This is a genomic window from Azospirillum agricola, assembly GCF_020005195.1.
In the GTDB taxonomy this organism is placed as follows: domain Bacteria; phylum Pseudomonadota; class Alphaproteobacteria; order Azospirillales; family Azospirillaceae; genus Azospirillum; species Azospirillum agricola.
This window is the reverse complement of the sequence record NZ_JAIFZR010000004.1, coordinates 1-50,000: the sequence shown is the minus strand read 5'-3', so window position 1 is coordinate 50,000 and position 50,000 is coordinate 1. Positions and strand designations below refer to the sequence as shown.

The following is a 50,000-nucleotide window of genomic DNA, read 5'->3' as shown; positions in this document are numbered from 1 at the left end:
ACCGCCTCGTCCAGGCAGCGGTTGAGGCGGGATTCCAGATCGCGCCGCACCTCCATCGGCAGGTCGGCGTCGATGACGATCGCCTCGACGTCGAGCAGGCAGGCCGCCGACAGCAGCGGCATCACCAGCGCGTCGGCGGCGTCATCCAACCACTCCGCCACCAGAGCGGGGTGCAGCGGGATGGCGCGCTCCAGTTCACTGCGCAGGACGACCTCGACGCCGTTGGCCCGCAGATGCCGGATCAGCGAGTTGATCGAGGCGCGCGTCAGCAGGATGTCGCAACCATGGGTCGGGCGCGGAGCCGAGGCGAGGCGGGAGGGGCCGACCGGCATCAGCCCGATGTCGCCGGCGTTGCCGGTGACGCCCCGGTAATACTCGCCGTTCAGCACCAGCCCGCCGCCGATGGCCGAGCCGATGAAGAGATAGGCGAAGGTCTGAAGCTCCCGCCCGCAACCGCGGAACATCTCGGCGACGGCGGCGGCGGTCCCGTCATTCTCGCGGAACACCGGCAGGCCGGTCGAAACACCGAGCCGGGCGGCGATGTCCACGTCGTTCCACACCCTGTAGGCATCGACGCGGATGTCCAGCTCGCGCCGCCAGCTTCCCATGTCGTAGGGGGCGGCGACGCCGATGCCGGCCAAGCGGTCCTTGGCGTCGGAAGGCAGCGCGTCGCGCATCGCGGCGATGTCGCCCAGCGCCAGAGCCAGCGATTCCTCCGGCATCGGGAAGTCGCGTTCGTGGTGGCGACGCTCGACGACATGGCCACGGAAGTCGACTAGCAGCGTGTCGACCGAACGGCGGCCGACCTTCACCCCGATGGAGTAGGCGCCTTCCGGGTTGAGCGACAACAGGGTCGCCGGTTGCCCACGGGCGCCGGACCGCTTGCCCTCGCTGCGGATCAGGCCGCGCTCCTCCAGCTCCTTGACGATCACACCGGCGGTGTTGCTGGTCAGGTTGACGGAGCGCGAAAGATCCGCCTTCGATGCCTGCCCCAGCCGGCGCAGCGCGTTGAGGATCACCCGCTCGTTGAACTGGCGCACGTTGACCGAGTTGCTGCCCTGGCCGTTCCCGGCTCCATGGCCTGCCCCGGCCCCCGCCACGACGCCGGCCGCGCTGTTCGCGCACATGACGTTGGACAACCCGACACCCTCCCCCCGACCGCCCGTTCGCCGCGGTTCATTATGGCCGAAGCCATGAAACCGGGTGAGCGTCTTGAACGCAATCCTCCGCATGACCACCGGCGTCGGGCGCCGTCACGGCCGGCCGCGCCCGCCGGCAGCCTTTTCCGAACGGCGGGCGAGCGCCGCCTCGATCTCGTCGCCGCCGGCGCCGAGGACCGCCGCCGGATCAACCGCCACCTCCAGGTCGGCCGGAGCGGGGGCGGATGCCGTTCGGCGGCCCCCTTCGCCGAGCAGGACATGGACGATCACAGCCAGGACCGCCATCCCCGGAATGACGTCGGTCAGCGCCACGAAGGGGTTGGCGAACAGCAGCGCCGCTGCGGTGGAGCCGGCGAGGCCGCCACCGATCTGGAGAAAGCCGGTCAGCGCCGACGCCGCCCCGGCGATGGTCGGGTAGCCGGCCAGCGCGTCGGAGGTCGCCCCCGGCATGACCAGCGCGATGCCGAAGGCCCACAGCGCCGCCGGCCCCATGACGGAGGCGAGCGACGGCGGCAACAGCCGCAGCCCGACCGCGAAGCCGAGCGCGCCGAGAAGGACGAGGGCAAGCCCGGCCGGGATCAGGCGCCGCGCGTCCACCCTGTGCAGCAGACGCCCGCTGAGCGCGGCGCCGGCCGTGTAGGAACCGGTCTGCAACAGCATCGCCATGCCGAAATGGGTCGGGGTCATCCCGACCGTCTCGATCATCACGAAGGGCAGCAGGGCGGCCAGCGTGTAGAGCCCGCCCAGCGTCAGGCCGAGCACCAGCCCGGCCCGCATGAAGCGCCGGTCGGCCAGCAGGGTGGCGTAGTTGCGCAGCACCCGCGACGGGCGGGCGTTGTCCGGGTTGCGGGCGGCGTTGGTTTCCGGCACCCCGGCGAACAGCAGCACCACCACCAGGCCATAGACCGCCATCACCAGGAAGATCGCGTGCCAGCCGACGGTCCCCAGGATCAGGCCGCCCAGCGTCGGCGCCATCGCCGGGGCGATGGCCAGCATCAGGCCGATCAGGTTGAGGATGCGGGCCGAATTCTGCCCGGTGAACTGGTCGCGCACGATGGCGCGCGAGATGGCGATGCCGGCCGCCGCCCCCACGCCCTGCAACAACCGCCCGGCGAGCAGCCAGTCGATCGAGGCCGACAGCGCCGCGACGACGCTGCCCAGCGCGTAGACGGCGAAGAAGCCGAGCGCCACCGGCCGCCGGCCATAGGCATCCGACAGCGGGCCGCAGGCGAGCTGGGAGAAGGCGAAGCCGAAGAAATAGACGCTCAGCGTCAGCTTCACCGCCGCCGGGGTGGTGCCGAAGGCCTCCACCAGCATCGGCATCGCCGGGGTGTAGAGCGCCAGGCTCAGCGGCCCGAGCGTGACGATCAGGGCGCCGACGACCGCGGTGCGCATTTCCGACATGACCGGTTTCATGAAGTCTCCGTTGGGCGCTGGACCGGGCGCTCGCCGGGGCGCTCTCCTGGGTGCTCGTCATCCAGCAGCCGGGCGCGCAGGCGCAGCAGCATGGCCTTGCAGGCCGCGACCTCGCCGGGGGTGAAGTCGGCCAGCACCGTGTCCCGCGCGGCGCCCAGCACGTCGAGGGCGCGGGCCAGCAACGGTTCGGCGGACGGGGCCAGACGGACGGTCTTGGCGCGGCGGTCGGACGGGTCCGGCTCGCGCACGACCAGCCCGTTCGCCTCCAGCCGGTCGAGATAGCCGACCAGGGTCATCGGCTCGACGCCCATGACGGAGGCCAGCGCCGCCTGACGCGCTCCGGGGTGGCGCTGGGCGTAGATGAGGGCGCGCGCCTCGCCGGGCGTCAGCCCCAGCCGGGCGTCCGTCAGCGCACGGTCGTAGCGCGCGCGCAGCAGCCGCGCGGCATCGATCAGCGCGAGGCCGAAGGGAATGTCGTCGTCCATTCCGATTTGATAAGGGAGACTTACGAAACGCCGCAACCACGTCGCGGGCGGGGCTGGCATGCGCCCCGCCCCGTCACGGGGCCGGAACCATCAGGCCGGCGCGGCGGGACGGGCCCCGTCCAGGAACAGGGCGATCGCCCGCCGGACGTAGCGGTCGATCTCCTCCATGGGAAGCGGCCGGCCCGGCAGGATCAGCCGGCGCCACAGGATGTTGCCGGAGATCATTCCCATGAAGGCCTCGGCGGCGGTCTCCGGATCGTCGATGCGCAGGGTACCGGCGTCCGACAGACGCTTCAGATAGTCGGACAGGCGGCGGATGGTGGTTTCCGGACCGATGTGGAAGAAGGTTTCGGCGATGTCGGGGATGCGGGCGCCCTCCGACACCAGGATGTGAACGATGGACACCGTCCGGTCGTTGAGCAGGATCTGGGCGAAATGCAGCGCGAACTTGGTCAGCCCGACCTCGGGCGAGGCGAGGTCGTCGGCCTGGGCCTCCGACAACCCTTCAAGGATGTGGAGGCTGTTCTCCTCCATCATCGCGCGGAACAGCCCCTCCTTGTCGCCGAAATGCTCGTAGAGGGTCGCCCGCGACCCGCCGGCCCGGTTGATGATGTCGGTCAGCGTCGTCTTCTCGAAGCCCTTCTCGATGAACAGGAGCGCCGCCGCTTCGAGGATCGCCTGACGGCGCGCCAGCCCGCGCGGGCCGACCGTCGGGCCGCAGGGCGGCGCGCAGGGCGGCAGGGCAATCGAGGTGTCCTTGTGGCTGCTCATTCCGTTTTCCCCCGGCCGGCACGCCGGCCCCCGGCCCGTCTTGCGGCACACCGCGCACGCTAATGCAGAACACCGGCGCGGGATAGATCATCGACGCGCCGGCAAAAGAACGATGGGATCACTCCCAAGGAGTCGCCAAGACATCCCGACGGCAACCTGTTTCTTCCGGGCGGAGCTGCGCAAGTCCAGCCGGACGCGCCCCACCCTCTCCCACCGGGCGGGACAATCGCATATGGAAAGGAACAGGATCTCCATACGCGATTGTCCTTCCCGGCGGGAGAGGAAACCCCGCCTAGCGCGACAGCAGGATCGGCACGTCGGCCCGGGCAAGCACGGTGCGGGTGGCGCCGCCGAAGACGAACTCGCTGATCTTGGAGCGGCCGTAGGCGCCCATCACCAGCAGATCGGCGTCGAGGCTGCGGGCGCGCTCCAGCAGGATGCCGCCGGCGTCCGTCCCCGGACACTGTTCGAGCACCACCTCGACCCCGTGGCGGGCGAGGTGGCGGGACATGTCGGCGCCGGGCTCCGCCCCCAGGCTGTTCTGCGCGCCCGGCACCACCACCAGATGCACGGACTCGGCCGCGACCAGGAAGGGCATGGCGTTGGCGATGGCGTTGGCCGCCTCCCGGCTGCCGTTCCAACCGACGACGACGCGTTGGCCGAGCCGGTTGGACGGCCAGCCGGCCGGCAGCAGCAGGGTCGGCCGGCCCGACGCGAAGATCACGTCCTCCGACAGGCTCAGCATCCGCCGGGGTCCCGCCGGGCGGGCGGGCGGGCCGACGATGGCGAGGTCGGCGTGGCGGGCGTGGAGCATCAGCGCCTCGCCGTCCTCGTTCTCCGACAGGCGCCACTCGCTGGAAACCGTGCCCCGGTCGGTCAGGCTCTCGAACGCCTTGCGGGCGCGCGTCTCGGTGTCGCGGACGGCGGCGCGGTGCTTCTGCAACAGCGCCTCCACCCCGCTGCCACGGGCGAAACCGTTGCTCGGGTGCAATTCGATCCGGTTGGCGACGAAGGTCGCGATCAGATGGGCGCCCCAGCGTTCGGCGAGCGCGGCTGCGAAGGCCATGCGGCTGACCCGCGTGTCCTCTTCCTCGATGAAAACGACGATGTCCTTGGGAGTCACGGGCCTTGGCCTCTGTCGGCGGGTGAAGGGAGGATGGGGGGAACGGACCGGGCGGCGCTCTCACCCGGTCGCCGGCACGCCCGGCGCGGGTCCGACCCCGCGCAGGAACATCCGGACGGCGGCGCGGACCTCGCGCTCCAACTCGGCGGGCGCCACCGGTTCGGCGGGAAGGATCAGACGCTTCAGCAGCAGATTGCCGGCGATCATGCCGGTGAAGGCGCGGGCCGCGACGTCGGCATCCTGGATGCGGACCCTCCCCAGCGCGGCGAGTCCCCGCAGGCAATCGGCCAGCCGCCGGTTGGTCTCCTCCGGGCCGATGCGCAGGAAGGACTGCGACAGGTCGGGGATGCGCCCGCCCTCGGACACCAGCGTTCGCAGGATCGCCGTCGTCTCGGGTGCCGCCAGGGTGCGGGCGATGTGCAGGCCGAACTCGTTCAGCCGCTCCTCCGGATCGTCCCGCGGCGTTCCCGTCGCAACGGCGGGAGCCGCCATCCCATTGAGGACACGGGCGCAATGCTCCTCCATCATGCGGCGGAAGAGCCCCTCCTTGTCGCCGAAATGCCGGTAGAGCGTGGTGCGCGAGCCGCCGGCCCGCTCCAGTATGTCGGTCAGCGAGGTGGCGGCGAAGCCCTTCTCGACAAACAGCGCCGCCGCCGCGTCGAGCAGCGCCCGGCAGCGCGCCCATCCCCGCGGACGGACATCGGACGAATGCGCATCGGACGGATGAAAATCAGGCGGCCGGGCGTCGATTCCTGCGACGATTCCGGGATGCCGGTCCGTATCAGCCACTGCGAACCCCCCTTGCGCGATGGGTCGATCTGAATGTATCGTCGAGTACAGTGTACTGTATGAGACAGTACTAAGGAAAGCGGTTTGTTTCGAGTGCAAGTTTCGGGCGTCCGGAGCCTCCGGATTCCGCCCTGTTGAGGTCCCGCCGCACATCGCCCCAGCGCCCTTCGCGCGGCGGGGGCGCCTGACGAGGAAGCAGATGTCGAGAGCGAACACAGCATTGTCCCTGGCCGTGGCGGCCGCGCTGGCCGTGGCGCTCGCCGGGTGCCAGCAGAAGGCGAAGACCAGCGGCCCGCCGCAGGCCGGACCGGCCGAGGTCGCGGTGGCCACGATCACGCCGCAGCGCCTGACGGTGACGACCGAGCTGCCGGGCCGCACCACCGCCTACCGGGTGGCGGAAATCCGGCCGCAGGTCAGCGGCATCGTGCTGAAGCGGTTCTTCCGCGAGGGCAGCGACGTCAAGGCCGGCGACCAGCTCTACCAGATCGACCCGGCGACCTACGAGGCGTCGCTGGCCAGCGCCCAGGCCGACGTGCAGAAGGCCGAGGCCAATTTGCAGGCGGCCCGCAACAAGGCGTCGCGCTACAACGACCTCGTGCGCAACAGCGTCGTCAGCAAACAGGACTTCGACGACGCGCAGGCCTCGCTGAAGCAGAACGAGGCGCAGGTCGCCGCCGCCAAGGCCGCCTACAACCTCGCCCGCATCAGCCTGGACTACACCCGCGTCTACGCGCCGATCTCCGGCCGCATCGGCAAGTCGGCGGTCACCGAGGGCGCGCTGGTCACCGCCAACCAGGCGACCGCTCTGGCGACCGTCCAGCAGTTCGACCCGATCTACGTCGACGTGACGCAGACGGCGACGCAGTTGATGCGCCTGCGCGACGACATGGCGAGCGGCCGCATCCGCCCGGCCGAGCCCGGCAAGATCCCGGTCACGCTGTTCCTGAACGCCGCCGAAAACCCCTACCCGCAGCGCGGCGAGCTGCAATTCTCCGACGTCACCGTCGATCCGGGGACCAGCTCGGTCCAGCTCCGCGCCGTGTTCCCCAACCCCAACCAGGATCTGCTGCCCGGCCTGTTCGTCCGCGCGCAGGTCGAGCAGGGCGTCGCCGACGGGGCGATCACCGTGCCGCAGGCGGCGGTGTCGCGCGGACCGGATGGCGGCGCGCGGGTCTGGGTGGTCGGCGACGGCAACAAGGCCACGCTGCGCCCGATCAAGACGGAGCGCGCCGTCGGCAACGCCTGGCTGGTGTCGGAAGGCCTGACCGCCGGCGAGCGCATCGTCGTCGAGGGCTTGCAGAAGCTGAAGCCGGGCGCCGAGGTGAAGCCGGTTCCGGCGCCGAGCACGGTGGCCGCCCTGCCCGCCTCCGGACAGCCTGCTTCCGCCCAGCCTTCCCAGCCCGCGCCCAAGGCGCCGTAAGCCGGGAGCCGCAACCATGTCGAAATTCTTCATCGACCGGCCGGTCTTCGCCTGGGTCATCGCCATCGTCATCATGATGGCCGGCGCCCTGGCGATCCTCGGCCTTCCCGTCGAGCAGTACCCGAAGATCGCGCCGCCGACGGTGTCGATCACCACCAGCTATCCCGGCGCCTCGGCCAAGACGCTGGAGGACACGGTCACCCAGGTCATCGAGCAGAAGATGACCGGGCTGGACCATTTCCGCTACATGTCCTCCAGCAGCGATTCGTCGGGCAACGTCAACATCACCCTGACCTTCGAGCCGGAGGCCAACCCCGACATTGCCCAGGTGCAGGTGCAGAACAAGCTGCAACTCGCCGTGCCCCTGCTGCCGCAGGAGGTCCAGCAGCGCGGCCTCCAGGTGTCGAAGGCGGGCAACGATTTCCTGATGGTGGTCGGCTTCGTCTCGACCGACGGGCGGCTGACCCAGGGCGATATCGCCGACTACGTGTCCTCCAACCTTCAGGACACCATCAGCCGCGTCGGCGGCGTCGGCGACGTCACCGTCTTCGGTCCCCAGCACGCCATGCGCATCTGGATCGACCCGGAGAAGCTGAACAGCCACCAGCTCACCACGCTGGACATCACCGCGGCGATCAAGACCGAGAACGCCCAGGTCTCCGCCGGCCAGCTCGGCGGCGCGCCCGCCGTCCCCGGCCAGCGCATCAACGCCACCATCACGGCGCAGACCCGCATGCAGACCCCCGAGGAGTTCGGCGGCATCCTGCTGCGCGTCAACCCCGACGGGTCGCAGGTGCGGCTGCGCGACGTGGCGCGGATCGAGATCGGCTCGGAGACCTACGAGATCACCGCGCGTTACAACGGCAACCCGGCGGCCGGCCTCGGCATCAAGCTGGCGACCGGGGCCAACGCGCTCGACACCGCCGCCGCCGTCAAGGCGCGCGTCGCCGAGCTGGCGGCCTATTTCCCGGCCGGGCTCGAGGTCATCTACCCCTACGATTCGACGCCCTTCGTCAAGATCTCGATCCACGAGGTCATCAAGACGCTGTTCGAGGCGATCATCCTCGTCTTCGTCGTCATGTACGTCTTCCTCCAGAACTTCCGGGCGACGCTGATCCCGACCATCGCGGTGCCGGTGGTGCTGCTCGGCACCTTCGGCATCCTCTCGGCCTTCGGCTTCTCGATCAACACGCTGACCATGTTCGGCATGGTGCTGGCCATCGGCCTGCTGGTCGACGACGCCATCGTCGTCGTCGAGAACGTCGAGCGCGTCATGAGCGAGGATGGCCTGGCCCCGCGCGAGGCGACCCGCAAGTCGATGGACCAGATCACCGGCGCCCTGATCGGCATCGCGCTGGTGCTGTCGGCGGTGTTCGTGCCGATGGCCTTCTTCGGCGGCTCGGCCGGCGCCATCTACCGCCAGTTCTCGCTGACCATCGTCTCGGCGATGGGGCTGTCGGTGCTGGTGGCCCTGGTGCTGACCCCGGCGCTCTGCGCCACCATCCTGAAGCCGGTCAAGCCGGGCCACCACCACGGCAAGCGCGGCCCCTTCGGCCTGTTCAACCGCGGCTTCGACGCCAGCAGCCGGGTCTATCTGCGCGGCGTGCGCGGGTCGGTGACGCGGCTGGTCCGCTTCGGCCTCGCCTATGTCCTGATCCTCGGCGGGCTGGCCTACCTGTTCATGCAGATGCCGTCCTCCTTCCTGCCGGAAGAGGACCGTGGGCAGCTCTTCGTCCTGTGGTCGGGCCCGCCCAACGCCAGCATCGAGCGCACGACCGAGACCGCCCGCGCCGTCACCACGCACTTCCTGGAGAAGGAGAAGGACAGCGTCGAGGGCCTGTTCACCATCGTCGGCTTCAACTTCTCCGGCCGTGGCCAGAACGCCGGCATGGCCTTCGTGCGGCTCAAGGATTGGAGCGAGCGCGAGGCGCCGGAACGCAAGCCCGCCGCCATCGCGCGGCGCGCCATGGGCGCGCTGTCAGCGGTGAAGGACGCGATGGTCTTCGCCTTCCTGCCGCCGTCGGTTCCCGGCCTCGGCAACGCGACCGGCTTCGACATGCAGCTCGTCGACCGCGCCGGTCTCGGCCACGAGCGGCTGATGCAGGCGCGCAACCAGCTTCTCGGGCTGGCGGCGCAGAATCCCAAGCTGGTCGGCACCCGCCCCAACGGGCTGGAGGACACGCCGCAATACCGGCTGGAGATCGACCGCGAGAAGGCGAGCGCGCTCGGCCTGTCGCTCGGCGACATCAACACGACGCTGTCGGCGGCCTGGGGCTCGACCTACGTCAACGACTTCATCGACAACGGCCGCGTGAAGAAGGTGTATCTCCAGGCCGACGCGCCGTTCCGCATGCAGCCGACCGACGTCGACCACTGGTACGTCCGCAACAATTCCGGCCAGATGGTGCCCTTCTCGGCCTTCACGACGGCGCGCTGGACCTACGGCTCGCCGAAGCTGGAGCGCTACAACGGCGCCTCATCGGTCAACATTCAAGGCTCGGCGGCACCCGGCGTCAGCTCGGGCGAGGCGATGGCCGAGATGGAGGCGATGGCCGCCAGGCTGCCGCCGGGCATCGGCTATGAATGGACCGGCCTGTCCTTCGAGGAACGGCTGAGCGGCTCGCAGGCGCCGGCCCTCTACGCCCTGTCGATGATCATCGTGTTCCTGTGCCTCGCCGCCCTCTACGAGAGCTGGTCGGTGCCGGTGTCGGTGATGCTGGTGGTGCCGCTCGGCGTCATCGGCGCGGTGCTGGCGGCGCAGTTGCGCGGGTTGCCGAGCGACGTCTATTTCCAGGTCGGGCTGCTGACCACCATCGGCCTGTCGGCGAAGAACGCCATCCTTATCGTCGAGTTCGCCAAGGCGCTCTACGACGAGGGGATGGAGTTGAAGGAGGCGGCGATCGAGGCCTGCCGCCAGCGCCTGCGCCCGATCATCATGACGTCGCTGGCCTTCATCCTCGGCGTGCTGCCGCTGGCGATCAGCCACGGGGCGGGCTCGGAGAGCCAGAACGCCATCGGCGTCGGCGTGATGGGCGGCATGATCGCGGCGACGGTGCTGGGCGTGGTGTTCGTCCCGGTCTTCTTCGTCGCCGTCTACCGCCTGTTCGTGCGCCGGCCGGCCAAGGGCTCCGGCGAAACCGGCTCCGGCGACGCGCCGGACACGGCGACGCCCGTCCACCAGCCCTGATCGGGGGCGTCACGTGCCCCCAACCCTGACCCTCCCCCGCTGAGCGGGGGAGGGAACTCCGCCGCACTCCCTCAAAGTTCCCGCACAAGCCCCCTCCCCCGCCCAGCTCACGCGCACGCTTCGCTTGCGCTGACGCGGCAGACGGACCTCCGGTCCGCCGAGAGCGGGGGGAGGGCCGGGGTGGGGGCACGGGTGGTTGGGCTCGCTCCAACCCCGCCTAGCAGTCAGCGCCCGGCCGCGCCACCGGCGTCGCGTAGAGGTCGAGCCGGTAGCCCTTCAGCCGGTAGCCCAGCCGGTCGGCGACCTCGGCCAGCAGCGCCGCCACCTCCGGCGCCTGGAACTCGACAACCCCGCCGTCCGTCAGATCGAGCAGATGGTCGTGCGGGGTCTTGTCCGCCTCCTCATAGCGCATCGTCCGGTCGCCGAAATCCAGCCGTTTCAGAACCCCGATCTCTTCGAAGATCGTCAGGGTGCGGTAGACCGTGGCGAGGCTGATCGAGCGGTCGAGCGCCACCACCCGCCGGTGCAGGTCGGCCGCGCTCAGATGCCCCTCCGCCTCGCTCAGCACCCGGATGATCAGCCGGCGTTTTCGGCCCATCGACAAGCCGTGCTCGACGCAGCGTTGCTCCAGGCTCTTCATTCCATCCTTCTCCCGTCCCGCCCGGACGGAAGCCCGACCGGGATTCCGCCACTTCAGATAAGACGGTTGGAAGGGGGCCGGCTTTCATGCAAAAAAGTGAATTCGGCCGAAAAGAATCCCGGCCGGGCTTCCGCACGGCGATCCGCATAGCCCGTTCGGCAGAGTCGGAGGCGTCGGTCGCGGGGCGTCAGGCGCCATCCTCCAGAATCGACCGGCGCAGGGCGTTGCGGTCGGCCTTGCCGGTGCGGCCGAGCGGCAGATCCTCGCCGATGTGCAGCGCGTCCGGCAGCTTGAACCGCTCGATCCGCCCGGCCGCCCAGGCCAGCAGGGCGTCGCGGTCGAGCCGCGCGCCGGGGCGCGGCACCAGCAGGACATGGATGCGCTCGCCCAGCAGGGGATCCGGCACGCCGGTCGCCAGCGCGGCGGCGACGTCGGGATGCGCGGCGAACAGGCGGTCGATCTCCAGCGGCGCCACCTTGTTGCCGCCGCGCGAGATCAGCTCCTTGGACCGCCCGGCCAGCTCGACGAAGCCGTCCGGCCGCTGCCGCGCCAAATCGCCGGTGCGGAAATAGCCGTCGGCGAAGGAGGCCGCCGTCAGCTCCGGGTCGTCGAGATAGCCCAGCATGCCGAAGGGGCTGCGGATCAGCAGCTCGCCCACCCCGCCATTTCCGCCATCAGCGCCGGCCCCGCCCTCCGCGATGGCGATGCGGTGCTCCACCCCGCCGGTCGGCCGGCCGATGGTCCCCTGCCCGGCCGCCGAATCGCCGGGCGACAGGCAGAAGTCGCAGGAGCCGGTCTCGGTCAGGCCGTAGAGGTCGAACACCCCGGCCCGTGCCCAGGCGGCGGCGATCCGCTGGCCGAGCCCGCCGCCGAGCGGCTCGCCGCCGGTGAGGATCTGGCGCAGGTCCGGCGCCTCCCCAGCCCCCCCACCATCAGCGAAGGCGGCGTCGGCGAAGAGGGCGCGCATCATCGTCGGCACGAAGGCGGCGGTGGTCGCCCCGTCGGCCAGCGCCGCGCGCGCCAGGGCCGGGGTGAAGCGCGGCATCATGCGCAGCCGGGCGCCCGACGCCAGCGCCAGCAGCCCGACCCAGATCCCGAAGATGAAGGTGATCTGCAACGGCAGCAGCACGACCGAGTTCTCGGAGAAGCCCAGCATCGCCTGGAGGGCGCGGATCTTCCCGGCGAAGCGCTCGTGCCCCAGAACCGCGCCCTTGGGCGCGCCCGTCGATCCGGAGGTGAAGATGACCAGCGCGGCGCCGCGCAGCAGCGGCCGGGCCGGCGGCGGGTCTCCCTCGGCGGCCAATTCGCCCGTCGTCCCGTCGACCGTCAGCCGCGCCCCGGTGCGCCCGCGGATGTCGCGGGCGGTGGCGTCGAGCGCGCGGGCGTGCAGCGGCACCACCACGCCGCCGGCCAGCCAGACGCCGAGAAAGCTCGCCAGATCGGCGGCGCTGCTCTCGACCCGGACGATCACCGGCTCGTCCGGCCGGATGCCGGCGGCGCGCAGCCGCTCGGCCACGGTGCCGGCGTGGGCGGACAGCTCGGCGGCCCGCAGGGTCCGCGCCGGATCCTCGACACGGGGGTCGCGCCCGGCGGCGAAGGCGTCGAGCAGCAGGGCCGCCAGCGGCGGGATCGCGTCCGGTCGCGTCGTCATGCCGTGCCCCCTTCGGTCCAATCCTCCGCCGGGAAACGGGCGTCGCGCCAGGCGAGCGCGGCGCGCAGCCCCTCGCGGCGGGCGACCTCCATGAACCGGATCTTGTCGGGGCAGCCCTCGCCCTCGATGTGCAGGTCGATGTCGAGCGCCGCCTCCAGCGCCTCCCCCATGCCCATGATCTGGAAGGTGCGGTTCAGCGCGTGCTTGGTCTGGCGCATCAGCGACGGATCGACGGCGGCGACGTGGCGGGCCAGCGTCAGGGCGGTGTGTTCCAGCGCCGGGCCGGGAACGACGCGGTTGACGATGCCGATGCGCTCCGCCCGCTCCGCCGTGATGCGGTCGGCGCCGGTCATGATGATCTCCTTGGCCAGCTTCGGCCCGACGATCCAGGGCAGCAGCATCACCACGATGCCGGCGCCGAACTTCAGCTCGGGCTCCCCGAACAGCGCGTGGTCGGCGGCGACGGTCACGTCGCAAGCCAGCGCCAGCTCGAAGGCGCCGGCCAGGCAATGGCCGTTGACGGCGGCGATGGTCGGCTTCGGGAAATGCCAGAAGCGCATCACCGTGTCGAAATCCTTGCGCAGCAGGCCGCGCCACTGGCCGACGCCCTGCGGCCGCAGCTCCATCTGGTCCTTGAGGTCGAAGCCGGAGGAGAAGGCGCTCCCGGCCCCGGTGACCACGAGCGCGCGCAGCCCGTCATCGGCCGCCACCGCGTCGAGCGCCGCGTTGATCTCGTCCAGCATGGTCTGGCTCATTGCGTTCAGCCGCTCCGGCCGGTTCAGCACCAGCCACGCGACCTCGCCGCGCGCCTCCAGGCGGATGGTGTCGTAGGTCATGCCGTCGCTTTCCTGAGGATGGGGTGAAGAGAGAGCGGCCATCAGCGGCGGCCGTTGGCGATGCGGACCGCCGCCGGATGGGCGCGCAGCCGCAGCATCGCCAGCGTGCCGAGGAGCGGCCCGATGGCGAGGACGGCGAAGGCGTAGCGCCAGCCGACCCAGGCCACCGCGTAGGGGACCAGATGGATGCTGACCAGCGTCAGCAGGAAGCCCAGGCAGGTCTGCAGCGTCAGCATGGTGCCGATCAGCGAGCGGTCCGACAGCTCGGCCACCGTCGCGGAGAACTGGCCGGAATCGGCGATGACGCTGATCCCCCAGACGAGCCCGACGGCGACGATCGCCCAGGGCGGCCCGCCGAACAGGAAGCCGATGACGAGCGCGCAGCCGCCGCTGACCAGCATGGAGACCGAGGTGACGAGCGTCCGCCCCCAGCGGTCGGCGCACCAGCCGCCGCCCAGCGCGCCCAGCGCCCCGGCCCCGACGATGGCGAAGGTGGCGAGCTTGGCCGCCGGCCCTCCGCCGTCCGGCATGACCAGGGCGAAGCTCTCGTTGAGGAACAGGGCCAGCCACGCCCACATGGCGTACAGCTCCCACATGTGGCCGAGATAGCCGAGGTTGGCGAGGCGCAGCGGATAGTTCCGCCACGCCTCCAGCGCGTTGCCGGGCCGCAGCGGCGGCGCCTTGGCGACGTGCGGCCCGATGCCGACGAAGCACACCGTGACCGCCGCCAGCAGCGCGCCGGCCGAGGCGGCGACGTAGGGCACCCGCCAGTCGACCCCGCCCAGCACCGCCAGCAGATGCGGCGAGGCGGACCCCAGCGTCAGCGCCGCGATCAGCAGCCCGATCAGCAGCCCGAGGTCGCGCTCCGCCCAGGTCGCCGCCAGCTTCATGCCGACCGGATAGACCCCGGCCATGCACATTCCGGTGACCAGCCGCAGCACCGGCAGCAGCGGGTCGGTCGGCTGGAGCGCCAGGATGGCGAGGTTGGCGACCGCCGCGACCAGCGCGCTGGCGGCGAACAGCCGGCGCGGGTCGAGGCGGTCGGGCAGGCTGAGCAGCGCGCTGACCAGCGTGCCGACGACGAAGCCGGCCTGCACGCTGCTGGTCAGCAGCGCCTCGTGGAACGGACCGAGCGTCCAATGCGCCTTGATGTCGGCCAGCGAGGCGGTGGTGGCGAACCACACCGACATCGCCGACACCTCGGCGACCAGCAGCAGGACCAGCGAGGCGGCCTTGCCCTTGGCGATCCGGCCCTTGGCGGCGGTGAGGGGAACGGCGTCCATCGGTCGGCCTCTCGTCTCGTTCCTATTGGTTTTCCGCTCTCACTTGCTCGCGGCCACCAGCGGGCATTCCGAGGTGGCGAGCGGCCGGAAGGCCTGATCGCCGGGGATCGTCTGCACCAGCTTGTAATAGTCGTAGGGGCCCTTCGACTCCGACGGCTTCTTGACCTCGAACAGGTACATGTCGTGGATGGTGCGGCCGTCGGCGCGGATGGCGCCCTTGCCGAACAGCGGGTCGTCGGCCGGCAGCGCCTTCATCGCCGCCACCGCCTCGCGGCCGGAGCGCGCCGCCTTCTTGTCGGGCATCGCCGCCACCGCCTTCATCCAGTGCAGCACCGACGCGTAGGTGCCGGCCTGGTTCATCGTCGGGTAGCGGCCGTTGGTGCGCTGGACGAAGCGCTTGGTCCAGGCCCGCGTCGCCTCGTTCATGTCCCAGTAGAAGGCTTCGGTCAGCAGCAGACCCTGCGCCGTCTCCAGCCCGATGGAATGGACGTCGGTCAGGAAGACCAGCAGCCCGGCCAGCTTCTGGCCGCCGCTGGTGATGCCGAACTCGGCCGCCTGCTTGACCGAGGCCACCGTGTCGCCGCCGGAGTTGGCGAGCGCGATGATCTTGGCCCGGCTGCTCTGCGCCTGGATCAGGAAGGAGGAGAAGTCGGGGGTCTGGAAGGGCGTGCGCACCGTGCCCAGAACCTTGCCGCCGTTGGCCTTGATGATCTCGGCGGCGTCGCGCTCCAGCGAATGGCCGAAAGCGTAGTCGGCGGTCAGGAAGTACCAGCTGTCGCCGCCCTGCCCGATCACCGCCTTGGCGGTGCCGTTGGCGAGCGCCCAGGTGTCGTAGGTCCAGTGCACGTTGTTCGGCGTGCAGGCCTTGCCGGTGAGGTCGGAGGTACCGGCGCTGGCGACGAGGAACACCTTGTCCTTGGCCTTGGCGATCTCCGACACGGCGAGCGCGATGGAGGAGGTCGGCACGTCGGCCACCACGTCCACACCCTGCTGGTCGAACCAGGCGCGTGTGACGGCGGCGCCGACGTCGGTCTTGTTCTGGTGGTCGGCGGCCAGGATCTCGACGCGGAAGCCCTTGGTTTCGGGCTTGAAATCCTCCACCGCCATCCGCGCCGCCTCGACCGAGCCGAAGCCGGCGATGTCGGAATAGAGGCCGGACTGGTCGTTCAGCACCCCGACCCGGAACACCGGCAGATCCTGCGCGGCGGCGGGCAAGGTGGCGATGGGGGCGGCGAGGACCGACAGGGCCGTCAGGGCGGCCGTTGCGAAAGGACGCATGCTTTCCTCCCATGGTGTGACCGATCGCGCCGCTCCCCGGAAGCGACGGGGGCGGATGCCGCCGGCACCGGAGCCGGGGCGGTCCGGGGACTGGGGCGGGCGATGGGCGGCGGAGCCCACGGCCCCGCTCTTTTATGTCTGGGTCGGGACAGTTGGCCTCACAAACCGACATTTGTCAAACGAATAAAAAGATGTCTTTTTGCGGCCCGCGCGCCCATGTATCCTGCCAAGCTGGGACCGCTTGCGGGAAGGGAAGGACGGACGGCCATGCCGGTGGAGTTCGAGAACGTCGTCACGACGAGTGCTGCCAAGCAGATCGCCGACACGCTGCGGGCGGCGATCATGGACGGCCGGTTGCAGGTGGACGAGCGGCTGCCGACCGAGGAGGAGCTGGCCCAGCGCTTCAAGGTGTCGCGCCCGACGGTGCGCGAGGCGCTGAAGCGGCTGGCGGCCCAGCATCTGATCCGCTCGCGGCGCGGGCCGACCGGCGGGAATTTCGTGGCGAGCCCGGCGCCGGAGGACGCGGCGCTGTCGCTCGCCAACGCGACGACGCTGATGGTGGCGGCCGGCGCCATCCAGCTCGACGACATGGCGACCGCCCGGCTGGAGCTGGAGGGCATCTGCTGCCGGCTGGCCGCGACGGCGCGCACCGACGCCCAGCTGGAGGCGATGCGGGCGGAGCTGGCGCGCCAGCGCGACGTGTCCCTGACCGACGAGGAGTTCTGCGCGTCCGACGTGCGCTTCCACCGCGCGCTGGTCGACGCGGCGGGCAACTCGCTGCTGTCCTTCCTGATGCACGCCGTGGTCGAGGCGCTTCAGCCGGTCAGCAACATGATCATCTTCCGGGTGCGCGAGCGTCAGGCCATCGTCGCCTTCCACGAACGCATCCTGAGCGCGCTGGAAAGCCGCGACGCGGAGGCCGGCGTCGCCGCTCTGGGCGATCTGGTCGCCTACACCCGCGACCGCTACCGCGACGCGCTCGACCGCCGCGCCGAACGCGCCGGCTGACCGGCCGCGTCCGTCATGACCGGGCTTGTCCCCATAGGCGCTCAGATAAGCCCCTCTCCCTGAGGGAGAGGGGTTGGGGTGAGGGGGTAGAGCGCCCTTCCCGACCTTCGGCCGGGCCGCCCCCTCATCCCAACCCGCAGTGCTTGCGGTCGCCTTTGGCGCCCTCCGGCACTGCCCCGCAAGGGGAGAAGGGCTTTAAGCTAGCGCCTATGGGGCTCGACTTGGCCATCCACGCCCCGCCGGCTTGCGGAGGTTGCGAGCGTGGATGCCCGGCACAAGGCCGGGCATGACGATCGACGGGCTTCCCGGTTCCGTTCGCGCCAATCAGGCGGTCAGGTCGAGGACGGCGCGGCCGCGGATCTGGCCGGCGACGATCCGCTCCGCCAGCCCCGGCAGCGCGTCGAAAGGATGGACCTCGTACATCGCGGCGAGGTGCTTGCGGTCGAGATCGCGCGCCAGACGCGCCCAGGCGGCGGCGCGGCGGTCGGCCGGGGCCATCACCGAATCGATGCCGATCAGCGTCACGCTGCGCAGGATGTGCGGGATCACCGTGCCAGGCAGGTCGGCCGAGCCGGCCAGTCCGCAGGCGGCGATGGCGCCGCCCCAGACGGTCTGCGCCAGCGCGTTGACCAGCGTCGTGCCGCCGACGGAATCGACGCCGCCGGCCCAGCGCTCCTTCTGCAACGGCCCGCCCTTCTCGGCCAGCGCGGCGCGCTCGACGAAGCTGGTGGCGCCGAGCCCGCGCAGATACTCGTGGGTCTCCGGCCGGCCGGTGGAGGCCGTCACCGCGTAGCCGCGCTTGGCGAGCAGCGCCACCGCCACCGAGCCGACGCCGCCGGCCGCGCCGGTGACCAGCACCTCCGCACCGCCGGGCTTGATCGTCCCCCACTTTTCCAGCGCCTCGACGCACAGCGCCGCCGTGTAGCCGGCGGTGCCGATGCCCATCGCCTCCTCCAGCGAGAAGGCGTCGGGCAGGCGGATCAGCCACTCCGGCTTGACGCTCTGGTAGCGGCTGTAGCCGCCGTTCTGCGTCTCCGACAGGCCCCAGCCGTTGACGACGACGCGGTCGCCTGGCGTCCAGTCCGGGGAGCGCGATTCCACCACCGTGCCGGCGAGGTCGATGCCGGCCACCAGCGGCAGCTTGCGGGCGATCCGGCCCTTGCCGCTGACGGCGAGCCCGTCCTTGTAGTTCACCGTGGAGTAGGCGACCTCGACCAGCACGTCGTTGTCCGGCAGGTCGGCGCGGGAGATCTGCTTGAAGGCGCCCTTGGGCTTGCCGTCAACGTCCTCGATGACAAAGGCCTTGAAGCGTTCAGTCACGGTGGCATGTCCCTTCAGCAAGGAGAATGGCGGGCGGGGCATGGAGCGCGTTCGGGCGGAAACACCCGTCGCCGCGAGGCTCCCACCCCAGCGGATCCCGACGATGACGTCGGACTCTCTATTTGTCAAACAAATATCCGTCGGTCTCTTGCCGCGGCACGCCCCGCCGGCGGACCGGCAAACGAAAAGGGCCGGCCCGCTTGCGCGCGGCCGGCCCGGAATGGACGGATGAAACGAGGATGTTCAGCGGAACGGGAAATTCATCTGGACGCTCACGCCGGACGGCGGGGGCGGCGCGTAGACGACCGCCGGCGGGGGCGCGTAGACGACGCGGGGCGGCGGCGGGGCGTAGACCACGGCCGGCGGGCGCTGCATGACCACGACGGGCGGCGGCGCCTCATAGACCACGACCGGCCGGTCGCGGTGGTGCTTGTGGTGCCCGTAGCCATGCCCATGACCACGCTTGTGGTCATGGGCCGAAGCCGGAGCCGCAAGGACCAGAGAGGCGGCGACCGCCATTGCCGCCACGCCCAAACCACGAATCACACGTCCGGTGCCCACACTGCCCTCCCTGGCGCTTTCCAAAGCCGGCCTGAACCGCAGGCTTTCCCCTTTATGCTCAGGCTGACGTTTGCCCGGTTGGGACATTTTTGCGCACTCGCTGCCGTGAACCCTACAGTTTCAACATGTTGAGGCAACAGGAGGCTGTCCACCCCGTCGAAAGTGGTAGCGGCGCGGCGCAAGGGAGGCATCACCCCGCCCGCATGCGGCCGACCAGCGTGTCGACCTGCGAGCCCAGCGAGCGCACCTCGTCGGCCACCGTCGAAGAGGCGGTCAGCACGCGCCCGGCCGATTCGCCCGATTCCACCGCCGAGCGCGCCACCATGTCGATGGTGGAGCGGACATGCTGGGTGCCGTCGGCGGCCTCGCCGATGTTGCGGGCGATCTCGCGGGTGGCGGCGCTCTGCTCCTCCACCGCGGCGGCGATGGTCGCGGCGATCTCGTTGATGTCGCCGATGGTGCCGGCGATGGAGCGGATGGCGTCGACCGCCTCGCGCGTCACCGCCTGCATCGCCGCGATCTGGGCCGAGATCTCCTCGGTCGCCTGACCGGTCTGGTTGGCGAGGCTCTTGACCTCGCTCGCCACGACGGCGAAGCCCTTCCCCGCCTCCCCCGCCCGCGCCGCCTCGATGGTCGCGTTGAGCGCCAGCAGGTTGGTCTGGCTGGCGATGTTGTGGATGAGCTGCACCACCTCGCCGATCTTGTTGGCGCTCTGCGCCAGCCCCTCGACCGTGCGGTCGGTGCGCTCGGCGTCGTCGGCGGCCTTGCGGGCGATGCGGCTCGACGCCGTGACCTGGGCGCCGATCTCCTGGATCGAGGCCGACAGCTCCTCGGTGGCGGCGGCGACCGCCTTGACGCTGCCCTCGGCCTGCTGCGAGGTGCTGGCGGCGGTCGCCGCCTCGCCGGTGGTGGCCTCGGCGTTGCGGCTCATGCGCTGCGCCATGTCCTGCATCTCGCCGGCCGCGCGCGACACGCGGTCGAGCACCGAGCGCACGCTGCTCTCGAAGGTCTCGGCCATCTCGACCATGGCGCGGCGGCGCTCGCCGGCGGCGCGACCGCGCTCGGCCTCGGCCCGCGCGTCGGCTTCGCGGGCCTGGTTGGCGGTGTCGCGGAAGACGGTCAGAGCGCGGGCCATGTCGCCGATCTCGTCGGCGCCGGCGTTGGGGATGGCCGTGTCGAGGTTGCCGCCGGCGATGGCGCGCATGGCGTCGGAGAGCCGCCCGACGCGGGACGCGATGCCCCGTCCGGCGACGAACCAGGCGAGCGCCACGGCGACGACCAAACTGGCGGCGGCGAACAGGACCAGCATCAGGCGGCCGGAATCGATGGCGGCGGTCGCCCCCGCGGCGGCGGCGTCCGCCTCCGCCTTCATCGCGGCGATCTGACGGTCGACGGTGGCGGCGAACTCCTCGGCCAGCTTGCGGCTCTGCGCCAGCACGCCGTTGTTCTCGCGCTGGGCGGCCAGTTCGGCCCGGCGCAGGGCGAAGACGCTCGCCTCGCCCCGGCCGAAAACGGCGAGCGCCTCGGCGGCGGCGGCCAGACCGCGGACATCGCCCTCACCCCCACTCCCGCCGGCACTCCCGCCGTCCTCGCCGCCGCCACGACCGACCCGCGCCAGCCGGGCGGCGAGCGCCATGGATGCTGCGGCGTGGCGGCGCTCCAGCACGGCCAGACGCTCCTCGTCGGGGGCCTGGGCCGCCTCGTTCAGCGCGCTGGTCACGGCGTCGCCCTGGGTCGAGAGTTCCAGGAAGGCACGGAAGCGGTCGAGCCCGTTGCCCAGCAGGTCGGTCATGGACTCCTGGATCTGCGAGCGCACCTCGAAGTTCGCCCGCTTGATCTCGGACTTCACCGCGCGCAACGGCGGCTGGAGTTGCTCCAGCAGCACGCCCGAGCGGATGCGCGCGTCAGCCAACCGGGCGAGGATGCGCTGGTCGAGCGCGGCCCGCCCGCCCTCCGGCCCGTCCATCCCGGCGCGGCGCAGGTCGAAGACGCTCTCCTGGCCGTAACCGAGCTGGAAGAAGGCATCGAGCGCCCCGGCCGTCTCGGCGCCGAGCCGTTCGCGCAGGCCGTCGACGGCGGTGGTCGCCTGCGACGAGGATTCCAGGAACGCCTGCTGGTTCTGGGTGATGGCGGACACGGTGGGAGCGGTTCCCGCCCGGCTCATCGCCTCGGTGGCGGCGAGGATGTCGCCGCGCAGGTCGTAGAGCGCGATCAGCGCGCGCAGCGCCTCGGACAGGACGGACATCCGCTCCTCGGTGCCGGCGTCGAGCGCGTCGCCCCTGGCGCGCAGGGTGACGCCGGCCCCCTCGACCAGCGGCTTCAGCGCCACCAGGAAGGCGTCGTAGCCCTTGGCGACCGCCCCCATCGTCTCCTCGCGCTTGGCACGGACGGTCAGGCGGCGATCGACGGCGGCGTCCTCCGTCTCCAGCGTCGCGATCAGCGCCTTGGCCTTGTCGCGCACCTCCGGCAGCAGGGGATCGCCGGGGCGCCGGGCGCCCAGCTCGTCGACCAGGGCCAGCAGTCCCCTGGCCCGCGCCATGATGCCCGCGTTCAGCGTCTCCCGCTCCTGCTGGCTTTCCGCCGAGGCCAGGGTCGGCGCCGCCGCCGCGAGAACACCGCTTTCCCCCGACAACCGGGTCGCCAGCTCCATTTCCGGCAGGCTGGTGCCGACGATCCGGGCCAGCGGCCCCTCCACCGCCGAGAAGGAGGTCAGCCCGACGACGCTGGCGGCGACCGTCATGCTGGCCATTCCGGCGAAGGCCAGCATCAGCTTGGCGCGCACGCCGAACCGGAAACCGGCGCGGGGCGGGGTGTGAAGGGCGGTGGTCATGCGGGCGCTGTCCCCATGGGCGGGTTCGGGTTGATGGCACGGAGGGGGGCCCACGCCGGAACGACGCACGCACGGACGCAACCCGGCCACCGACTCGGCGATCGGGGGGTGCCTTGCGGAGGTTGTTCCTGTCTGCGACGTTAAGCCTCACCAGCCGTGGGCCGATGGTTCCGTGCATGGGCGGAGTACGTCAATCGCCATATTCCATCCAGAGAAAAAATTTTCCCACACTTTCCTCCAAGCAAAATTTTTGTTTGGAGGAAGCTGGATAAATTCCATTCAGCGACATTCCATGCATTTGCTTCAAAATGGTGGGACGGGCGGACGCGATGCACCGAACTCCCGCCCGGTCCCAGTTCCGCTGGCCCGGTTTCGACTGAATGAAACGGGGCCATCGCCGGCCGCAGAGACCGGCCCGTGCAGACATGGAAAAAACGGGAGCGGGCGCCCATGCCCCGCCCCCGGCGCGGTGATCCCGCCTAGCGCAAAGCGCGGGCCAGTTGGTCGCCGTGCGTGGCGAGGTCAGCCAGCAGGGCCCGCGCGTCGGCCTCGCCGGTCCAACGGGCGACCGCCGTGACGCCCTCGCCGTCGTCGGGAGCGCCGTCACGCCCGCCGGCCTCGTCGGTCGGCACGCCGTAGACCCGGCCGCCGCGTGTCTCGACCACCGCGTAGCGGCCCTGGCAGGCGACCAACCGGAAGCTGCCATTCTCCGCGACCACCGTGACGTCCTTGCTTGCCCCGCTCATCGTCAACCTCCGTCCGGGTTCCAGTCATGCCCGTGTCAACCGCCGGTGGGACGGAAGGTTGCGCGGCATGCCGACGGACGCGGCAGCGGAGAGGATGGGGCGACGAGGCTAAAGTTTCATGCCTTTAATTATGAAACGCATGAAACTTTAGCCTTTTGATGACGAGCGGATTCACGCTCCAAACCGATTCCGGTTTTCCGCGATCCGCTCTAGCCGACGATCTTCCAGGACCCGTCGGGCTGCCGGCAGGCGGTGCCATGCGCCTGCTCGCTGCGCCCGCCGACCACGATGGTCTGCTGGAACTCGCGACAATAGGCGCCACCCTCGGCGTACCCGTCGCGCACCGGAACGATGGTGCCCTGGTTGCCGGACTGCGGGTTGTTCCAGCGGATGGGCTGGCCGATCGGCGAGTCGTAGGCGCGCACCGCCGCCTGGTTGGCGTATTGCTGGTCGGCCCTGTCGAGCGAGGAACCGATTTCCCGGCCGACAAAAGCGCCCAGCAGCGTGCCGACGCCGACCGCCACCAGCTTCCCGGAGCCGCCGCCGAAACGCGACCCGATCAGGCCGCCGGCCACGGCGCCGCCGACGGTGCCCACCCCTTCCTTGGTGCCCATCGAGCCGGTCTGGCAACCGGCCAGCGTGGTGGCGAGCAGAGTGGCGATCAAAGCGGCGGACAGGGTGGAGCGCATCGAAGAACCTCGTGTGGGCATGCCTCCGCGCCGGCCTCGGCATGGCGGCACTGTGGTTCCGTATGACACACGGGCACGCACCGCGGGTCAATGGGGCACGGCGGCCGGCAGCCGATGCGGGCCGGGGTCCGCGCCCCGAACGACGCCCCGAACGGCGCAACGATCAGGCGCCGCTCCCGCCCGGCCGGGGGAGGGCCGCGCGCCGTCCGGCCAGGGCGCGCAGGTCGCGCAGCGCCGCCTCGAACACCGGCTCCCAATCCTCGTCGGGGCCTTGGCGGTACAGGCGCATCGACGGGTACCAGGGCGTCGTCGTCCCCGACCGGCCATAGACCCAATAAGGCACGTGTTGAAGCAGGTTCCACACCGGCGTGCCCAGCGATCCGGCGAGATGGGCGACCGAACTGTCGGTCATGATCACCAGATCGAGCCGCTCGACCACCGCCGCCGTGTCGGCGAAATCCTCCAGCTCAGGCCCCAGCGGGACGATCGGCGTGCCCGGCGGCAGCCTGCCAAGCTCCTCCTCGGGCGGCCCTTTCTGCAAACTGTAGACGGCGACGCCCGGCACCTCCAGGAAGCGCAGGAACCGGTCGAGGGTGGTGGCGCGGATGGCGTTGCTCGAAAAGGCGGCGTTGCCCGACCAGACGACGCCGACCCGCAGCCGGCCGTCGTCCGGCCCCAGCAGGCGGGCGGCCTTGGCGCGCGCCTCCTCCGGGACGGCCAACCGCACCGGAGGCGGCACGCTGTCGAAGCGGGTGCCGAAGCGGAGCGGCAGGCTCATGATCGAGCTGTGGACATGGTAGAGCGGCGTCGGCGCCGCGTTTTCCGCGATGAAGGCGTCCACCCCCTCCATCCCCGCGAACAGGCGGCGCAGTTCGTCGCGCAGTTCGACCATCACGCGCCGCGCGCCCAGCGCCTTCAGCATCGGCAGGTAGCGGGCCATCAGCAGCGTGTCGCCGAATCCCTGCTCCAGCGTCACCATGATGAACTTGCCGTCCAGCGGCGCGCCGTCCCAGCGCGGCCCCCGGTGAAGGCGATAGACATATTCGGGCAGCCAATAGCGCGATTCGTAATCGGCGAAGCCACCCGCGTAATCCGCCCGGTGCAGGCGGATCTGCGACCGCCCCCACCGCATCACCGGATTGTCGGGCTCCAGCCGGACCAACCGCGCCAGCACCGCCAGCTCTTCGTCGAAATCGCCGGCCCGGTAGAGCGTGTTGGAAAGGTTGAGGCCGGCCAGCGGGCTGTCCGGCCAGAGGGCGACCGCCACCCGGTTGCAGGCGATGGCTTCGGCGTGGCGGCCCCGCGCCGTCAGGCCCGCCGCCCGGTGGGCCCAGGCCAGTTCGCGGGTGGGATCGATGGCCAGCGCGCGTCGGTGGCACAGGGCGGCCCGGTCGCCAGTCTGGTCCAGCATGGCGCCCGAAAGGATCCAGGCGTCGGCGTCGGCCGGATCCTCCACCAGCCGGCGCCACGGGTGGGCCGGACCGGATGGCGCCCGCTCCGCCATCGGCGCGCTCATCGCCACGCCCTCCGAAACGGGTCCCGGCCGGGAAAGCGGATCAAGCATACGCGTCCTCATGCCGCCTTCGTCGGGAGGTCAAGCCGGCACCGCCGCCCCGGCCGGAACGGCCGCCGGATGCCCCTGGGGGAACCAGGCCATCTGGTAAAGCGGAGGGGTGACGTCCGTCACACGGAATCCCAGCCGTTCATAGACCTGCCGTCCATGCGAACCGATCATCGGGGTGGACAGCGAGATCGGCAGCAGAAGGCTGGTCGCCGCCATCTGAAGACCGCGCAGCACGTCGGAGCCGATGCCCCTGCCCCGCGCCTCGATCGAGATCTGGAGTTCCGACACCCGCCAGTCGGAGTAGCCGAGATCGACCGTCAGCCGGCCCACGCGGTCGCCGGCCTTCTCGATGACGAGATCGATGTGTTCGGGATAGAGGCTCTCCAGCCCGGCCCGCATCGTCGCGTACTGCTGCTCGTGAAGCATGCGCAGGAAATCCCGGCTGCCTTCCGCCCAGGACAGCCAGGGGCGGGCCTCGATGAACAGCTGGAGAAGGAAATCCTCGTCGGACGGGGTCGTGAAGCGCGCCCCCAGATTGCCGGGAAAGGTGAAGGCTCCGGTAAAGCCGGTCATGCGTCGGCTGTTCCCTGGTTGGGGCACCGTCCGTCCCGCCGGCGGCGGAGCGGACGGCGCCGGTTGCGGCGTCAGTTGAAGATGATCTGGAAGCAGGCCACCCCGGCGTCGGCCGGAGCGGTCAGGATCCGCTCCACATGCAGCGGCCCGAGGCTCCCGACCACCGGATGGTGGAGCGTGAACTCGGCCCCGTTGAAGAAGGGCAGCCCCTCCGCCGGGCATTCCAGAACAAGGTCGAAGGCCGTCCGCGGGCTGCCGCGCATGGTGCTGCGCGGCCTCTCCTGGCATTCGGTCAGGGTCGCCGCGATCTCGAGCCCGTCCACCGAAACCATCGTGAAGACGGTGTTCAGGTGGGGGGCGAAGACGGCGGCGGACAGGAGGTTCAGTTCCATCACGGGCGGTCCGGGTAAAGGCCTTGCATGGCAATGACGAAGTTCAGCGCGAGGTAGGGCTGGATGAGCGCAACGGCGGCCGAGGCGCCGGCGGAACCGATGGTCACCGCGCCGCCGACGACGCTGTTGATGGTGGTGGTCTGCTTGGGAAGGCTGGGGGAGCCGGACACGCTCATGGTCAGGCCGGACAGCGGCACATTGGTTCCGCCGGCCGGGGCGTACATCTTGATGCTGGTCGACGACGGAGCGCCCAGCCAGGTGTTGGGAGAGCCAGGGGTGTTCGTGGCTGTCGTGTTGGTGGTCGCCTCCAGCGTCCCGGCGACGGACAGGTTCCCCGTGACCGCCGGAAACTCGATGGTCGTCGGGCTCACGACAGGGGTGAAGCTGGCTCCGTGGGTGTGGGCCGGCAGGTTCGCCTGCGAGAGGGTGACGCTGGCGTCGCCGCCCTTCTGCCCCGTGGGAAGGCTGCTCCAGCTGGCGATGCCGGTGCCGACCGGCACGCGCCCCTGGAGGTCCGGAACGCCGAAATTGGCGGCGTTGTCGCCACCGTACCGGTAGCCCAGCAGGGAGAAGAGGGCCTGGTACTGGTTCACGGGCAGGGTCTGCCCCCGGCAGTAGGCCGTACCCCGCGGCGCCCAGTCGAAGGGAACGATGAATATCATCCCGATGGTCATATCCATGCACAAGCCCTCCAGAATTGATGACAAGAAGCAGTCAATAGGATTTCCATGCCCCCGGCAGAGAACCCCGGTCTTCCGATCGTTCCCCATCGCGCGGCGACGCGTCGGCTCCAGCCAAGGTCATGCGTCGGCTGTTCCCTGGTCGGAACGTCGTCCGCCCCGCCGGCGGCGGAGCGGACGGCGCCGGTTGCGGCGTCAGTTGAAGATGATCTGGAAGCAGGCCACCCCGGCGTCGGCCGGAGCGGTCAGGATCCGCTCCACATGCAGCGGCCCGAGGCTCCCGACCACCGGATGGTGGAGCGTGAACTCGGCCCCGTTGAAGAAGGGCAGCCCCTCCGCCGGGCATTCCAGAACAAGGTCGAAGGCCGTCCGCGGGCTGCCGCGCATGGTGCTGCGCGGCCTCTCCTGGCATTCGGTCAGGGTCACCGCGATCTCGAGCCCGTCCACCGAAACCATCGTGAAGACGGTGTTCAGGTGGGGGGCGAAGACGGCGGCGGACAGGAGGTTCAGCTCCATCACGGACGGTTCGGGTAGAGACCCTGCAAGGCAATGACGAAGTTCAGCGCGAGGTAGGGCTGGATGAGCGCAACGGCGGCCGAGGCGCCGGCGGAACCGATGGTCACCGCGCCGCCGACGACGCTGTTGATGGTGGTGGTCTGCTTGGGAAGGCTGGGGGAGCCGGACACGCTCATGGTCAGGCCGGACAGCGGCACATTGGTTCCGCCGGCCGGGGCGTACATCTTGATGCTGGTCGACGACGGAGCGCCCAGCCAGGTGTTGGGAGAGCCGGGGGTGTTCGTGGCTGTCGTGTTGGTGGTCGCCTCCAGCGTCCCGGCGACGGACAGGTTCCCCGTGACCGCCGGAAACTCGATGGTCGTCGGGCTCACGACAGGGGTGAAGCTGGCTCCGTGGGTGTGGGCCGGCAGGTTCGCCTGCGAGAGGGTGACGCTGGCGTTGCCGCCTTTCTGGCCCGTGGGGAGAGGGCTCCAGGTGCTGGTGCCGGTGCCGACCGGCACACGCCCCTGGAGGTCCGGAATGCCGAAATTGGCGGCGTTGTCGCCACCGTACCGGTAGCCCAGCAGGGAGAAGAGAGCCTGATTCTGGCCCACAGGCAGGGTCTGCCCCCGGCAGTACACCGTGTCCCGCGGCGCCCAATCGAAGGCGACAACGAATATCATCCCGATGGTCATATCCATGCGCAACCACTCCCAAATTGATAGCGTAAAGCCATTGAGACAATTTCTACGGCGTCGACGTCCAAGGAATTCCCTTGGATCGTGCATATCCGGGATATCATTGAAAATTTGAAAAGTCGACAGGTTTTGCTATATTTTCTCCCAGTCGGTCCGTACCGTACATCCATTGCGATGCAGCAAGAAAAGATCCCGCAAGATGTGACGAAACGGCCATAAAGCCTCGGATAAAATGATTCATTTCGTTTCATCATACTTTTAGTGGCAAAAACAACCCGCCGCCGCCTGGGAACTGCCCGACTCCCTCACGGCTCGGCGCACGCGGAAGATTGGCGGCGGAGCGATACAGGACGGCTTGCATCCCCTGGCCATGGAGAGGTCGCCACCTTGCACGGTGGGGGCCGAAGCGCCACTCGCGACCGCCGCGGGGAAGGATGCACTCTTCACGCCTGACGTGAAATTTGTCACAGGAACCTCAGCGGATAAAGGTTCATTTTCGACCGTCACACCCGCTGCGCGCTGCAATTTGGCACAGTTTGTCGTATATACGCATGTTGCAAGCAGCCTGCGGGTTTTCTATAAATCAACGCTTGGTTTGAGATCTTTTGTTCCCTGGCTACCGACGGGCGCGGTCATGAAGTCGATGTTCACGCTTTTCGCGAATGACGCGAAACCCGAACCCTCTCATGGCCGGGCCCGGACGGGGGGAAGCAGACCACCTCTGGCCTTCGCGCTGGAGCCGCGCTTCATGTTCGACGCCGCCGGGGCCGCCACCGCCGACCCCGCGGCGGCCGACCACGCCGCCGACCCGGCCGCCGCCACGCACGACACCGCGCACACCGCCGATCAGCCGCAGACGGTCGCGCTCGCGGCCGGAGCCGCCACCCCAGCCACCGCTCCGGTCGCCCCCGTGGAAATCCGTGCGGCCGACCCGGCGCTGAACGGCGGCAGAAAGGAAGTCGTCTTCGTCGAATCCGACGTCGCCGATTATCAGACCCTGATCGACGGCGCGAAGGCCGGCGTGGAAGTGGTGCTGCTCGATTCGACCAAGGACGGCTTGTCGCAGATGGCTCAGTGGGCACAGACCCACAGCGGTTATGACGCCATTCACATCGTCAGCCACGGTGCGGAAGGGTATGTCTATCTCGGCACCGTTACGCTCAACGAGTCCACCGTGGCCGCCCACGGCACCGACCTCGCCACCATCGGCGGCGCCCTCACCCCTGACGGCGACCTGCTGGTCTACGGCTGCGACATCGCCAAAGGGGGCGATGGACTGACTCTCATCGGGAATTTGGCGTCTCTGACCGGCGCTGATGTTGCGGCTTCGACGGACAGGACGGGCGCCTCCGCGCTGGAGGGAAACTGGCAGCTTGAACGATCCGTTGGTGACATCGAAACGGATGCCGCGTTCCGTGATCTCACCGGTTACGACCATCTGCTCGGCAACGTCACCGTCGCCCCCGAAACAACCCAAAACGACGGGATAACGGTGAATGGGACTGTGGGTAGCGATGTATTTGTGGTCGACTACACATCCAATGGGGAGTTCAGTAGCGGAATAATCGTGACTGACAATTCAGGCTCCACACCGGATCAGTTGACAATAAAGAACATTATTACAAATTTCCAAGCTTCCACTGACAAAATGTCATTCAGCAGCTATATAGCTGATTTTGATGTTTCCACGTTTGGATTCGAGAAACAAGCGACCTATTTGTCTCCCGACAATGGATCACGATCTTCGGTGAATCCTGTTGTCGTGGTAACCCCCGGAAAACTTCAATCAGGCTCCGCATCAACCACATATTCGACCGGAACAGACGGAACAATTGCCGTTATTTATGACGGAATCAACGCTTATCAATTCTTCTTGTCTGGCGTCACATACACCGATTTGTCCCTGAGCAATTTCTATGTGGAACCCAACGTCGCCCCAGTTCTCGACGCCAACAAGACTCCGGTTCTGACAAACGAGAATCAATCGGCATCCGTCTCCACCCCGACGGGCGCGGTGGGCACCTTGGTGTCCAACTTGGTCAGCATTGGCGGGACGCCCGGCAACGTCACGGACAGCAACGCCGGCGCGGTGACCGGCATTGCGCTGACCGGCGCGGCCAACAGCAACGGAAGCTGGTATTACACGACCGACGGCGGCGCGAACTGGTCGGCGGTCGGCACCGTCAACGCGGCAAACTCCCTGCTGCTGGCGGCGGATGCGAACACCCGGCTGTTCTTCAAGGCCAACACCGACTACACCGGCACGATCACCAACGCCATCTCCTTCCGCGCCTGGGACCAGACGTCGGGCACAGCGGGCAGCAAGACATCCACGGTCGCGACCGGCAACGCCACCGCCTTCTCAACCGCGGCCGACTTTGCAAACATCACGGTCGTCGACGATGCGCCCGTGATCCTGTCGGTGTCGGTGCCGTCGAACGGCACCTACAAGACCGGCGACGTCCTGACCTTCACCGTCAACACCTCGGAAAGCGTCACGGTCACCGGCACGCCGCAGCTGGCGCTTGACATCGGCGGCACCGTGAAATACGCGCAATACACCGCCAGCGGTTCCACGGCCACCGCCTTGAAGTTCACATACACCGTGGAAAGCGGGTTGTTGGACCCCGATGGCATCAGCGTCACCGGCGTCCTGCAACCCAACAACGGCACGTTGCAAGAAGTCACCACCAACCATTACGACCTCGCGACGACGCTGAACAATCTCGGCAGTCTGACGAACGTCAAGGTGGATTCGGCCGCCCCCAGCTTCGACGTCCTCCCGTCGGCGGGCAGCGTCACCGTCTCCGGGTTCACCCCGTCGGCGAGCATCGACGAGGCCGGAACGATCTATTACGTGGTGGTCGCCAGCGGCGCCATGGCGCCGAGCGCCGCCCAAGTGGTGGCCGGCCACAACGCCAGCGACACGGCCCCGTTGGCGGCAAACAGCCAAGCGGTCGCCTCCGGCCCCTACACCAGCAGCTTCGGCGCCGTCACCGGGCTGTCGGCCAGCACCGCCTACGACGTCTACATGGTGGCGGTGGACAGCCTGAACAACATGATGTCCAGCCCGGCGATGGTCACCATCACCACCGCGCCGGCCGCGCCCGGCGCACCGACGCTCGACTCCGCGTCGGACAGCGGCACCATCGGGGACGGCAAGACCAACGTCGCCACGCCCACCTTCACCGTCACCGGCGTCAGCAACGGCGCCACCGTCACGCTGTTCAACGACGCCAACAACAACGGCGTGGTGGACGCGGGCGAGGAACTGGCCAGCGGCACCGCCAGCGGCACCAGCATCTCGCTGACCGTGGGATCGGCGATCACCGATGGCACCTACGCCAACATCAAGGCGATCCAGACCATCGGCGGCCTGCCCAGCGCCGCCTCCAGCGCCACCAGCCTGACGATCGACGCCACCGCGCCGACCATCGGCATCTCCATGATCGCCACCGACGACCGGATCAACGGCACCGAGGACGACTCGGCGGTCACGATCCAGGGCACCACCTCCGGCGTGGAGGACGGCCAGACGGTGACGGTCAACATCGGGGCCGTGACCAAGACGGTCACCGTGTCGTCCAACGGCTGGTCGACGACCCTGACGAGCGGCGAGGTGCAGGGGCTGAGCGAAGGCTCGATCACCGTCACCGCCGACGTGGCGGACGCGGCGGGCAACGCCGCCACCCAGGCGACCCGTTCCATCACCTACGACCGGACCGCGCCCACCGTGAGCTCGGTCGGCGTGCCGACCGACGCGACCTATCGCGCCGGCCAAACCCTGAGCTTCACGATCACCGCGTCGGAGAACGTCACCGTCACCGGAACGCCGCGAATCGCGCTGACCATCGGGTCCAGCACGGTCTACGCCACCTACCAGTCGGGCGGCGGCGGCACGGCGCTGGTGTTCAGCTACACCATCCAGACGGGTGATCTGGACGCCGACGGCATCACGGTCGGCGCCCTGGGTCTGAACGGCGGCACCTTGACCGATGCGGCCGGGAACGCCATGACGCTGGCCTTCACCGCCCCCGGCACGAGCGGAGTCCTGGTGGACGCCGTGGCGCCGACCGTGACCTCGATCACCTGGCAGACCCCGTCCACCCTCCACACCAACGCCGACACGCTGGTGTACCGGGTCACCTTCTCCGAGGCGCTGGCCGCCACGCCCAGCGCCTCGGATTTCTCGGTGTCCGGCACCACCGCCACGGTCACCAGCGTCACCTCGGTGGGCGGAAACGCCTACGACGTGACGGTGTCGGGCGGCGACCTCGCCGGCTACAACGGCGATGTGTCCCTCGGCTTCGCAAACAACCACGGCATCACCGACAGCGCCGGCAACGCCCTGACCGCGACCACCCCGACCGGGACCGACCAGCGGCTCCACACGCTGGACAACACCGCTCCCGGCGCGCCCGGCACCGCCATCGCCCTGGCATCGGGCAGCGACACCGGCTCCTCCTCCTCCGACGCGATCACCAGCGCGACGGCCCCAGTGCTGCGCGTCTCCCTGAACGCCACCAACGCCGTGGCGGGCGACACGCTGGAACTGCTGCTGGGGGGCGGCGCGCTGACCCACGCGACAGCGAAGGTTCTGGACGCCACCGACATCAGCAACGGCTACGTCGACTTCACGGTGACGAGCGGCGATCTCGGGGCGGACGGCGCCAAAACCTTCACGGCCCGGGTCACCGACGCCGTCGGCAACGTCGGCACCGCCGGCGGATCGCTGACCGTCACGCTCGACACCGCCGGGCCGACCACCTCGGTGACGCGGCCGGCCCTGAGCAGCCCGTCGGGAAGCAGCACCTTCACCGTCACCGTGACCTATTCGGAAAACATCGACGCATCGACCGTGTCGGCCAGCAACGTCACGGTCACGGGGCCGGCGGCGCTCACCGTCACCAACACCAGCGTGTCCGGCAACACGGTGACCTACACGGTGACGCCGAACAGCGCGTGGAATTCGGCGACCGACGCCGGCTCCTACAGCGTCGCCCTCGGCTCCAGCCCGGTGAGGGACACCGCCGGCAACCCCGTCACCACGCTGACCCACAGCTTCAACGTCACCTACAACGCCGCGCCCGTGATCGGCAATCTGGCCACCGACAGCGTCGCCTGGGCCGGGGCCGGCAACACGGTGGCGCTGGATCTCGGCGGCGACGCCACGGTGTCCGATACCGAGAACAACAGCGTCGGCTGGGGCGGCGGCTCGCTGACGGTGCAGCGGGTGACCGGCGGCAGCGCCGACGCCACCGCCAAGGACGTGTTCTCGCTCAGCGGATCCGGCTTCACCGTCGATGGCACCACCCTGAAGGACGGCGGTTCCGTGATCTTCGGCAACGTCACCACCAACAGCGGCGGTGTCCTGACCATCACCTTCAACGCCAACGCCACCTCGGCGCTGGTGCAGACGGTGATGAGAAATATCCTCTACGCCAACGACACACCCTACGGCAACGCCACCATCCGCTTCGCGCTGTCCGACGGCAGCGGCAACACCACCGACGCCGACGTCACGGTGACCAGCAGCACCATCTACGTCGATCAGGCCACCGACGACAGCAACGGCAACGCCGCCGACGGCTTCTCCCTGCGCGAGGCGCTGGCGCGCAGCGTGGCGCAGACCGGCACCCCCGACACCATCGTCATCGCGGTCGCCGACAACAGCAGCATCACGCTGGGCAGCAACGTCACGCTTGGAAGCGGCGACAAGCTGGACTTCGGCACCACCAGCGGCGTGACCGTCAGCGGCAGCGCCATCCAACTGGCGGGAAGCGCCACCGTCATTGTCGCCAGCGACAAGACCGCGACGGTCACCAGCACGGTGTCCGGCGGCACCACCCTCACCAAGGACGGGGGCGGAACGCTGACGCTGTCGGGCACCAACAGCTACGCCGGCACCACCATCAAGACGGGCACGCTGGCGGTGGCCGGCGACGGCAACCTGGGCACCGGCGCCGTGACGCTGGAGGGCGGCACCCTGGCCGTCACCGGCGCCACCACCATCGACAACAGCATCATCCTGACCGCCAATAGCACCATCCGGACCGACGCCAACGTCACCGTGTCGGGCAACATCTCGGGGCCGACCGCCGGGCTGACCAAGACCGGCGGCGGGACGCTGACGCTGACCGGACACAACACCTACGGCGGCGCCACCACCATCTCGGCGGGCGGGCTGACCGCCGACAGCGCCTCCGGCGCGATCGACGACACGTCGGCGGTGACGGTCGCCGCGGGCGCGACCTTCACCGTGGCGAAGGACGAAGCGATCGCCTCGATCGCCGGGGCCGGCGCTGTGGTGCTCAACGCGGTCCTGACCACGGTGGACAACGCGAGCAACGAGGTCTCCGGCGTGATCTCGGGCAGCGGCAGCCTGATCACGGAGGGCACCGGAACGCTGACCCTGTCGGGCGCCAACACCTACACCGGCGCCACGACCGTGCAAGGCGGAACGCTGGTCGTGGCGGGCGACGGCAACCTGGGCGGTGGCACGGTGACGCTGAACGGCGGCACGCTGACCGTGACCGGAGCCGGGGTGATCGACAATGGCATCGGCATCGATGCCAACGGCGCCACCATCAACACCTCCGCCGCCGTCACCCTGTCGGGCGTGATCTCCGGCAACAACCTGACCAAGACCGGCAGCGGAACGCTGACCCTGTCGGGCGCCAACACCTACACCGGCAGCACCACGGTGTCGGCGGGCACGCTGCTCCTCACCGGCAGCCTCGGCAACGGGGCCGTGTCGGTGGCGTCCGGCGCGACCCTGGGCGGCACCGGAACCATCGGCGGCAGCGTGACCGTAGACGGCGGGGCGACCCTGGCGCCGGGCGTCGCGGGAAGCAACAACGGCATCGGCACGCTGCTCATCGGCGGCAACCTGACGATGAACGGAATCCTGGCGATCGAGCTGGCCGGCGCATCCAGCTACGACAAGGTCAGCGTCTCCGGCACCGTCACGATCAACGGCGGCAGCAGCGGCACCACCGGCAACAACTTCATCAGCGTCACCCGCGTGAACGGCTACGCGGCGACCAACACCACCTACGCGGTGATCAACAACACCGGCTCCAGCCCCATCAGCACAACCTTCCCCAGCCTCGCCGAGGGCGGCACCCTGACCACCAACGGCGACCTCTACACGGTCAGCTACGCGGCGGGCACGGGTTCCGACGATCTGGTTCTGACGGCGGTGGTCAACCCCACCGTGACGTCGGTGTCGGCGACGACCGCCGACGGCACCTACAAGGCGGGCGACACGGTGACGATCACCGTCACCTTCAACCGGGCGGTGACCGTGACCGGATCGCCGACCCTGAGCCTCGGCACCGGGCGGACGGCGACCTACACCGGCGGTTCGGGCGGCACGACTCTGAGCTTCACCTACACCGTCCAGGCCGGCGACAGTTCCGCCGACCTGGATTACGCCTCGACCACCGCGCTGTCGCTGAACGGCGGCAGCATCGTCGACGGCACCACCAGCATGGCCGCCACCCTGACGCTGGCGGCGCCAGGGGCGGCCAACTCGCTGGGCGCCAACAAGGCGATCATCATCGACACCACCGCTCCGGCGGTGACGGCGGTGGCGGTTCCGGCCGACGCCACCTACGCCACCGGCCAGACGATGGACTTCACCGTCACCTTCAGCGAGGCGGTGACCGTCACCGGCACCCCGACCCTGCCGATCACCCTCGACAACGGCGAGGTGGTGCAGGCGACCTACCTGTCGGGCTCGGGCGGCGCGGCGCTGATCTTCCGCTACACGGTGGGCAGCGGCAAGCTCGACACCGACGGCATCGTCCTCGGCTCGGCGCTGAGCGGCGGCACCATCGCCGACGCGGCCGGCAACGCGGCGACCCTGACGCTGGCCAATGTCGCCGCCACCGCCGGCGTGCGCATCGACAGCGTCGGCCCGATGGTCGCCGCGGTGTCCTCCTCGACCGCCGACGGCACCTACGGCACCGGCGACACCATCACCATCCAGGTCAGCTTCTCGGAAGCGGTGACGGTGTCGGGCACGCCGACGCTGACGCTCAACACCGGGCGCGTCGCGACCTACAGCGGCGGCTCCGGCGGCAGCGTGCTGACCTTCACCTACGTGGTGCAGGCCGGCGACACCACCGCCGACCTCGACGCCGGCGGCCTCGCCCTGAACGGCGGCGTCATCACCGACACCACGGGCAACCCCGCCACCCTGGCCCTGCCGGGCGGGGGCGCCTCGCTCGCCGGCGGCAAGGCCATCGTCATCGACACCACCCCGCCCAGCGTCGTCGGCGTCAGCGTCCCGGCCGACGGGGCCTACACCGTCGGCAAGACGCTGAGCGTTACCGTGCAGCTCAGCGAGGCGGTCATCGTCAACGGCACGCCGACCATCCTGCTCGACATCGGCGGCGTCCAGCGCGTGGCGGTCTACAACCCGGCCGGCAGCAGTGGAACGGCGCTGCGCTTCGACTATGTGGTGCAGGCCGGCGACAACGACGCCGACGGCATCACCGTCAAGGAACTGGCGCTGAACGGCGCCAGCATCACCGACGCCGCCAGGCTGGCGCTGCCCGCGACCCTGGGCGGCATCCCCGGCACCCAGGGCGTGCTGGTCGACACGCTGGCGCCGGACGCCCCGTCGGTTCCGGTCCTCGCCGCCGGGCAGGACAGCGGCAGCTCGGCCACCGATGGGCTGACCAACGTCAACCGGCCGACCATCGGCGGCACCGCCGAGCCGGGCTCCACCGTCACCGTGATGATCGACGGCGTCGCCCGCGGCACCACGACGGCCGGCCCCGGCGGGGCGTGGAGCTTCACCGTCACCGACCCGCTGACCGACGGCGCCCACTCGATCACCACCACGGCGACCGATCGGGCCGGCAACGTCAGCCCCGCCTCACCGGCGCTGGCGCTGGTCATCGACGCCACGCCGCCGGTGCTCTCGACGCCGTCGCTCGCCCCCGGCTCCGACAGCGGGGTTTCGGCGACCGACCGCATCACCGGCGTGACGCGCCCGACCCTGACCGGAAGCGCCGAGCCCAACAGCAGCGTCCGCGTCATCCTCGACGGGGTGGTGGTCGGCACGGCGACGGCGGGGCCCGACGGGCGCTGGAGCTTCACCGTCGCCGACGCGCTGGCCGACGGCGACCACAGCGTGGCGACCGAAGCGACGGATGCGGCCGGCAACACCGGACGGTCGGCCAGCCAGACCTTCACGATCCGCAGCACGGCGCCCGGCGCTCCCTCGGCTCCGACGCTCGCCTCCGGCGACAGCGGCGCCTCGGCCAGCGACGGGCTGACCAGCACGACCCGGCCGGTGCTGACCGGCACCGCCCCGCCCAACGGCACGGTGACCGTCTATGTCGACGGCACGGCGGTCGGCACCGCGCGGACCGACGGGGCGGGGGTCTGGAGCCTGACCCTGAACAACCCGCTGACCGACGGCGCCCACCGGATAGAGGTCAGCGCCGCCGACGCGGCCGGCAACGTCGGTACCCAGCGGTCCGAGGCGCTGGTGCTGATGATCGACACGCAGGCCCCGACCGTGGCGGCGGGTGGCGCGGCGCCACGCCTGACCGCCGGCGGGACGGCGGCGGTCGGCGCCGGAATTTCGCTGTCCGACGCCAACACGCTGGACCGGGTGGTGATCAGCCTGACCAACGCGCAGGCCGGCGACGAGCTGGTGATCGGCGCGCTGCCGGGCGGCATCACGGCGAGCAGGGACGGCAACCGGATCGTGCTGTCGGGCGTCGCCTCGGCGGCGGACTACCAAGCGGCGGTGCGGGCGATCGGGCTGCGGTCGAGCGCCACCGACCCCAGCTTCGGCGGCACGGCGACGAGCCGGTCGATCACAGTGTCGGCGCGCGATGCAGCCGGCAACGAAAGCGGGGCGGCGACGGTGTCGGTCAACGTTCCCGCCACCGCGGTGCCGCCACCGCCTCCGGCGGCGACACCGGTGACCACGATCTCCGGCAACGGCCCCTCGACCAACACCTCCTCCAGCTCCGGCTCCACCGGCAGCGGCTCCACCGCGCTGCCGAGCCTGCCCGGCGGAAACGGCGCAACCAGCGGGAGCGGCCCGATGATGGGATCCTCCGGCACCGACGCCGGCCGCTCGGTGACGCTGGGCAGCGTCGGCGGCTCGTCGGCCAGCACCGACGCCGGCCGCTCGGTGACGTTGGGCAGCGTCGGCGGCTCGTCGGCCAGCACCGACGCCGGCCGCTCGGTGACGTTGGGCAGCGTCGGCGGCCAGAACAGCGACGGCTCCAGCAGCAGCTCCAGCGGCCTGTCGGGCGGCAGCGGCAGCACCGGCTCCAGCGGCGGCAGCCCGCTGACCGGCGGCTTGGGTGGCGGGTTCGGTGGCAGCTTGGGCAGCGGTCTGGGAGGTGTGATCGGCGGGGTGCAGAGTCCATTCTCCGGATCGATCGGCCCACGCACCGGAATCCAGCCCACGGCCGGCACACCGCAGAACGGCAACGTCCAGGGGCCGGGGGCCAACAGCCAGCGCACCGTCCCCAATCCTGGCAACGCCCCGGCCGGCGACGGCCAGAACCGGGAGCCGCAAAGCCAGCCCCAGGACCTGCCGCCGCAGGATCAGCAGCCGCAGGGCCAGCCCGAGGGGCAAGGCGAAGGCGGCGCCGAGGCACCGGGCGGAGCGGCACCCCAGGACACGGGAAGCGACGGCAAGCCGGCCGACCGGGCCGACGCGGCGCCGGCCGGCCGGGTGGCGCCGGGCTTCGCCCAGCAGGTCGCCCGCGCCCATGGCGGTCCGGCCGGGGCATCGGCCCTGCTCGCCGCCCTCGTCAACCACACCCTGCCCGGCAGCCGCGCCGCCTGACGGCGGCACGGCTCCGGCCCTCCTTTCCGAACGCTCCCGCCCAGCCTCTCCAACGCAAAACGGATCCAACCGTCCCATGAAGATTTCGCCCGCCCGCCTCCGCCGCCGCCCGCTTTCTTCGGCCTTTCCGCTCGTCGCGCTGTCCGCCTCGCTGCTCGCCGCCGGCTGCGCGGTGTCGCCGGAACCGCTGACGGCCGAGGACAATCTGGCGCGCGTGCGCAAGGATCTCAGCGTCGTGTTCGCCCCGCAGGAGCCGGTGACCAGGGCGATCTCCATGCACGAGGCGATGGCGCGGGCCATCAAGTACAACCTCGACGAACGCGTGAAGATCATGGAGACGGCGGTCGCCAGCCAGCAGCTCGACCTGTCGCACTACGACATGCTGCCGCGCGTCGTGGCTTCGGCCGGCTATGTCGGGCGCAACAACGATAGCGGTTCCGAGAGCCTGAACCTCGCCACCGGCCGGCGCACCGGCGAGAGCACCACGGCGGTCGACAAGCACCGCCGGGTCGGCGATCTCGGCTTCACCTGGAACGTGCTGGATTTCGGCGTCAGCTACCTGCGGGCGCGGCAGAACGCCAACCTCGTGCTGATCGCCGACGAGCGCCGCCGCCGCGTCGTCCAGGGCATCCTCCAGGACGTGCGCACCGCCTACTGGCGGGCGGTGGCGGCCGAACGGATGCTGGAGCGCATCGCCCCGCTGGAGGCGCGGATCGAAGGAGCCCGGCGCGACGCCCGCACGCTGGAGGCGCTGCGCGTCCAGGCACCGTTGCAGGCGCTGGGCTACACCCGTTCGCTGGTCGAGACGCTGCGCCAGTTGCAGTCGCTGCGGCGCGAGCTGGTCGCGGCCAAGTCGCAGCTCGGCGCCCTGATGGGGCTGCCGCCGGGCGAGCCCTTCGAGGTCGAACTGCCGGCCAAGGACGGCACCAAGGCGCCGCCCAGGCTGGAGATCCCGGTGGAGGCGCTGGAGACCTACGCGCTGCTGAACCGGCCGGAGCTGCTTGAGGAGAGCTACAACCAGCGCATCTCGGCCGACGAGACGTGGCGGTCGATGCTGAAGCTGCTGCCGGGGGTGGAGCTGAACGCGGCGCTGCGCTACGACAGCAACAGCTTCCTGCTGAACCAGCGCTGGGCCGATTACGGCGCGCGGGTGAGCTGGAACCTGATCAACCTCGTCTCCGCCCCCGGCACGCTGTCCTACGCCAACGCGCAGGAGGAGCTGGTGACCTTCCGCCGGCAGGCGCTGAGCATGGCGGTGCTGAGCCAGGTGCGGGTGGCGATGCTGCAATTCAGGGAGCTGAACCAGGAATTCGGACTGACCGCCGAGCAGGCCGATCTCGACACGCGCATCCGCACCCAGTACGCCAACGTCGGCACCGCCGGGCAGATCGGCGAGCTGGGGGTGATCCAGGCCGAGGTGACGGCGCTGCTGTCGGACCTGCGGCGCGATCTGGTCTACGCCGACCTGCACAACGCCTACGCCCGTGTGATGGTGTCGGCCGGTGTCGATCCACTGCCCGAAACGGTGCCCTCGGCCGATCTGGCGACGCTGACCCGGGCGGTCGACCAGGGGCTCGGCTCCTGGCAGGAACGCGCCAACAGCGCGCTGCGCGTCAAGGACCTCGCCAAGGGAGCCGATCCCAAGGCCGAAGCCGCCAAGCCCGAACCGGCGAAGCCGGAGACGGCCGCCACCCCGCCGGTCGCCGAAGCGAAACCCGCGCCGGTCATGATCGCCCCGATCGCCAGCGGACCGGCCAGCGGGCCGTCGAGGACCGCTCCGGCCGTCGCCGCCGCCTTCTCCCCCGTCATCCAGGTGGAACTCGGGGCCTACACAAGCCACAGGCTGGCGCAGCGCGATTGGGATACACTCGCCAAACGGTTGGGTTCGGCGGCCGACGGCAAGGGGGCGTTGTTCGTCACCACCAGCCGCAGCGCCGGCGGCCGGCCGATCGTCCAGTTGCGCGTCGGCGGCTTCGCCGACCACGCCGACGCCGAGCGCTTTTGCCAGGATGTGAAGGGTAAGCAGCAGGGATGCACCGTCCGAACCGTCTCCGCCATGCAAGGCGCCCCGGCCGTGGCCGCCTCGTGATCCGTCCCGTCGCGGCCGCCGTCGCCGCGGCGCTCGCCGCCACGCTGCCCGGCTGGTCCGGCGGCGCGGCACTGGCCCAGGACGCCGCCCAGGGGCAGGTCCGCGCGCTGGTCGAGGCCAAGCGGCACGCCGTGCTGTCGGCCGAAATCCCCGGCCGCATCGCCCGGCTGGGCGTCGAGGCCGGGCAGGGCTTCAAGGCCGGCGAGGTGCTGATCGCCTTCGACTGCGCCAGCTATCAGGCCGAGCTGGATGCCGCCCGTGCCCAGCTGAACGCTGCGGAGGTGACGGCGCGGGTCAACCGCAAGCTCAACAGCCTGCGCTCGATCGGCGAGGCCGAGGTCCAGCTTGCCGAGGCCAAGGCGCAGGTCGCCCGCGCCGACGTCCGCAAATACGAAGTCCAGGCCAAGCGCTGCGAGATCCGCGCGCCCTTCGACGGGCGAGCGGTCGAGCGGCGCATCCAGGAGCACGAGTCGGTTCCGGCCGGGGCGCCGCTGCTGGAAATCCTGTCCGACCGCGACCTCAAGGTGGAGCTGATCGTGCCGTCGTCCTGGCTGGTCTGGCTGAAGCCGGGCCAGCGCTTCGACCTGCGGGTGGACGAGACCGGGGCGTCGCTGCCCGGCGAGGTGGTGCAGCCCGGCGCCAAGGTCGATCCGGCCAGCCAATCGGTGAAGGTCACCGCCCGGCTGCTCGGCGACAGCGGCCCCGCCACCGGTCTGACGGCCGGGATGAGCGGCACTGCGGTCTTCCCGCTTCAGGCGCTGTCCGCCCTGCCTGCCAAGCCGGCCGCCACCCCGTGAGCCTCGCCCCCATGAGTTTGGTCCCCATGAGGCCGGCATGGGCGTGCCGGGCATGAGCGGCGCCGGCCCGTCCGCCGCCAACCCGGTCAACGGCCTGCTGCTTCTGCTGGAGCTGCAACGGCAGGCGTGGCGGCTGACGGCGGCGGCGGAGTTGCGCTACCACATCGTCAACCAGACCCGCCGGCTGATCGCCTACCGGCAGGCCGCCTTCCTGACCCTGCCCCCGACCCTGCCTGCGTCCGGACGCGGCCGGCCGGCGCTGGAGGCGGTGTCGAACATCGCGGTGCTGGAGCCGAACGCCCCCTTCGCCCGCTGGCTGGAGGACGCCGCCCGTGCCGTCGCCGCCGGGCCGGAGGGTGGGACCATCCACGTCGTCGATCCCGCCGCGCTGCCCCCGCCCGTGCGCGGCGCCTGGGGCGAGTGGGGACCGGCCCAGGCGCTGTGGTGCCCGCTGGCGGGGCCGGACGGCGTGCCGCGCGCCGGCCTGTGGCTCGGCCGCGACGAGCCGTGGACCGATGGCGAACTGCTGCTGCTTGGGCATCTGGCGGAGGGTTACGGCCATGCCTGGTGGGCGCTCGCCGGCAAGCGGGCGCCCAAGCCGGGCCGGCGGCGCGCGATGCTGCCGCTGCTGGCGCTGGCGCTGGTCTGCGGGGTGCTCGCGCTGCCGGTGCCGATGTCGACCCTGGCGCCGGCCGAGATCCGCGCCAGCGACCCGGTGATCGTCGCCGCCCCGCTGGACGGGGTGATCGAACGCTTCCACGTCCAGCCCAACGAGGCGGTGGCAGCCGGCCAGCCGTTGTTCAGCTTCGACGCCACCGTGCTGCGCAGCCGGCACGAGGTCGCCGCCAAGGGCCTGAGCCAGGCCGAGGCGGAGTTGCTGACCGCCTCCCAGGCCGCCTTCGCCGACCCGCAGACCAAGGCGCGCGTCGGCCAGCTCCGCGCCCAGGTCGAACTGCGCCGCGCCGAGCTGGGGCTGGCCCGCGACCTGCTCGACCGGGTGACGGTGCGGGCGGAGCGCGCCGGGCTCGCCGTCTTCACCGACACCAACGACTGGCTCGGCAAGCCGGTGGCGGTCGGCGAACGGGTGCTGACACTGGCCGACCCGCAGGCGCCGGAGATCGACATCCAGGTGGCGGTCGGCGACGCGCTGGTGCTGGAGGAGGGGTCGAGGGTCGAGCTGTTCCTGAACGTCGATCCGCTGCGCCCGCTGCGCGCCCGGCTGACCCACGCCAGCTACGAGGCCGGCCTCTCGGCGGCGGGGGTGCTGTCCTACCGGGTCAAGGCGGCGCTGGAGGCCGACCCCGGCCAGCCGCCGCCCCGCATCGGCCTGCGCGGCACCGCCAAGATCCTGGGCGAGCGGGTGCCGCTGGCCCTCTACCTGTTCCGCCGCCCGCTCGCCCTGCTGCGCCAGACGCTGGGCATCTGAGCGCGCGACCGCCCGAAAGGACGCCGCCTTGTCCATCGCCCTCACCGGCAGCGCCGCTGCTCCTTCGCCCGGCCGCAACCCGCCGGACAAAGTCCGGCTGCCGGCGCTGCGCGACGACCTGGCGCTGCTGCCGGCCCCCGCCGGGCTGGACGGGGCGCCGGGCTGGACCATCCACGACCCGGTGCGCAACCGCTACTTCCGCATCGGCCCGCAGGCCTTCGCGCTGATCGCACACTGGCATCTCGGCGCGCCGCGCGCCATCGCCGCGGCGGTGGCGGCGGAAAGCCTGTTCGAGGCGACCGACGACGACGTGATGGGCTTCTACCAGTTCCTCGCCGCCAACAACCTCACCGTCACCGCCGACACCGCCTATCTGGCGCGGCAGGCGGCGGCGCGCGAAACCGGCTGGATCTGGTGGCTGATCCACAACTACCTGTTCTTCCGCGTTCCCCTGTTGCGGCCCGACCGTTTCCTGTCGGCGACGGTCGGCTGGGTGGCGCCCTTCTACAGCCGGACGTGGCTGACGATCGTCCTGCTGGCCGGGGTGGCCGGGCTGCTGCTGGCGGCGCGGCAGTGGGACGCCTTCCTCCACACCTTCCAGCATTTCTTCAGTCCGGAGGGGCTGGCGCTCTATGGCGTCACGCTGATAAGCACCAAGATCCTCCACGAGCTTGGCCACGCCTACACCGCCAAGCGCTTCGGCTGCCGGGTGCCGACCATGGGGGTGGCCTTCCTGGTGATGTGGCCGGTGCTCTACACCGACACCACCGACGCCTGGAGGCTGGTGTCCCGGCGCCAGCGGCTGGCGGTGGGGGCCGCCGGCATGCTGACCGAGCTGACCATCGCCGTCTTCGCCACGCTGGCCTGGAGCTTCCTGCCCGACGGGCCGCTGCGCAGCGCCGCCTATTTCCTGGCGACGGTCAGCTGGGTCACCACGCTGGCGATCAACCTCAGCCCCTTCATGCGCTTCGACGGCTATTACCTGCTGTCCGACGCGCTCGACGTGCCGAACCTACAGGACCGCGCCTTCGCGCTCGCCCGCTGGAGGCTGCGGGAATGGCTGTTCGGCCTGGGCGAGCCGGCACCGGAGCAGATGCCGCCGCGCCTGCGCACCACGCTGCTGGTCTATGCCTACGTCACCTGGGTCTACCGGCTGGTGCTGTTCCTCGGCATCGCCCTGCTGGTCTACCACGTCGCCATCAAGGTTTTGGGGATCCTGCTGTTCGCCATCGAGATCGGCTGGTTCGTCGCTCGCCCCCTGTTCGCCGAGTTCCGGGCGTGGTGGGGGCTGCGCGACCGTTTCCGCGCCAACGGCCGCACGCTGCTGACGCTGCTCGGGCTGTCCGGCGCGGTCGGGCTGGCGGTGCTGCCGGTGACGACGACGGTGTCGGTGCCGGTGGTGTGGCGGTCCTCCGGCTTCGCGACGATCTACGCCCCCTTCCCCGCCAGGCTGGAGGAGACGCTGGTCAGGCCAGGCCAGACCGTGGCCGAGGGCGAACTGCTGTTCCGCCTGTCCGCCCCCGACCTGGACGGCAAGCTCCGGCAGGCGACCCTGCGCATCGACTGGATGCAGGACCAGATCGCGCGGCTGTCGTCGAGCCGCGAGCAGCTCGACCGGCTGCGGGCGATGGAGGAGGATCTGGCGGCGGCCCTGGCCGAACGGCAGGGCCTGCTCGACAGCCGGACCCGGCTGGAGGTGCGGGCGCCATTGTCCGGCACGGTGACCGACCTGGAGGACGCCCTGTTGCCCGGCCGCTGGCTGAGTCCGAAGCTGCCGCTGGCCACGGTGGTGTCGCCGGGGGCGGGCGAACTGGTCGGCTATGTCGGCGAGGGCGACTTCGACCGGCTGCAACCGGGGGCGGCGGCGCGCTTTCATCCCGACGACCCGCTGCGGGCGCGGATCGGCGCGCGGGTGCGGGCGGTCGATCCGGTCAGCGTGGCGGTGCTGGACGTGCCGGCCCTCGCCTCGCTGCATGGCGGGCCGGTGGCGGTGGAGGGGCAGGCCGGTCCGGCGGGACCGGGAGCCGTCTCCAGCCGCGCGGCGCTCACCCCCGTGGAGGCGGTTTACCGCATCGCCTTCGACGTCGAGAGCGGCGGCGACGCGGCGAAGGGGCCGCCGCGCGTCACCCGCGGCGTCGCCCGTGTCGAGGGCGAGGCCCGCAGCCTCGCCGAACGCTTCTGGCGCGCCGCCGCCGCCGTCCTCATCCGTGAAACCGGGTTCTGACCGCCGCACGGAACCGCCTTGCGGAGCGGCGGAAGCGGCGGCGCCGTTCACCGCGCGGCCCGGCCCGTGGGTTCAGGTCGCGAACTCCAGCGTGATCTGGCTGCCCTGGCCGGGGCGGCTGTCGATCCGCATCTGGCCGCCATGCGCCTCGATCAGCGACTTGACGATCGACAGGCCGAGCCCGGTCCCCTGCCCCGGACGGGTGGTCAGGGCCGATGCCTGGCCGAAGGGCACCACCGCCTGGCGCAACTGCTCCGCCGTCATGCCGACGCCGGTGTCGGTGATGCGCAGGACGCAGCGCCCGCTCACCCCGCGCCCGATGGCGATGTGGATGCGGCCGCCCTCCGGCGTGAACTTCACGGCGTTGCTCAGCAGATTCAACAGCATCTGCTTCAGCGCGCGCTCGTCGGCGACGACCGGGGGGATCGCCGGCGGGCGGCTGATCTCCATGCGGATGAGCTTCGGCTCGGCCTGGGGGTCACGATGCGGACCGCCCATTCGACGGCGGCGACCGGATCGACCGGCTCCAGATGCAGCTCCATCCGGCCGGCCTGCAACCGCGACAGGTCGAGAATGTCGTCGATCAGCGTCAGCAGATGCCGGCCGGAGGCGTGGATGTCCTTGGCGTAGTCAGCGTAGCGCGGCAACGCCTGCGGCCCCAGCATCTGGTCCTTGATGACCTCGGAGAAGCCGAGGATGGCGTTGAGCGGAGTCCGCAGCTCGTGGCTGACACGGGCCAGGAAGTCGCGGTTGACCGCCAGCGCCGCCTCCAGCCGCTCGGCGTTGCGGTGCTGGACCAGCAGGAAGCCGGCGACGGTCACGATGGACAGGCTGAGCAGCGCCGCGATCGCCTGCATGTGGCGGCGCAGGCCAGCGACGGCCGTCTCCATGTCGACCAGCGCCGCCCCCACGGCGATGACCAGCGGATAGCCCTGGACCTGCCGGTAGGCGTAGGCGCGGCGCTGGCCGTCGGCGAGGCTGGTCTGCCAATAGACGCCGATCGGCGCCGCGCTCATCGCCGCCCACATTCCCGACCGGCTGATGGACAGGCCGACTCCGTCGTTCCCCCCTGCTTGACCCCGCGCGCGCGGATGACATGATCGAGCCCGACCAGCGACACCACCCCTTGCGGGCCGATGTCGGCCTGCCGGTAGAAGTCGGACAGATAGTCGGGATCGACGTTGGCCGAGACGACCCCGGCGAAGCGGCCATCGGCGTCGTCGATCCGGCGGGTGAAGCGCAGCAGCGGCCGCCCGGTTTCCGACCCGGCATAAGGCAGGCCGACGCGCATCAGCGAGCGGCCCACCCCCTGGTGGAAGGGAAGGATGGCCTCGTCGTCCAGCACCTCGCCCCGCCCGTGCCCGGCGCTGCGGAAGACCATGGCGCCGGTGCGGTCGAAGACGCTGAAGTGATGGATCAGGTTGAGGTCGTACAGCCCCTCGTCGACGATCCGCCGCGCCTGCGCGAGGCCACCCTCGGCGTATTTCGCGACGAAGTTCTTCAGCGTGATGTCGATCTCGTGCAGGGTGCGGCCGGTGCTGCTCTCATAGGCGCGGGCGGTGGTTTCGGCCCCGGCGATGGCGTCGCGCTTCTGGCTCTCGAACAGCGCGTCGGCCATCTGGAAATAGCCGACCCACACCACCGCCAGCGCGATGGCCGCCGCCAACGGCACGCCCAGCCGGAAGGGCACCGGGTTCCTCACGCCGTACGCTCCACCGTTCCATGCCTCCCCGACCGGATTGCTGGGAACCGGACCGCGACCATCCCGACCTCATCCACGGGCCATGCGCCCCGCAGGGCGATGGGCCAGGATCGATCGGGCGGAGCGTCGCCGGATCCGTCAGAGGATCCGACAATTCGATTTCAATATAAATTTGGCTTCCCCGCCCGGCTGTCAAGGGAAGCGGCGGCGCAGCCTGTCGATGGCGGCGTCGAGCACCTCTTCGCGTTTGGAGAAGCAGAAGCGGATGCAGCTCCGCGGCGCGTTCTCGACGAAGAAGGCGCTGACCGGGATGGCGGTCACCCCGGCCTCGGCGACCAGACGGCGGCAGAACTCCTGGTCGTCGCCCTCGAAGCCGAAACGCGCCACGTCGGCCACCACGAAATAGGTGCCGGCCGACGGCAGCACGTCGAAGCCGACGGAGCGCAGCCCCTCGGCCAGCCGGTCCCGCTTGGCCTGGAGCCCGCCGGCCAGCCCGGTGAAATAGGCATCCTCCTTGCCCAGCCCATAGGCGACGGCGGTCTGGAGGTTGGGCGGGGTCGTGAAGGTCAGGAACTGGTGGGCCTTGGCGACCGGCTGGAGCAGATGCGGAGCGCCGGTGACGTAGCCGACCTTCCAGCCGGTCAGCGAGAAGGTCTTGCCGGCCGAACCGATCTTCAGGCAGCGGTCGCGCAGGCCCGGCAGGGTCATCAGCGGGATGTGGGCGCGGCCATCGAAGACCAGATGCTCGTAGACCTCGTCGCAGACCGCCAGCGTGTCGAAGCGCAGCATGAACTCGGCGATCAGTTCCAGCTCCGGCCGGCTGAACACCTTGGCCGCCGGGTTGAGCGGGTCGTTGACCAGGACCAGCTTGGTCTTCGGCGAGAAGGCGGCCTCCAGGTCGGCGCGGGTGAAGCTCCAGTCCGGGGCCTTCAGCGAGACGAAGCGCGGCACGCCGCCGGCCAGACGCACGATCGGCAGGTAGCTGTCATACATCGGCTGGAACAGCACCACCTCGTCACCGGGGTTGATCAGGCCGAGCAGGCAGGCGGTCAGCGCCTCGGTGGCGCCCGACGTCACCATCGTCTCGGTCTTCCAGTCGACGTCGAGGCCGTAGAAACGCTTGGCGTGAGCGGCGACGGCCTGCCGCAGATCCGGCGTGCCCATCATCGACGGGTACTGGTTCCAGCCGGTCAGCAGCGCGTCGGACGCCGCCGCCAGCACGTCGGCCGGGCCGCCGTCGTCGGGAAACCCCTGGCCCAGGTTGAATCGCGCCATGCTCCTCCGACAGGCGGGACATGACCTCGAAGATCGTGGTGCCATAGCTCGACAGAATCGCGTTGCCCGACTTCACCGGTGCCTCCAAGCCTCAAGCGGACGCACAAGATGGAGGCGGCGGCGGGTGGATGTCCAGCGTCACGGTCCTGCGCGGGGCTCAGCCCTGCATGCGCTTCTTCTGGCGGCGGACGCGCAGCTTCACCCGGAAACGCTCGACCGGTCCGAGCACGCGCGGATAGCGGCGTTTCATCCGCACGAACAGGCGCCGCGCGTCGGCGGAGTTGCGCAGCACCAGCACGCCGCCCAGCAGCATGACCGGCAGCCCGCCCGGCCCCGGCAGCGGCGAGATCAGAATGCCCAGCGCGATGATCGTGCAGCCGGTGCCGATCAGCGCCAGCTGGCGCATGCGGGCGAAGGTGGGAATCGACGTCTCGGTGTCGCTGCGAGGCATCGCGGTTCGAACGCTCAAAGGGCCGGTCACCGCCATATGGGGAGGAACGCTGACGTGAAGAGCCCCCTCCCCTTTGGACGAATTCGCCGACACGGATCCGCCGGCGGGAAGTCCGTCAATGCAGGGCGTGGCCGGGGACCTTCGGCTCCCGGTCGAGCCGGGCCGGGTCGAGCCGGCTCAGCACGGCGTTCAACTCGGCCGGCTTCGGGTCCCAGCCGAACTCCCTAGTCAGCAGGTCGCGCGGTGCCGGCGCGGTGCGCCAGCGGATCGCGGTCCGGACGCGCGGCAGACGGCGGACGGGGTCGGCGCAGCTTTCCAGCATCAGCCGGATCATCCGCTCCCGCTTGGCGGCGTCGACGAAGCCGGACTTGTCGAAATAGAGCTTGGTGAATTCCATCTCGGCCAGCCGGGCCGAACTCTTCGGGTCGCCGACCAGCACGGCGGCCACCACCTCGACGCAGCGCCCGGCATAGGCCGGCAGGGGCGCCGTTCCGTCGTCCGCGCGGTCGAGGAGCCGCGCCGGCAGATCGACCAGCCGCCCGGAAACGTCCCTCACCAGATACCGGCGCCACACCTGCATGGTTCAGCCTCCCGCCCGGCCGAGCCGGTCCATGGCCCGCAAGACCCCAAGCCTACACCAGTCGGCGGGGAGACGGAACCTGCCAAAGCGGCCGAGCCCGCGCTTGCCGGCGCCAGGCCTAGCGCGGCACCAGCGGCCAGAACAGCGCGATGGCGGCGGTGCCCAGCACCACCACCATGATCGACAGCGGCAGTCCGAGCCGCCAGTAGTCGCCGAACCGGTAGCCGCCCGGCCCCATCACCAGCGTGTTGCACTGGTGCCCGATCGGGTGAGGAAGTCGCAGCCGGCCCCGACCGCCACCGCCATCGAGGAAGGGGCGCAAGATGCCCGGCGAGGCTGGCGCCGATCGGCGCCATCACCAGCACGGTCGCCGCGTTGTTCAGGAAGGGGGTGACCGCCATCGCCGTCATCAGGATCAGCGCCAGCGCGCGACCGGCGGCAGCCCCTGCGCCGCGTCCGACAGGGCGCTGGCGATCAGCTCGGTGCCGCCGGTGGCGCAGCGTCTCGCTGACCGGGATCAGGCGCCCAGCAGCACCAGGATCGGCCATTCGATGGCGTCGTAGGCCTCCTTCGGCGTGACGACGCCCAGCACGGTCATGGCGACGGCGGCGCCGAAGAAGGCGATGGCGACCGGCACCGTCCCGCTGGCGACCAGCGCCACCGTGACCGCCAGCACCGCCAGGGCGATGGTCCGCTTCGGCGTGCGCCCGATGGCAAGGTCGCGCGCCGCCAGCGGCAGGCAGCCCAGCTCGCCCAGCGTGTCCGGCAGGGTGGCCGCACGGCCCTGCAACACACGAGGTCGCCGGGCTGGAGGCGGACCCGGCGCAGGCGCTGGCGGATCGGCCGGCCCCGGCGGCTGAGCGCCAGCAGGTTGACGCCGTGGCGCTCGCGCAGCGCCACCTCCTCGATGCTGCGGCCGATCAGGGGGAGCGCTGCTCGACCACCCCTTCGGCCACCGCCATGTCGGCCTCGCTCTCGATGCCCTCCAGCTCCTTCTCGTGCATCATGCGCAGCCCGGCGCGCTTGACCAGAT

37 protein-coding genes and 3 pseudogenes (1 of these 40 running past the window's edge) are annotated in these 50,000 nt (G+C 70.4%); 9 read left to right on the top strand and 31 right to left on the bottom strand.

Annotation, left to right across the window (positions count from 1 at the left end):
* The 6 genes from JN22_RS09190 to JN22_RS09165 form a co-directional block, all read right to left on the bottom strand.
* On the bottom strand, window positions 1-1,139 hold the 5' portion of the coding sequence (locus JN22_RS09190) for an ROK family transcriptional regulator (RefSeq protein WP_211099619.1). 130 nt of this gene lie to the left of the window's left edge; only the first 1,139 of its 1,269 coding nucleotides appear in the window; it begins with the start codon at window positions 1,137-1,139; its stop codon lies off the left edge, out of view.
* 114 nt (window positions 1,140-1,253) lie between these two features.
* Window positions 1,254-2,576: a multidrug effflux MFS transporter gene (locus tag JN22_RS09185; protein ID WP_085553667.1), complete on the bottom strand. Its 1,323-nt coding sequence runs from the start codon at window positions 2,574-2,576 to the stop codon at window positions 1,254-1,256.
* Entirely contained in the window at window positions 2,573-3,061 is a 489-nt protein-coding gene (locus JN22_RS09180) for a MarR family winged helix-turn-helix transcriptional regulator (RefSeq protein ID WP_085553666.1), read from the bottom strand. Before JN22_RS09180 ends, JN22_RS09185 begins: the two co-directional genes overlap by 4 nt.
* Before the next feature lie 90 nt (window positions 3,062-3,151).
* Window positions 3,152-3,832 (bottom strand): TetR/AcrR family transcriptional regulator, encoded by a 681-nt coding sequence (locus JN22_RS09175; RefSeq protein WP_085553665.1) that lies wholly within the window; start codon window positions 3,830-3,832, stop codon window positions 3,152-3,154.
* Window positions 3,833-4,124: 292 nt separating this feature from the next.
* A complete protein-coding gene (locus JN22_RS09170; protein ID WP_223677651.1) occupies window positions 4,125-4,955 on the bottom strand; it encodes a universal stress protein in 831 nt (276 codons plus the stop codon).
* A gap of 60 nt (window positions 4,956-5,015) precedes the next feature.
* On the bottom strand, window positions 5,016-5,744 hold the full coding sequence (locus JN22_RS09165) for a TetR/AcrR family transcriptional regulator (protein WP_223677650.1): 729 nt from the start codon (window positions 5,742-5,744) through the stop codon (window positions 5,016-5,018).
* A 199-nt stretch (window positions 5,745-5,943) separates the two neighbouring features.
* Between JN22_RS09165 and JN22_RS09160 the strand changes: the two genes are divergently transcribed.
* Both JN22_RS09160 and JN22_RS09155 read left to right on the top strand, forming a co-directional pair.
* Window positions 5,944-7,164 carry an efflux RND transporter periplasmic adaptor subunit gene (locus JN22_RS09160; RefSeq protein WP_085553664.1) on the top strand — a complete coding sequence of 407 codons (1,221 nt, stop codon included), beginning with the start codon at window positions 5,944-5,946 and terminating at the stop codon, window positions 7,162-7,164.
* A gap of 16 nt (window positions 7,165-7,180) precedes the next feature.
* A complete protein-coding gene (locus JN22_RS09155; RefSeq protein ID WP_085553663.1) occupies window positions 7,181-10,351 on the top strand; it encodes an efflux RND transporter permease subunit in 3,171 nt (1,056 codons plus the stop codon).
* Between the two features lie 217 nt (window positions 10,352-10,568).
* On the opposite strand, the gene JN22_RS09150 is transcribed toward JN22_RS09155, so the two are convergent.
* From JN22_RS09150 to JN22_RS09130, 5 genes are all read right to left on the bottom strand, one after another.
* Entirely contained in the window at window positions 10,569-10,991 is a 423-nt protein-coding gene (locus JN22_RS09150) for a Fur family transcriptional regulator (protein ID WP_085553662.1), read from the bottom strand.
* 187 nt (window positions 10,992-11,178) lie between these two features.
* On the bottom strand, window positions 11,179-12,642 hold the full coding sequence (locus JN22_RS09145; RefSeq protein WP_085553661.1) for a class I adenylate-forming enzyme family protein: 1,464 nt from the start codon (window positions 12,640-12,642) through the stop codon (window positions 11,179-11,181).
* Window positions 12,639-13,478, bottom strand: coding sequence for an enoyl-CoA hydratase/isomerase family protein (locus JN22_RS09140; RefSeq protein WP_085553660.1), 840 nt, complete (start codon window positions 13,476-13,478; stop codon window positions 12,639-12,641). Before JN22_RS09140 ends, JN22_RS09145 begins: the two co-directional genes overlap by 4 nt.
* A gap of 41 nt (window positions 13,479-13,519) precedes the next feature.
* Window positions 13,520-14,761, bottom strand: a complete 1,242-nt coding sequence (locus JN22_RS09135) for an MFS transporter (RefSeq protein ID WP_085553659.1) — start codon at window positions 14,759-14,761, stop codon at window positions 13,520-13,522.
* A gap of 39 nt (window positions 14,762-14,800) precedes the next feature.
* Window positions 14,801-16,039 (bottom strand): ABC transporter substrate-binding protein, encoded by a 1,239-nt coding sequence (locus tag JN22_RS09130; RefSeq protein WP_085553658.1) that lies wholly within the window; start codon window positions 16,037-16,039, stop codon window positions 14,801-14,803.
* A gap of 267 nt (window positions 16,040-16,306) precedes the next feature.
* Between JN22_RS09130 and JN22_RS09125 the strand changes: the two genes are divergently transcribed.
* Window positions 16,307-17,047, top strand: coding sequence for a FadR/GntR family transcriptional regulator (locus JN22_RS09125; RefSeq protein ID WP_085553657.1), 741 nt, complete (start codon window positions 16,307-16,309; stop codon window positions 17,045-17,047).
* Window positions 17,048-17,371: 324 nt separating this feature from the next.
* Here JN22_RS09125 and JN22_RS09120 read toward each other — a convergent pair whose 3' ends face one another.
* The 11 genes from JN22_RS09120 to JN22_RS09070 form a co-directional block, all read right to left on the bottom strand.
* A complete protein-coding gene (locus JN22_RS09120; protein WP_085554607.1) occupies window positions 17,372-18,367 on the bottom strand; it encodes an MDR family oxidoreductase in 996 nt (331 codons plus the stop codon).
* A 243-nt stretch (window positions 18,368-18,610) separates the two neighbouring features.
* Complete coding sequence (locus tag JN22_RS09115; RefSeq protein ID WP_211099618.1) at window positions 18,611-18,928, bottom strand: hypothetical protein; 318 nt, start codon at window positions 18,926-18,928, stop codon at window positions 18,611-18,613.
* Between the two features lie 190 nt (window positions 18,929-19,118).
* Window positions 19,119-21,758 (bottom strand): methyl-accepting chemotaxis protein, encoded by a 2,640-nt coding sequence (locus tag JN22_RS09110; protein ID WP_085553655.1) that lies wholly within the window; start codon window positions 21,756-21,758, stop codon window positions 19,119-19,121.
* Between the two features lie 479 nt (window positions 21,759-22,237).
* Complete coding sequence (locus tag JN22_RS09105; protein WP_085553654.1) at window positions 22,238-22,504, bottom strand: hypothetical protein; 267 nt, start codon at window positions 22,502-22,504, stop codon at window positions 22,238-22,240.
* Between the two features lie 209 nt (window positions 22,505-22,713).
* Window positions 22,714-23,193, bottom strand: coding sequence for an RT0821/Lpp0805 family surface protein (locus JN22_RS09100; protein ID WP_085553653.1), 480 nt, complete (start codon window positions 23,191-23,193; stop codon window positions 22,714-22,716).
* A 163-nt stretch (window positions 23,194-23,356) separates the two neighbouring features.
* Window positions 23,357-24,709 (bottom strand): tetratricopeptide repeat-containing glycosyltransferase family protein, encoded by a 1,353-nt coding sequence (locus tag JN22_RS09095; protein ID WP_179166105.1) that lies wholly within the window; start codon window positions 24,707-24,709, stop codon window positions 23,357-23,359.
* Window positions 24,710-24,787: 78 nt separating this feature from the next.
* A complete protein-coding gene (locus tag JN22_RS09090) occupies window positions 24,788-25,330 on the bottom strand; it encodes a GNAT family N-acetyltransferase (protein ID WP_085553652.1) in 543 nt (180 codons plus the stop codon).
* Between the two features lie 71 nt (window positions 25,331-25,401).
* Entirely contained in the window at window positions 25,402-25,722 is a 321-nt protein-coding gene (locus JN22_RS09085; RefSeq protein WP_223677648.1) for a DUF6916 family protein, read from the bottom strand.
* On the bottom strand, window positions 25,722-26,402 hold the full coding sequence (locus JN22_RS09080; protein ID WP_179166104.1) for a phage tail protein: 681 nt from the start codon (window positions 26,400-26,402) through the stop codon (window positions 25,722-25,724). The genes JN22_RS09085 and JN22_RS09080 overlap by 1 nt, the downstream gene beginning before the upstream one ends.
* 195 nt (window positions 26,403-26,597) lie before the next feature.
* A complete protein-coding gene (locus JN22_RS09075; protein WP_223677647.1) occupies window positions 26,598-26,918 on the bottom strand; it encodes a DUF6916 family protein in 321 nt (106 codons plus the stop codon).
* Window positions 26,918-27,598: a phage tail protein gene (locus JN22_RS09070; protein ID WP_179166103.1), complete on the bottom strand. Its 681-nt coding sequence runs from the start codon at window positions 27,596-27,598 to the stop codon at window positions 26,918-26,920. The genes JN22_RS09075 and JN22_RS09070 overlap by 1 nt, the downstream gene beginning before the upstream one ends.
* Window positions 27,599-27,965: 367 nt before the next feature.
* On the opposite strand from JN22_RS09070, the pseudogene JN22_RS35345 reads away from it, so the two are divergent.
* The 6 genes and pseudogenes from JN22_RS35345 to JN22_RS09040 form a co-directional block, all read left to right on the top strand.
* Window positions 27,966-28,973 (top strand): annotated as a pseudogene (locus tag JN22_RS35345) (DUF4347 domain-containing protein); the annotation flags it as partial.
* Window positions 28,974-29,630: 657 nt separating this feature from the next.
* Window positions 29,631-38,423: an Ig-like domain-containing protein gene (locus tag JN22_RS09060; protein WP_223677719.1), complete on the top strand. Its 8,793-nt coding sequence runs from the start codon at window positions 29,631-29,633 to the stop codon at window positions 38,421-38,423.
* Between the two features lie 76 nt (window positions 38,424-38,499).
* Window positions 38,500-40,512: a TolC family protein gene (locus JN22_RS09055; RefSeq protein ID WP_085553647.1), complete on the top strand. Its 2,013-nt coding sequence runs from the start codon at window positions 38,500-38,502 to the stop codon at window positions 40,510-40,512.
* Window positions 40,509-41,309 carry an efflux RND transporter periplasmic adaptor subunit gene (locus tag JN22_RS09050; RefSeq protein ID WP_223677646.1) on the top strand — a complete coding sequence of 267 codons (801 nt, stop codon included), beginning with the start codon at window positions 40,509-40,511 and terminating at the stop codon, window positions 41,307-41,309. The genes JN22_RS09055 and JN22_RS09050 overlap by 4 nt, the downstream gene beginning before the upstream one ends.
* 37 nt (window positions 41,310-41,346) lie before the next feature.
* A complete protein-coding gene (locus JN22_RS09045; RefSeq protein WP_085553645.1) occupies window positions 41,347-42,735 on the top strand; it encodes an efflux RND transporter periplasmic adaptor subunit in 1,389 nt (462 codons plus the stop codon).
* A gap of 28 nt (window positions 42,736-42,763) precedes the next feature.
* Complete coding sequence (locus JN22_RS09040; RefSeq protein WP_085553644.1) at window positions 42,764-44,959, top strand: HlyD family efflux transporter periplasmic adaptor subunit; 2,196 nt, start codon at window positions 42,764-42,766, stop codon at window positions 44,957-44,959.
* Window positions 44,960-45,031: 72 nt separating this feature from the next.
* Here the strand turns inward: JN22_RS09040 and JN22_RS09035 are convergent, their stop codons facing one another.
* The 9 genes and pseudogenes from JN22_RS09035 to JN22_RS35200 all read right to left on the bottom strand — a co-directional run.
* Window positions 45,032-45,409 carry a sensor histidine kinase gene (locus JN22_RS09035; protein WP_223677645.1) on the bottom strand — a complete coding sequence of 126 codons (378 nt, stop codon included), beginning with the start codon at window positions 45,407-45,409 and terminating at the stop codon, window positions 45,032-45,034.
* Window positions 45,352-45,975 carry a cache domain-containing sensor histidine kinase gene (locus tag JN22_RS09030; protein ID WP_223677644.1) on the bottom strand — a complete coding sequence of 208 codons (624 nt, stop codon included), beginning with the start codon at window positions 45,973-45,975 and terminating at the stop codon, window positions 45,352-45,354. Before JN22_RS09030 ends, JN22_RS09035 begins: the two co-directional genes overlap by 58 nt.
* Complete coding sequence (locus JN22_RS09025; RefSeq protein ID WP_223677643.1) at window positions 45,972-46,661, bottom strand: cache domain-containing protein; 690 nt, start codon at window positions 46,659-46,661, stop codon at window positions 45,972-45,974. Before JN22_RS09025 ends, JN22_RS09030 begins: the two co-directional genes overlap by 4 nt.
* Before the next feature lie 192 nt (window positions 46,662-46,853).
* Window positions 46,854-48,012: pseudogene (locus JN22_RS09020) on the bottom strand (aminotransferase).
* An 81-nt stretch (window positions 48,013-48,093) separates the two neighbouring features.
* Complete coding sequence (locus JN22_RS09015) at window positions 48,094-48,387, bottom strand: hypothetical protein (RefSeq protein WP_085553643.1); 294 nt, start codon at window positions 48,385-48,387, stop codon at window positions 48,094-48,096.
* A gap of 115 nt (window positions 48,388-48,502) precedes the next feature.
* Window positions 48,503-48,967 (bottom strand): hypothetical protein, encoded by a 465-nt coding sequence (locus JN22_RS09010; RefSeq protein ID WP_085553642.1) that lies wholly within the window; start codon window positions 48,965-48,967, stop codon window positions 48,503-48,505.
* Window positions 48,968-49,085: 118 nt separating this feature from the next.
* Window positions 49,086-49,289 (bottom strand): hypothetical protein, encoded by a 204-nt coding sequence (locus JN22_RS09005; RefSeq protein ID WP_223677642.1) that lies wholly within the window; start codon window positions 49,287-49,289, stop codon window positions 49,086-49,088.
* A gap of 195 nt (window positions 49,290-49,484) precedes the next feature.
* Window positions 49,485-49,757: an SLC13 family permease gene (locus tag JN22_RS09000; protein WP_223677641.1), complete on the bottom strand. Its 273-nt coding sequence runs from the start codon at window positions 49,755-49,757 to the stop codon at window positions 49,485-49,487.
* A 62-nt stretch (window positions 49,758-49,819) separates the two neighbouring features.
* Window positions 49,820-49,867, bottom strand: a pseudogene (locus tag JN22_RS35200) (hypothetical protein); the annotation flags it as partial.
* Between the last annotated feature and the right edge of the window lie 133 nt (window positions 49,868-50,000).

Excerpts from the sequence above, each read along its gene's own strand:
- JN22_RS09185 (WP_085553667.1), bottom strand. The coding sequence starts at position 2,576 with ATGAAACCGGTCATGTCGGAAATGCGCACCGCGGTCGTCGGCGCCCTG.
- JN22_RS09180 (WP_085553666.1), bottom strand. The coding sequence starts at position 3,061 with ATGGACGACGACATTCCCTTCGGCCTCGCGCTGATCGATGCCGCGCGG.
- JN22_RS09175 (WP_085553665.1), bottom strand. The coding sequence starts at position 3,832 with ATGAGCAGCCACAAGGACACCTCGATTGCCCTGCCGCCCTGCGCGCCG.
- JN22_RS09160 (WP_085553664.1), top strand. The coding sequence starts at position 5,944 with ATGTCGAGAGCGAACACAGCATTGTCCCTGGCCGTGGCGGCCGCGCTG.
- JN22_RS09155 (WP_085553663.1), top strand. The coding sequence starts at position 7,181 with ATGTCGAAATTCTTCATCGACCGGCCGGTCTTCGCCTGGGTCATCGCC.
- JN22_RS09150 (WP_085553662.1), bottom strand. The coding sequence starts at position 10,991 with ATGAAGAGCCTGGAGCAACGCTGCGTCGAGCACGGCTTGTCGATGGGC.
- JN22_RS09145 (WP_085553661.1), bottom strand. The coding sequence starts at position 12,642 with ATGACGACGCGACCGGACGCGATCCCGCCGCTGGCGGCCCTGCTGCTC.
- JN22_RS09140 (WP_085553660.1), bottom strand. The coding sequence starts at position 13,478 with ATGACCTACGACACCATCCGCCTGGAGGCGCGCGGCGAGGTCGCGTGG.
- JN22_RS09135 (WP_085553659.1), bottom strand. The coding sequence starts at position 14,761 with ATGGACGCCGTTCCCCTCACCGCCGCCAAGGGCCGGATCGCCAAGGGC.
- JN22_RS09130 (WP_085553658.1), bottom strand. The coding sequence starts at position 16,039 with ATGCGTCCTTTCGCAACGGCCGCCCTGACGGCCCTGTCGGTCCTCGCC.
- JN22_RS09125 (WP_085553657.1), top strand. The coding sequence starts at position 16,307 with ATGCCGGTGGAGTTCGAGAACGTCGTCACGACGAGTGCTGCCAAGCAG.
- JN22_RS09110 (WP_085553655.1), bottom strand. The coding sequence starts at position 21,758 with ATGACCACCGCCCTTCACACCCCGCCCCGCGCCGGTTTCCGGTTCGGC.
- JN22_RS09105 (WP_085553654.1), bottom strand. The coding sequence starts at position 22,504 with ATGAGCGGGGCAAGCAAGGACGTCACGGTGGTCGCGGAGAATGGCAGC.
- JN22_RS09100 (WP_085553653.1), bottom strand. The coding sequence starts at position 23,193 with ATGCGCTCCACCCTGTCCGCCGCTTTGATCGCCACTCTGCTCGCCACC.
- JN22_RS09095 (WP_179166105.1), bottom strand. The coding sequence starts at position 24,709 with ATGAGCGCGCCGATGGCGGAGCGGGCGCCATCCGGTCCGGCCCACCCG.
- JN22_RS09090 (WP_085553652.1), bottom strand. The coding sequence starts at position 25,330 with ATGACCGGCTTTACCGGAGCCTTCACCTTTCCCGGCAATCTGGGGGCG.
- JN22_RS09085 (WP_223677648.1), bottom strand. The coding sequence starts at position 25,722 with ATGGAACTGAACCTCCTGTCCGCCGCCGTCTTCGCCCCCCACCTGAAC.
- JN22_RS09080 (WP_179166104.1), bottom strand. The coding sequence starts at position 26,402 with ATGGATATGACCATCGGGATGATATTCATCGTTCCCTTCGACTGGGCG.
- JN22_RS09075 (WP_223677647.1), bottom strand. The coding sequence starts at position 26,918 with ATGGAGCTGAACCTCCTGTCCGCCGCCGTCTTCGCCCCCCACCTGAAC.
- JN22_RS09070 (WP_179166103.1), bottom strand. The coding sequence starts at position 27,598 with ATGGATATGACCATCGGGATGATATTCGTTGTCGCCTTCGATTGGGCG.
- JN22_RS09055 (WP_085553647.1), top strand. The coding sequence starts at position 38,500 with ATGAAGATTTCGCCCGCCCGCCTCCGCCGCCGCCCGCTTTCTTCGGCC.
- JN22_RS09045 (WP_085553645.1), top strand. The coding sequence starts at position 41,347 with ATGGGCGTGCCGGGCATGAGCGGCGCCGGCCCGTCCGCCGCCAACCCG.
- JN22_RS09035 (WP_223677645.1), bottom strand. The coding sequence starts at position 45,409 with ATGGAGATCAGCCGCCCGCCGGCGATCCCCCCGGTCGTCGCCGACGAG.
- JN22_RS09030 (WP_223677644.1), bottom strand. The coding sequence starts at position 45,975 with ATGAGCGCGGCGCCGATCGGCGTCTATTGGCAGACCAGCCTCGCCGAC.
- JN22_RS09015 (WP_085553643.1), bottom strand. The coding sequence starts at position 48,387 with ATGCCTCGCAGCGACACCGAGACGTCGATTCCCACCTTCGCCCGCATG.
- JN22_RS09010 (WP_085553642.1), bottom strand. The coding sequence starts at position 48,967 with ATGCAGGTGTGGCGCCGGTATCTGGTGAGGGACGTTTCCGGGCGGCTG.